This window comes from Variovorax sp. J2L1-78, assembly GCF_030317205.1.
In the GTDB taxonomy this organism is placed as follows: Bacteria; Pseudomonadota; Gammaproteobacteria; order Burkholderiales; family Burkholderiaceae_C; genus Variovorax; species Variovorax arabinosiphilus.
The window spans coordinates 831,411-886,446 of the sequence record NZ_JASZYB010000002.1 but is presented as its reverse complement, the minus strand read 5'-3'; the positions used below and the strand labels follow the sequence as shown (position 1 = coordinate 886,446).

Below are 55,036 nucleotides of genomic sequence, written 5' to 3'. Positions count from 1 at the left end.
GCCGCTGACATCCGTTCGGGTCGCCTCCCGCCGGGCACGCGCCTGCCCACCCATCGCCTGCTCGCCGCGCAGCAAGGCCTGGCCCTCGTCACCGCGACGCGCGTCTATGCCGAACTCGAAGCCATGGGCCTGGTCAGCGGCGAGACCGGCCGCGGCACCTTCGTGCGCGAGAGCGCGCTCCCGCGCGGCCAGGGCATCGACCAGCACGCCACGGCGGCGGGCCTGGTGGACCTGAACTTCAACTACCCCTCGCTGCCGGGCCAGGCCGAGCTGCTGCGCGAGAGCCTGCGCCAGCTCGCGGCCGCTGGCGACCTGGACGCGCTGTTGCGCTACCAGCCGCACGGCGGCCGTCCGCACGAGCGCGCGAGCGTGGCCCGACACCTCGCGGACCGCGGCCTGTCGATCCCTGCCGATCAGGTGCTGATCGTCAACGGCGCCCAGCAGGGCCTGGCCATCACCGTCATGGCGCTGCTGCAGCCGGGCGACGTGGTCGCGACCGATGCGCTGACCTACCCCGGCTTCAAGGTGCTCGCGCAGGCGCATCGCCTGGAGCTGGCGCCGATCCCGGCGTCGGGGCAAGGCCCCGACCTGGACGCGCTGGAACGCCTGTGTAGCCGCCGGCGCGTGCGCGCCATCTATGCGATGCCCACGCTGCACAACCCGCTCGGCTGGGTGATGAGCGCGAGCCGCCGCCGGCGCCTGGTGGCGATCGCGCGCCGGCACGGCCTGCTGATCATCGAGGACGCGGCCTATGCCTTTCTCGCCGAGGACCCGCCCGCCCCGCTGGCGGCGCTGGCGCCCGAATCGACGGTCTATGTCTCGGGCCTGTCCAAGAGCGTCGCGACCGGCCTGCGCGTCGGCTTCGTCGCGGCACCGAGCGACCGGGTGCCGGCGCTCGAACGTGCGATCCGGGCCACCACCTGGAACACACCCGGCGTGATGACCGCCATCGCGTGCGGCTGGATCGACGACGGCACGGTCACGTGCCTCGAGGCGCAGAAGCGGCGGGACGCGACGGCGCGGCAGACGATCGCCGCCGAGGTGTTCGCCGGGCTGCGGAGCGTGCGCCATCCGGCGTCGTACTTCGTCTGGCTCCCGCTGGCGGAAGAGCGGCGCGCCGACCAGCTGGCCGCGGCCCTCATGCGCGACGGGGTCTCGGTGTCGACGGCCGAGCCCTTCGCGACCTCGGCGCAGGTGCCGCATGCCCTCCGACTGGCGCTGGGGTCGGTCGGCCTCGACGCCTTGCGCAGCGCCTTGGAGACGGTGCGCCGCGCGATCGACGCGCAGCCTTGGTGACCGGTCCGCCGCCTCCGCCCGCGCCGGCCACCACGGGTCACTTCGTGCGCTGCTCCGCCACCATCTCCGGTGTCACCCGCCCCGCCTTGTTGCCGAACTGCGCCATCACGTAGTTCGCCAATGCGGCGACTTCGGTGTCGGTGTAGGCCTTGCCGAAGGCCGGCATGTACACGTGGTTCTTACCCACATGCATGTTCACGCCCTGCAGGATCATCTGCGTGACGTTCGCGCCCTCGGGGTCGTTCACGCCGCGCGTACCGAGCAGCCCGGCGTACGGCGTCTGCTGCCCCTTGCCGTTCCACTGGTGGCAGCTGGCGCACGCCGCCGCGAACAGCTTCAGGCCCATCTCGTGCCCTTCGGCCGTGTTGCCGGCCGGCGCCGCGGCGCTGGCCGTCACGGCCCAGGGCGCCTTCGTGTCGATGTCGATCGGCGACTTGCCTTGGCGGGCCGGCACGCTGCGCAGGTAGGTCACCAGCGCCGCCACGTCTTCGGCCTTCAGGTGCTGCAGGCTGTGCTCGACGGCTTCGCCCATCGGTCCGCCGGCCGAGCCGCGCCCGTCGGCATGGCCGGTCGACAGGTAGCTCGCGAGTTGCGCGTCGCTCCATGCACCGACGCCGGCCTTCGGGTCCGAGGTGATGTTGTAGGCGCGCCAGCCCTGGAGTTCTGCGCCGGCCAGGTCGTTGCCCTTGTCCAGCGCGAAGGCCAGGTTGCGCGGCGTGTGGCATTCGGCGCAATGCCCCAGCGCGGTCGCCAGGTAGGCGCCCTTGTTCCACTCGGCGGGCTTGGCCGCGTCGGCCACGAAGCGCTCGCTCTTGAAGAAGGCCGCGTTCCAGAAGCCCATGGCCCAGCGCTGGTTGAACGGGAAGCTCAGGTCGGCCGGCTGGTTCGGCTGGCTCACCGTCGGCAGGCTGAAGAGGTAGGCCTTGATCGCCAGCACGTCGCTGCGGCTGAGCTGCGTGTACGAGGTGTACGGGAACGCCGGGTACAGCCGCTGGCCGTCGCTGCGCACGCCGTCGTGCAGCGCGCGCACGAACTGGTCGTCGGTCCATCGGCCGATGCCGGTGTCCGGGTCGGCCGTGATGTTGGACGAATAGATCGTGCCGAAGGGCAGCTTGAAGGGCACGCCGCCCGCGAACGGCTGCCCCTTGCCGCCGGCGACCGTGTGGCAGGCGATGCAGTCCGCCGCCTTCGTGAGGTACTCGCCGCGCACCAGCACCGCCGCGTCGGCCGGCGCGCCGGCCAGCACCGGGGCCTGGCCCGGCGACGTGTCGGAGCGGGTCAGAAAGACGTAGAGCGCAGCGCCGACCACCAGCAACGCCACGATCACCATCGAGAGCCGCTTCATGCTGCGCTCCCTTCGATCGTCATGTCGCTCGTCCGCGCATCGGCGACCTTCTTCTTGAGGGCCGCCTTGTCCTGCACCAGCAGGGCGCGGTTCACCGGCAGCGCCCGCAGGCGCACGCCCGTGGCGGCGAAGATGGCGTTGGCCAGTGCCGGTGCGGCGATGGCCGTGCCGACCTCGCCGAGCCCGCCGGGCGCTTCGCCGCTCTTGACGGTATGGACCTCGACGGTCGGCGTCTCGTTGATCCGCAGCGTCCGGTAGTCATGGAAGTTGCTCTGCTGGATCGCGCCGTTCTCGATCGTGATCTCGTTGAAGAGCGCCGCACTCAGCCCGAAGAGCAGCCCGCCCTGCACCTGCGCTTCGACCGAGCCCAGGTTGATGGCGATGCCGCAGTCGAGCGCCACCACGGCGCGCCGCAGCCGCACCTCGCCCTGCGGCGTGACCTCGACTTCGATCATCGCGCAGACCCGGCTGCCGAACGGATCGCCCAGCGCCACCCCGCGGCCGACGCGCGCGGGCAGCGTGCCCTGGCCCCAGCCCATCTTGCTGGCCGCCAGGTCGAGCACCGCCAGCGTGCGCGGGTTCTTCTGCAGCATGGCACGGCGGTAGGCCACCGGGTCCTGCTTGGCGCGCTGCGCCAGTTCGTCGATGAAGCTCTCGAGCACGAAGAGGTTGTGCGTGGGCCCGACGCCGCGCCACCAGCCCACATCCAGGCCCGGCGGCATGTCGTGGCGCACCCACTCGACCTTCAGGTTCGGGAAGTCGTAGGCCGGCTCGGCGACGCATTCGATCAGGTCGCCGTCCATGCCGTCCTTGCCCATGAACGCCGGCGCCCAGCGGCCGAGCACGGTGCCGCCGCTGATGCGGTCACCGAACCAGACGAGCTTGCCGTTCGCGTCCACCACGGCGGAGATGTTGTCGTGGTACATCGGGCGCACGATGTCGTGGCGGATGTCTTCCTCGCGGGTCCAGACCACCTTGAGCGGATACGGCACCTGCTTGGCGAAGGCCACCGCCTGCTCCACCGAATCGGTTTCCAGCCGGCGGCCAAAGCCGCCGCCCAGGTACTGGTTGTGCAGCACGACCTTGGCTTCGGGCAGGCCGGTGATCTTGGCCGCGACGCTCACGCAGCGCGCGGGCACCTGCGTGCCGACCCAGATCTCGCATTGATCGGGCTTCACGTGCACCGTCGTGTTCAGCGGCTCCATCGTGGCATGCGCCAGCATGGGCAACTGGTAGGTGGCCTCGACCAGCGTGCCCTCGGGCCGCTTGCCGACCTCGCGGCCGAGGATGGCCTGGCCCTTGGCCAGGCTGTCGGCCAGCGCGTCACGCAGCTTTCGGGTGGTGAGGCCGGCGTTCGCGCCCGGCGTCCATTGGATCTTGAGCGCATCGAGGCCCTGCTTGGCGGCCCAGAAGTGCTCGCCGACCACGGCCACCGCGTTACCGATGCGCAGGACGTCGATCACCCCCGGCACCGCGCGGGCGGCCTTGTCGTCGACCGACGCCAGCGAGCCGCCGAGCGTCGGGCAGGCCTGGACCGTCGCGACCTTCATGCCGGGCAGCCGGATGTCGATGCCGAACTGCGACGTGCCATTGACCTTGTCGGGCGAATCGACGCGCCGCAAGGGCTTGCCGATGACGGTGAAGTCCTTGGGGTCCTTGAGCGCGACCTTGCCCGGCATCGGCAGCTTGGCCGCATTCGCCGCCAGGGCGCCGAAGCCCAACTGCCGGCCCGAGGGTGCATGGCTCACCACGCCACGAGCGACGGTGCAGCTCGCCGGCTCCACCTTCCATTGCGCGGCGGCGGCCGCCACCAGCAGCGTGCGCGCCACCGCGCCCGCTTCGCGCAGCACGCCGTAGGTGCTGCGGGTGCTGGTCGAGCCGCCGGTGATCTGGCCGCCCAGCAGCGGCATGCCATAGAGCGCTTCGTCGGGCGGCGAATGTTCCACGCGCACCTGGTCGAGCTCCACGCCCAGCTCTTCGGCGATCATCATGGCCGAGCCGGTGTAGATGCCCTGCCCCATCTCGGCCATGGGCATGACCAGGCGCACGCCGCCATCGGCATCCACGCGGATGAAGGCATTGGGCGCAAAGGGCGGGTTGCCGTCGGCCAGCGCGGCGGCGGCGTCGCCGGGTTGCTGCCGGGCGTTGATCGCTGCCACGGCCTTGCCGGCGCCGCTGAGCCAGGTGAAGGCGATGGCCAGGCCGCCGGCCTGAAGCAGGGTCCGTCGATCGAAGGTGGCGGGTGCTTTCACGATGCGCTCCTGGCCGTCGGCATGGAAACGATCGACTGCAGCACCTCGGGCTTGCCCGTGGCCGCCTGCTTGATGGCCGCGCGGATGCGCACGTAGGTCGCGCAGCGGCAGACGTTGCCCGCCATGGCCAGGTCGATGTCGGCATCGCTCGGGTTCGGCACGCGCTGGAGCAGCGCTGCCGCCGACATGATCTGGCCCGACTGGCAGTAGCCGCACTGCACCACGTCGACGTCGAGCCAGGCCTTCTGGACCTGCTTGCCGCTGGCGGTCTCGGCCACGCCCTCGATGGTGGTGACCGGCTTCGTGCCGACCGCACCGACCGGCAGCACGCACGAGCGGACCGGCTGCCCGTCGAGGTGCACCGTGCAGGCGCCGCACTGCGCGATGCCGCAGCCGAACTTGGTGCCGGTCAGGCCGACGACGTCGCGCAGGACCCAGAGCAAGGGCATGTCCTGGGGGACGTTCACGGCATGGGGTTTGCCGTTGATGTTGAGATCGATCATGGGATTTCCTCGTGGCGTGGGCGCGACGGGGGATGCGCTCACTTGTTTTTATGTGCCCTTGCAGTCTCGCCTCTTTTGCGCGAGACGGCGCACGACGCCCGAGAGAGCCGCAGAACGTCCATCGGACGATGCGCACCTGCCTCGCCGGAGGCAGTGCAAAGCTGGTAGAAGGCGCTGGCGGTGCGTCAGCCCAGGCCGCCCACCACCGACGCCACCAGCCACACGTTGGCCACGGCGATGAGCGTGAACAGGCTCCAGGCCACGGCCTTGAGCCACGGCCCGTTGGCGTACTCGCCCATCAGTGCGCGGTCGCTCGTGAAGCGCACCAGCGGCCAGATCGCGAAGGGCAGTTGGAAGCTCAGCACCACCTGGCTCGCCACCAGCATCTTGCCGATGGCCCCGTCGCCGAGCCACCAGACGCCGACGAAGGCGGGCACCAGCGCCAGCGCGCGCGTGATCAGGCGGCGCTGCCAGCACGGGATCTTCAGGTCGAGGAAGCCTTCCATGATGATCTGGCCGGCGATGGTGCCGGTGAAGGTCGAGCTCTGGCCCGAGGCGAGCAGCGCGATGCCGAAGAGCGTGGCGGCGAGCGCGCTGCCGACCAGCGGCTCGATCAGGTGGTAGGCGTCCTCGATGTCCGCGACCTCGCGGTGGCCGTTCGCGTTGAACGCGCTGGCCGCCAGCACCATGATGGCGGCATTGACCAGCAGGGCCAGCGACAGCGACACCACCGCGTCGAGCGTGCAGAAGCGCACCGCCTCGCGCCGTGCGGCGTCGGTCTTCGCCACCAGCCGCGTCTGCACGATCGACGAATGCAGGTACAGGTTGTGCGGCATCACGGTCGCGCCGACGATGCCGATCGCCAAGTACAGCGCGCCGGGCTGATGCAGCCGCTCCAGGCTGGGCGCGAAGCCCATCGCCACGCCGAACCAGTTGGGCTGCGACATGATCAGCTCGACCGCAAAGCAGCCGGCGATGGTCGTCACCAGCCCCAGCACGATGGCCTCCACGCGGCGAAAGCCCGCGCCCTGCAGGCCGAGCACCAGCAGCGTGTCGAAGGCGGTGATGGCGATGCCGACGGGGATGGACACGCCGAACAGCAGATGCAGCGCCAGCGCGCTGCCCAGCACCTCGGCCAGGTCGCAGGCCACGATGGCGAGTTCCGCGCCCAGCCACAGGAAGCGGTTGACGCGCGGCGAATAGCGCTCGCGGCAGGCGCGTGCCAGGTCCTTCTGCGCAACCAGGCCGAGCCGCACGCACAGCGTCTGCAACAGCATCGCCGCCAGGCTGGCGAGCAGCACGACGAAGAGCAGGCCGTAGCCGAAGCGGGAGCCCGCCTCGATGTCGGTGGCCCAGTTGCCCGGGTCCATGTAGCCGACCGACACCAGCAGGCCGGGGCCGGCGTAGCGCCAGAGCTTCTTGTGGAAGGGCAGCCCGGCGTCGACGGCGATGCTGCCCTTGACTTCGGATGGACAGAAGGGCGCGGTGGCGGTGCGAGGCAACGAAAACATGGCGCCCGATGATAGGTGCGCACGTCGGCAAAGCAGGCGCGGCGTCCTACGCGAGGGCCATCGGGGCTTGCCTAGGTTCAGTGGTGCTCAAGCTGAACAGCCCCTGAACCGCCGTCCATTTCCAAAGAACCCACCATGGCCAAAATCCCTCGCGCTCCGTCCCGATCGCCCGTCGATCCCGTCACCACCAACACCGCCAAGGCCGCCGCCCGCAACACCGACAGCGGCCCCGCCCACCCGGCACCGCCGGGCGCCGCGCCGGGCGACCTGCCCGCGCAGAAGGCCGCCGACACCCAGGCCCTCGCCGCCGCCATGCCGGCCAACACCAACAAGCCGCTGGAACATGGCGAGGCGAATGCGCTGAAGGCGCCGCCGGGCCTGACGGCCACGCCGCCCTCGCGCCTGCCCGGTGGCAGCACGCTGTCGGAAGCCAACGCCTCGGACAAGACCGGCACCGTGGCCGCCGAAGGGGTGAACGCCACCATCGACACGCTCGACCGCGTGCGCGTCGATTCGAGCGGCCAGCGCCTCACGACCAACCAGGGCGTGCCCGTCGCCGACAACCAGAACTCGCTCAAGGCCGGCGCCCGCGGCCCGGTGCTGTTGGAAGACTTCATCCTGCGCGAGAAGATCACGCACTTCGACCATGAGCGCATTCCAGAGCGCATCGTGCATGCCCGTGGATCGGGTGCCCACGGCTTCTTCGAGGCCTACGAGCCGCTGACGAAGTACACCAAGGCCGCCCCCTTTCAGGAAGCCGGCAAGATCACCCCGGTGTTCGTGCGCTTCTCTACCGTGGCCGGCGAGCGCGGCTCCAAGGACACGGCGCGCGACGTGCGCGGCTTCGCCGTGAAGTTCTATACCGACGAAGGCAACTGGGACCTGGTGGGCAACAACATGCCCGTCTTCTTCATCCAGGATGCGATCAAGTTCCCCGACCTGGTCCATGCCGTCAAGCCCGAACCGCACCACGCCATGCCGCAGGCGGCCTCGGCGCACGACACCTTCTGGGACTTCGTCTCGCTGATGCCCGAGTCGACCCACATGCTGATGTGGCAGATGAGCGACCGCGCGATTCCGCGCAGCTACCGGATGATGCAGGGCTTCGGCGTACACACCTTCCGCCTGGTGAACGAGGCGGGCGAGTCGGTCTTCGTCAAGTTCCACTGGCAGCCCAAGCTGGGCACGCATTCGCTGGTGTGGGACGAGGCGGTGAAGATCTCCGGCGCCGACCCGGACTTCCACCGCCGCGACCTGTGGGAAGCCATCGACGCGGGCGAGTACCCCGAGTGGGAGCTGGGCCTGCAGATCTTCAGCGAAGAACAGGCCGAGACCTTCAGCTTCGACATCCTCGACGCGACCAAGATCGTGCCGGAGGAACTGGTACCGGTGCAAATCGTCGGACGCATGGTGCTCAACCGCAACCCCGACAACTTCTTCGCCGAAACCGAGCAGGTCGCGTTCTGCACCGCCCATGTGGTGCCGGGCATCGATTTCACGAACGACCCGCTGCTGGCCGGCCGCATCCATTCCTACGTCGACACGCAGATCAGCCGCCTCGGTGGGCCGAACTTCCACGAACTGCCGATCAACGCCCCGATCGCGCCGGTGCACAACAACCAGCGCGACGGCATGCACCGCCAGGCGATCCACCGTGGCCGCGTGGCCTACGAGCCGAATTCGCTGGCGGGCGGCTGCCCGTTCCAGACCGGTGCCGCGCAGGGTTTCACCAGCGTGGCACGCCGCATCGACGCGCAGGCATCGAGCGACAAGGTGCGCGCCAAGCCGGAGAAGTTCGCCGACCACTACACGCAGGCCAAGCTCTTCTTCGAAAGCCAGACGCCCGTCGAGCAGGCGCACATTGCGGCCGCCTTCCGCTTCGAGCTGTCGAAGGTCACCGTGCCGGCCGTGCGCCAGCGCATGGTCGCCGGCCTGCTGAACGCATCGCCGGAACTCGCGGCCAAGGTGGCCGACGGCTTGGGCATGGAACTGCCTGCGCCGTTGCCGCTGGCGCTCGAAACACCGGTGACGCCCGAGGTCGAGACCTCGCCGGCGCTGTCGCTGATGGCGCGCACCGGCGACGGCGGCATCCGCTCGCGCAAGATCGCGCTGCTGGTCGCTGACGGCGTGGACGGCGCATCGCTCGCCACCTTGCAGGCCGCCCTGCTCGATGCCGGTGCCGTGCCCCGCATGGTCGCCGCGAAGCTCGGCACTGTGACATCGGCCGACGGCCAGAAGCTCGAGCCGGATGCGACGATGGAAAACAGCCCCGGCTTCCTGTTCGACGCGCTGGTCCTGCCCGATGGCCAGGCGGCGGCCGAAGCGCTCGCGGCGGTGGGCCACACGATGGACTTCATCAAGGACCAGTACCGCCACTGCAAGACCATCCTCGCGCTCGGTGCCTCGCAGGCGCTGCTGGGCGAAGCGGGCATCCCGCTGACGCTGCCCGACGGTGCCGGCGACCCCGGTCTGATCCTGGCCGACGGTGCGGACATCGCCGGCGCCGCGGCCGACTTCATCGCCGCCGTCGGCATGCACCGCCACACGGCGCGCGACACCGACCCACCACGCGTCTGAGCGCACGGCGCGCGGCGGCCCGCCCGCCGCGCGTCCGACCGCTTCTGTCGGCATTGCCGGTCACGCTGGCGCCATGCCGACGTGGCACGCTGCGCTCCATTCCCACCTTTGAGAAAAGCACCGAATGAAGCTCCAGGCCAACTGCACCATGACCGTCAAGGCGGCGGCGGATTGCCCCGTGGTCGCCATGCTCCGGCCCCGCAGCGGCATGGCGCAGTGGATGATCAGCGAGCGCTACGAGCTCTCCCCCTGGGTGCGCACCACCGAGTACGTCGACAGCTACGGCAACCTGTGCCAGCGCCTGACCATCCCTCAAGGCGAGATGCGCATCGAGGTCGAGATGGTGATGGAGACCGAAGAGCACATCCGCGTGACGCCCGGTGCGCCGGCCACGCCCATCGCGGCACTGCCCGACGATGCGCTGCTGTACCTGCTGCAAAGCCGCTACTGCCCGTCCGACAAGATGGAGGCGAAGGCGCGCGAGATCGTGGGTGATGCGCTGCCGGGCTACGACCAGGTCGAGGTCATCCGCGCCTGGATCCACCAGAACATCGAATACCGCTACGGCGTGAGCGACGCGACCACCGACGCGCTCGACACGCTGGACCACGGCGCCGGCGTGTGCCGCGACTTCTCGCACATCGGCGTGTCGCTGACGCGCGCGCTGAAGATCCCGGCGCGCGTCGTCGTCGGCTATCTGCACGAGCTCGACCCGATGGACATGCACGCCTGGTTCGAAGCCTTCGTGGATGGCCGCTGGTACACCTTTGACGCGACGCAGAGCACACCGCGCGGCGGCCGCATCGTGGTGGCCTACGGCCGCGACGCCGCCGACGTGGCCTTCGTGTCGAACTACGGCCCGCTCGAGATGGGCGACATGCACGTGGCCGTCCAGCAGCTCGAGCCGGCGCGCTGACGCATACGACGGGAACAGCGGGTGGTGCGTCGGCCTGCACCGGCCCGCCGACGCGACCCCGGCTCACACCGCCCGCGGACGGGAACGTCTACGCTCGGGCCATGAGTAGAGAAGAACAAGAACGACCGACCGGGCCCCTCGGCGCCGCATCGACGCCCTCCACCCAGCAGCTCGCTGCCCTGGCCGATGCCTTGGCCGGCATCGCGCGCCAGCATGGATTTGCCCGCAATGCGGTGCACGCGATGTGGGAGTCGCTGCGCCGCGGGCAGGGCCACATGGCGCACTTCGACCACGCCGAATTCGGTGGCAGCGGCCAGTGGCTGCGCGGCGGAATGATCGTGGTCGGTGACATCTTCAACGACGCGCTTGCCCTGCGCGTGGGCGCCCTGTGCGACGAACTCTCGCAGCTGCTGGCCGCCCACCCGGAATGGGCGGTGGAGCCGCCCCGGCGCCTGTCGGTGCACTGGTGGCCCGCCGGCCTCTCCACGCCCGCCAGCAGCGGCGCGCAGAACGGCATCCGCTATGCCTGGTTCCCCGAGCAGCGCCGCCTGGCCGTCGAGCGCGACGGCGAGGTGACGCTCTACGACACCGACGACCACCGCATCGGCGGCGTGGCGCAGCAGCAGGGCGGCGCCGGCCCCTTGTGCTTCACGAGCCAGCACGGGCCGATCGACCTGGCCACGCTGCGGCGCGTCGAGAACCCCGACTAGGGCAGGGGCGCATCCCACGCCGGCGTTCCCGCCAGCGTGTCGGCCAGGAAGTCCACCATCACGCGCACCTTGGCGCTCAGGTGGCGGCGGCTGGCGTAGATCGCCTGGATGTCGATGTCGGGCATGCGAAAGCCGGGCAGCACTTCGACCAGGCGGCCGGCGCGCACGTCCTCGCCGATGAGGAAGCTGGGCTGCCAGATCACGCCGGCGCCGGCCAGCGCTGCCGCCCGTGCGGTGTCGCCGTTGTTGGCGCGCATGGCCCACCGCACCTTCACCGAATGCGGGCCGCCGGCCGCGTCGACGAACTGCCATTCGTCGGCGGTGGCGCCATAGGTGTAGCCCAGGCACACATGCCGCGCGAGGTCGGCGGGCACCTGCGGCATGCCGTGCGCGGCCAGGTAGGCCGGTGAGGCACAGACGATGTTGCGCGAGCGGCTCAGCCGGCGCGCGATGTGGCTGGTGGAGCCGCTGCGCGAGATGCGGATCGCCAGGTCGTAGCCCTCTTCCACGATGTCGACGATGCGGTCGATCAGAACGATGTCCAGTTCGACCTCGGGGTACTTCGCCATGAAGCGCGGCCACAGCGGCGCGAGCACCAGGATGCCGAAGCTCAGCGGCGCGTTGATACGCAGCCGCCCGCGCGGCTTGAGCGACGCCGTGCTGGCCAGCGCCTCGGTCTCTGCCACCTCCTCGAGGATCGATTTCGCCCGCTCGTAGAGCGTCTCGCCGCCCTCCGTGAGCGACAACCGGCGCGAGCTGCGGTTGAGCAGGCGGGTGCCCAGGTGCGCCTCCAGCTCGTTGACGTAGCGCGTCACGTTGGCCGGCGAGGTATCGAGCGCATCGGCCGCCTTGGTGAAGCTGCCGCGCGCCACCACGGTGACGAAGACTTCGAAGGCACGCAGTCGGTCCATGGACGCTCCGATCATTCATAAAAGCTGAACGAGTAGAGCAGTTTTGGGGCCTTCTTGAAAGCGAAGCTGAATCCTAAATTCACCCCATCGCTTCAACACCCCACCGAAAGGACCTGCACCATGACCACCGACAGCCCCCTCCCCACCCGCCGCGCCCTGATCGCCGGCGCCGCCGGCCTTGGCGCCGCGCTCACCCTCGGCGGCACGGCCCACGCCGCGCCGACCACCGACGCCGTTGCCGGCTTCCGCTCGCGCTTCGCCGACGTCAACGGCACGCGCATCCACTACCGCATCGGGGGCAGCGGCCCAGCGGTCGTGCTGCTGCACGGCTATGCCGAAACCGGCCACATGTGGAACCCGCTGATGCCGCTGCTGGCCAAGACCCACACCGTGATCGTTCCCGACCTGCGGGGCGCCGGCGACTCGGCCAAGCCCGAGACCGGCTACGAGAAGAAGAACATGGCCGTCGACATCCATGAACTGGTGAAGTCGCTCGGCATCGCCAAGGCCAGCATCGTCGGCCACGACATCGGCCTGATGGTGGCCTACGCGTACGCCGCGCAGTTCCCGGCCGAGACCGAGCGCGTGGTGCTCATGGATGCCTTCCTGCCCGGCATCGGCCCCTGGCAGAACGTCTGGCTGCTGCGCGACCTGTGGCACTTCCATTTCCACGGCACCACGCCGCTGGCGCTGGTCAAAGGCCGCGAGCGCATCTACTTCGAGCACTTCTGGAACGACTTCGCGGCCGACCCGAAGCACTCGGTGCCCGAGGCCGACCGCCGCCTCTACGCCAAGGCCTATGCGCAACCGGGCGGCATGCGCGCCGGCTTCGAGTACTTCAAGGCCTTCGAGCGCGACGCGGCGGAATTCGCCGAACTGGGCAAGACGCCGCTGCCCATGCCGATGCTGGTGCTCTCCGGCGAGAAGGCCGGCGGCAGTTTCCTGATCGAGCAGGGAAAGATGGTGGCGACGAACGTTGAAGGCGTGATCGTCAAAGGCTCGGGCCACTGGCTGATGGAGGAAGCGCCCGAGCAGGTGATCCCGGCGCTTCTCCGCTTTCTCGGCTGAGCGCGCGTCAGACCTGCGGCGCCGCCTCGAACGCCGGCGTGCGTTCCGCACGGGCCGAGAAATCGGCCAGCGTCGGGCACGTTGCCGGGTCGATCGCATCCGGCAGGATCATCTGCAGGAAGGCCCAGGCCACCGCGGCCGAGACGCCAGCCTGCGTCATGGCCTGCGGCTCGGCCGACAGCGGGGCGGCCGCCAGTTCCTGCTCCAGCGCCGCACAGGCCGCGGCGAGCTGGCCCTGCACCCGGTCGAGCCAGGGCTGGTGCTGCTTCTCGGCCGGCCGCAGATTTCGTTCGTAGACGATCTGCACGGTCTTCTCGCAGGCCGCCAGTGCCAGCCCGGTGAGGCGCAGGTCGCGCAGCCGGCCGGCGGCATCGGCGGGCGTCAGGCGGCGCCCGGCCACCGTCTCGGCATGGTCGATGATCAGCGTCGAATCCATCAGCACCGTGCCGTCGTCGCAGACCAGCGTCGGGGCCTTCACCACCGGGTTGATCGCGCGGAACTGCTCGAAGGTGCTGAACACCGAGATCGGCCGGTGCTCGAAGAGCAGGCCCAGCAGCCGCAGCGAGATCGCGGCGCGCCGCACGTAGGGGGAGTCGAGCATTCCGACGAGTTGCATGGGTTCTCCAGGATGAGGTCGGGCCACGATAGCGGCGCACGGGCAATGGACGAATGGCGACTCATCGAAAATCCGCCGTGCCAACCGATCGCTCATCGGCACCGAGACCCCATCACCCCTCCCATGAACATCGACAAGAAGGATCGCCTGATCCTGGAAGCCCTGCAGACCGATGCGCGCCAGAGCCTGGCGGCGCTCGGCAAGCGCATCGGGCTCTCGCAACCGGCCATGAGCGAGCGCGTGCGCAAGCTCGAGAGCGCCGGCGTCATCGAAGGCTACGGCGCGCGCGTCAACCTGCGCGCCCTGGGCGTGGGCCTGGAGGCCATCGTCCGCATCGAGACCACCCACGCGTGCATCGCCCGCTACCTGGCGCTGTTCGAGGCCATGCCCGAGGTGCTGAGCGCCGATCGCGTGACCGGTGCGGATTGCTTCGTCGTGCGGTGCGCCATCGCCGAGCCGGCCGACCTGGAGCGCGTGGTGGATGCCCTGGCGGTGGATGGCGCGGTGACCACGTCGCTGGTGCTGTCGAGCCCGGTGCGCAAGCACGCGACCGTGCGCGCCGCGAAGGCGCCGAAGTAGCGAACCGCCTTCGCCTCCGCCTCAGGCGCGCACGCCGCGCCGGCCCTGCCTGGCGGCCCGGCGCTGGCGCTTCTGCCAGCGCGTGACGGCCGCGCTCGCGACCGTCGCCACCGCGAGCAGCAGCACCTGGCGCACCAGCGTGGCCGAGGCGGTGTGCATGCGGCGCTCGATGCTGCGTTGCATCGATGCCGTCCTCGCCAGCCGCGCCGTCGTGGCACGCGGGCGCGTGCCGGCGGGGGGCACCGCGCCGGCGGCCACGGCGGCCGGTGCGGCGTCGGTGCCCGCCTCGGCGGCCGCTGCCGTGGCCTGCGTGCTGGCGACCGCCTTGGCGCCGGCCACCGAGCCGTGCTCGTCGGCATACACCTTGGTGAACTCGGCGCCCAGCAGGAACACCTGCGCGGCGTAGTAAACCCAGGCCAGCAGCACCACCAGCGAGCCCGCCGCGGCGAAGGTCTCGGCCACGCCGCTCTTGCCGAGGTACAGGCCGATCAGCGTCTTGCCGACCTCGAAGAGCACGGCCGTCACGATGGCGCCCACCCACACGTCGCGCCAGGCGATGCGGGCGGTCGGCATCAGCTTGTAGATCATCGCGAAGAGCACGGTGGTGATGCCCACCGAGATCGCGGTGTTCAGCACCAGCAGCAGGACTTCCGACCCCGGCATCAGCCCGCCGGCCCAGCTGCCGAAGGCGGCCACCGCGGCGCTGACGAGCAACGACACCATCAGCAGGAAGACGAGCCCCAGGATCAGCCCGAAAGACAGCACGCGTGCCCGCAGCACCGCCCACACACCGCTCGGCTTCTCGGCCTCGGGCACGTGCCAGATGCGGTCGAGCGAACTCTGCAGCTCGGCGAACACGGTGGTCGCGCCGACCAGCAGCACCACGATGCTGATGCCGCCGGCCACCAGCCCCTTGCCGGGCTCGCTGGCGCTCTGGATCATGCCCTGCACCGCGAGCGCGCCGTCGCGGCCGATCAGCCCCTGCAGCTGCGAGACGATCTCGCCCTGCACCGCCTCGCGCCCGAAGATCGCGCCGGCGATGGCGATCACGATCACCAGCAGCGGCGCCAGCGAGAACACCGTGTAGTACGAGATCGAGGCGCCCATGCTGGGCGCGAAGTCGTCGATCCAGGCGTTGACGGCCTTCCGGCAGAGATGGATGAGTTGGGAGGACTTCATGGGGCGACCATCGCGAGAAAATGGGGCCACTGTGAATGCCCGGACGGCGCCGCCGATGCGCCAAGCGCGGAAGCTGAAGTAGGCGGGGACCGCGCCGCCCCGGCCTCAGCGCAAGGCCTCGGCAGGCCGCGCCGCCGGCGCCCCGCGCTCGCGGGCCCAGACCACCGGGCCGACGCGGACGATGTCCAGCGGCAGGGTCTGGGGCAGCGTGTCGAGCCAATCGTCGATGTGGTCGAAGGCCACCACGGTGCTCAGCCGCGTCTCGGCCACCACACCCACCGGTCCGTACCAGAGGCGCCGGTCGTAGCGGCGCACCTCGTCCATCACCCGGCCCAGCGCCTCGTTCTCGAACTGGAGTTCGCCCTGGCGCCAGGCCAGTGCGCGCGGCGCCTCCTCATGCCGAACACCCGAGTGCACGCGCCGGTCGAAGCGCAGGACGTCCCCTGCGCGCAGCACGGCGGGTTCGTCCAGCGCGGTGCCCACGACCTCGGCCTCGCCGCGCTCGACCGCGACGGCCACGCTGCCGTCGCGGTCGCGCCGCACCGACAGCGCGCCGTCGTGCACCCGCACCTGCCCGATGCTCGCGTCGATCAGCAGCGGGCGCGGCGCCACCGAGGTCGTCTCGACATAGATCCCGCCGCGCGCCAGACCGACGCGGCGCTCCCTGCCCCCGACCTCGATGTCCACGGCGGTGTCGGTGTCCAGCTGCAGCTGGCTGCCGTCGGCCAGACGCATGGTTCGGCTTTCGCCGACGCCGGTCTCCGCGTCGAAGCGCTCGTTCGACCACCACAGGCCGGCCGTCACCGCCAGCACCACGGCGGCCGCCAGTGCCGGCCGGCCGGCGCGCGTGCCGGCCAGCGCCTCGACCTCGCCCAGCTTCGGCACACCGACGAAGACGGTCGCGGGCGGCTCGTAGTCGTAGCTGTGCCACCGGGGTGACGCCGGGGGCTGCTCCGTGGCCGGGTCCGGCGCGGCGGCGGGCGCAGCATCCCGGGGGGCGGCCGGTGGCCGACCCGGGTTCTTTTTCTTCCAGAAATCGGAGAGAGGGTTCATACGAGCTCGACGAAACGCGGACCAGGGGCGGGCGGCGGCGCCGGCAGGCCCGCTACCGTTTCTTCCAGAAGCGGGGGGCATCGGCCATTTTGCGCAGTGCACGGCGGCTTGTCTGTACGCCTTCCGCCTGCCTTGCGCTCAACCAGCCGACCGCGAACCAGGCGCGCGGATCGCTCGCGGCGGCCGCGCGGTAGACGCCGAGCGCCACCTGCTCGTCGTTGGCGCGGCCCAGCGCGTCCTGCGCCGGCGTGAGGCGCTCGAGGTAGCGCCCGGCCCGGGTGGCGTCGAACAGCGGCGCGACGAACTCGGCCAGGTAGCGCAGCCGCTTGAGGCGCTTGCGCACCGCGTGCCGCGCGGCGATGTCGAGCGTGTCGAAGCGCTTGCCGTCCTTGCATGCGCGGTCGTGCAGCGTGCGCAGCTGCCCCCGCAGGTGGCGGCGCGCCTCGGCCGGCGCCATGCCCTCGGACGGCAACGGCTGCGCCGCGAAGCCGATCAGCCCGATCAGCGCCGCCTGGAAGCCCGGGCTGCGCACCACGGTGCCGGGCGACGGCGCCTCGGTCGCGTCGGCGGGCAGCGTGATCTCCGGTGCGTCGGCCGCACGCAGGCCGGGGGCGACGACCGCCGTCGCGATGTCCGCGTCACGGTGGGCCCCGAGTGCGCGGAAGGCCGCCACCAGTGGTGCCTCCCAGGCCGGATCGAAACCCGTGCCGAGCGCGTCGAGTTCGCGCAGCGCGGTGCGCAGGCGGCGGATGCCGACGCGCAGCTGGTGGATGTGCTCGGCCTCGTCGCTGCCCGCGGCCACCTCGCTGGCGTTCGGCAGGATCTGCGCGAGGCAGGCGGCGACCACCGCCCGCTGCACCGCCGGCCCCGACGGAAAACCGTCGCCGGTGGCGTAGCGGGGGGCCGCGGCCTTCACCGCCGGGCCGCGCGCGATGCCGGCCAGCAGCCGCTCGCCCCGCTCGGCCTTGGACACCGTGTCGAACCAGAGCCGATGCTGCTGCGACCAGCGATAGGCCAGCGCGACCAGGCCCTCGACCTTGCCGCTCACCAGCTCCAGCTCCAGCTCGCAGACGGCGGCCATGCGCGGCGTACCCCCATCGGCCGGGTGGGCGGTGATGGTGCCCGTGTCCAGCGCCAGCTCGACCACCGCGCCGGGGGTGCGCAGCACGCGCGTGAGGCGCCAGATGTCGGTGCCGTAGGTCTCGACGAGCGGCTGGCCCGCGTCGGCCAGCAGCCGCGTCAGCGTGTCGCCGACCGGCGTGCCGGCGTGGCGCTGCACGTCGGGCATCGGCGCTGCACCGGCACGCGCCAGGCCGAGGTCGACGTTGTGCTCCAGGCGGTGCAGCGGCCCCTCGCCCAGCGCCTTGGCCGTCTGCACCCAGCGCCGGCCTTCCTGGCGCAGCCGGAGCACGGCGCCGTGCGCGGCCAGCGTGCCGTTCGCCGTGTCGAAATAGCGCGCCCGCAGACGGGTGCGCTGCACCGGCGCGCGGCGCACGGCGGCTTCGAGCGTCTTCAGGCGCTCGGCGGGGATGTGGAACTTGAACTCGATTTCCATGGCGTGTGGCTGCAAGGGCGGCGGACCCATGGCATCGTCGCACGTCCGACGCGGGCTGCGTCCCTCTCCTTGTTCCGAAAGATGTCCCATGACCCATTTCCGCCCCGTCGCCCTCGAACACGCCAGCCGCCTCATCAACCACGGACCGACCGTGCTGGTGACCAGCGCGCACGGCGGCCGCCGCAACGTGATGGCGGCGGCCTGGTCGATGCCGGTCGAATTCACGCCGCCGCGCATCGCCGTCGTGATCGACAAGAGCACCTTCACCCGTGAGCTCGTGGCAGCCAGCGGCGCCTTCGGTATCTGCATCCCCGGCGCCGCGCTGGTGGACCTCACCTACGCTGTCGGCAGCGTCAGCGGCCGGACGACCGACAAGTTCGCGCAGCACGGCATCGAGGTCGCACAGGGCCCGGTGCTCGGCCTGCCGGTGATCGAAGCCGGCTGCGCCGCCTGGCTCGAATGCCGCCTGATCCCCGAGCGCCACACCGAGGACGCCTACGACACCTGCTTCGCGGAAGTGGTGGCCGCCGCGGCCGATGCGCGCATCTTCTCGGACGGGCACTGGTCCTTCCGCGACGACAACGGCGACCTGCAGACGATCCACCACCTCGGCGCCGGGAATTTCGTACGCGCCGGGGGCGTGCTGAAGGCGCGCCACGCCTGAGCGCGAACGGCCGTTCCATCACACGCTCGCTCACACGGGCCGTGCCTAACCTGGGCAGCTCCTCTTCACTTCAAGGAACTGCCATGCCTCAATTCGTGATCGAACGCGACATCCCCGGCCTCGGTGAACTCAAGGCCGACGAACTGCAAGCCGTCTCCCAGAAATCCTGCGCCGTGCTGCAGGCGCTGGGCAGCGACGTGCAGTGGGTGCACAGCTATGTGACGGCCGACAAGATGTACTGCATCTACAACGCGGTCCACGAAGACCTCGTGCGCGAACATGCCCGGCGCGGCGGCTTTCCGGCCACGCAGGTGGCACGGGTCGTGAACGTCATCGGCCCGACCACCGCCGAGGCCTGAGCCCGCGCTTGCAGCCTGCGGGCACGCGCGCGACCATCGGGCCATGGGCCTCGCGATCCATCTCCTCGGCGCGCCGCGTGTGGAACGCGACGGCCGTGCGGTGCCCGCGCCGCGCGGCCTCAAGGTCTGGGCGCTGCTCGCCTACCTGCTCCGAAGCGACACCCGCGCGACGCGCCAGCACCTCGCCGAGCTGCTCTTCGAAGACGCCGAGGACCCGCTGGCCGCGCTGCGCTGGAACCTGAGCGAGCTGCGGCGCCTGCTCGGCGACCCGGGCCTGCGCGGCAACGTGCCGACGCTGTCGCCCGACCCCGAACGCTATGTCGATGTCGAGGCCCTGACCCAGGGCGACTCTGCGCAGGCGCTGGCGGTCCCGGGCCTGGGACGCGAACTGCTCGAAGGCATGGGCTTCGCCAGCAGCCCGTCCTTCGAGGTCTGGCTGGCGACCGAGCGGCGCCATCTCCAGGCCACGGCCGAGGCGGTGCTGCGCGAAGCCGCGCTGACACGCCTGGCGAACGGCGCGGCCGGCGAAGCCGCCGACCTGGCTGCGCGCCTGGTGCGCCGAAATCCGCTGGACGAGAACTTCCAGGCCTTGCTCGTTCGCAGCCTGGCCGCCGCGGGCGACGGTGTCGGCGCGGCCCGCCAGGCCGCGGCGTGCCGCGAACTGTTCCGGCGCGAGCTCGGCATCGAACCCGGCGCCACGCTGGAGGCCGCGGCGCGCACCGTCACGGCCCTGCCCACTGCGCGGCCGGCGACCGGCCGCGTCGCTGCGCTCGCCCAGCTCGAAGCGGGCGAGGCCGCCATCGGCGCCGGTGCACTCGACGCCGGCCTGCAGTGCCTCCGGCGCGCCATCGTCGAAGCGGACCACACCGGCGACCCGGTGCTGCGCACCCGCGCCCGCCTGGCCCTGGGCGGCGCGCTGGTGCACGCCGCCCGCGGCCACGACGAAGAAGGTGCGACCGCGCTGCACGAGGCCTTGGCGGTAGGGCAGGACGCCTCGCCGCCGCTGGCGGCCGCCGCCTGCCGCGAGCTCGGCTACGTCGAGTTCCTGCGCGGACGCTACGAACGGGCGCAGGTCTGGCTCGCGCGCGCACGGCCCCTGGCCGGCGATGACCGGGCCGAACAGGGCCGCATCGCGATCGTGCACGGCGCGACGCTCAGCGACACCGCGCACTACCCCGAGGCGATCGCGATGCTGTTCGATGCCGTGGCCTTCTCCAACGGCATCGGCGAACCCAGGCAGCTGGCCTATGCGCTGTCGATGTCGGGGCGCGCGCTGATGCTGCATGGCGAACTGGACGCCGCGGCCGAGGCGCTGGACCGTTCGATCGCCATGGCGCAGTCCCGCTGGACCGCCTTCCTGCCCTGGCCGGAATCGCTGCGCGCGGAAATCGATCTGCAGCGCGGCGACGTGGCCGCCGCGTCGGACCGCTTCGAGCACGCGTTCGCGCTCGGCTGCCAGCTCGGCGACCCCTGCTGGGAAGGCATCGCGGGCCGCGGCCTGGGTTGCGTGGCCATCGCACGGGGCGAGACGGCACGCGCCGTCGAGACCCTGACGGACGCCATCGCACGTTGCATGCGCCTGCCCGATGCCTACCTGTGGGGCAAATGCCATGCGCTCGACGCGCTGTGCGGGCTGGCGGCCCGCCAGTCGCTGCCGCAGGCCGGCGCATGGATCGACGAGATGCTGCAGCTCGCGGCGCGCAGCGGCATGCGCGACTTCACCGTGCGCGCCCACCTGCACCGCGCCGCGCTGGGCGACGGCGCCAGTGCCGCGGCGGCACGGCTGCTCGCCTGCGACATCGACAGCCCGGCGCTGTGCGAGGCGCTCAATCCGGCTGGAAGGCCTTCGCGGCCGCCGCCGTATCGAGCGCCTCCCGCAGCAGCCTGATCTTTCCGTTCTCCGCGATCAGCAACCCCGCATAGGTCTGGCGGTAGATCTTCGACGAGTCGGCCACGGCGGCCTCGACGTCGTATTCGGCGAAAGCCTTCTCCGGCGTTTCGATCCAGAACCTGATGTTCTTGAAACCGAAGGCGGGGACCTTCTTCAGCAAGCCTGCGATCAGCGCTTCGATGGCTTCGGGGCCCTGCGCGCGGACGTGGATCCACGGCAGTTCGAGGACGCCGTCGCTGGCGAAGAGGCTGGCTGCGGCGGCCGGCGTCTGGATGCCGGCGAGGTAGGTGCGAAGCAGTTGGGGGGCGGTTTGCATGGCGTGCTCCTGGTTGTCGCCGATCAGACCTGGGCCTGTCCGCCGTCGGCGAACAGTTCGACGCCGTTGACGAACGCAGCGTCGTCGGAGGCCAGGAAGACCGCTGCCTTGGCGATGTCTTCCGGCTGGCCCATGCGGCCGAGCGGGACCTGCGTCGTCAGGTAGTCGAGCAGGCCCTGCTGCTGCGCCTTGTCGGGGCCTGCCAGCTCCACCAGCCCCGGGGTGTGGATCGGGCCGGGCGACAGCGTGTTGACGCGGATCGCGCGGCCCTTCAGGTCGAGGATCCAGCTGCGCGCCAGGTTGCGCACCGCGGCCTTGGTGGCACTGTAGATGCTGAAGTTGGCGGTGCCCAGCACGCTGGTGGTGGAACCGGCCAGGATGACCGATGCGCCGTTCAAGGCCTTGTCGAGCAAGGGCAGCGCCTTCTGCACCGTGAACACCACCGCCTTCACGTTCCGATCGAAGGTCTCGTCCACGTGCTGCTCGGTGATGGCGCCCAGCGGCAGCATCGAGCCGCCGCCGGCGTTGGCGTAGAGCACGTCGATGCGACCATGGCGCGCCGCTACCTGGTCGTACAGCGTGTCGAGGTCGGCGAGCTTCGTCGAGTCGGCCTGCACGCCGACGGCGGCCGGTCCGATGGCCGCCACGGCCGCGTCGAGTTCCGACTGCCGGCGACCGGTGATGTAGACCGACGCTCCTTCGGCGGCAAACGCCTTGGCGGCGGCCAGGCCGATGCCCGTGGTGCCGCCGGTGACGACCGCGACCTTGCCTGCGAGTTTTTGAGCCATGTTTTTTCTCCGTGAATGAAAGATGGCTCGAGGTTATTCAGTTCATCCCCTGGAATAAACGGCGACTTTTCTAGAAGATAATTCATCGATCTGAATAATCGGCGCCCGGCATGGACCAACTTCTCGCGCTCAAGGTGTTCGTTCGCATCGCGGAAACCGGCAGCTTTTCGCGCACGGCCGACGCGATGAACATCCCGCGCCCGACCGTGACGAAGCTGGTGCAGGACCTGGAGCAGCACCTGGACGCCAAGCTGCTGCAGCGCACGACACGCCAGGTCCACGTCACGGCCGAGGGCTCGGCGTATTACGAGCGCGCCCGGCACCTCATCGCCGAACTGGAAGACATGGACCAGCTCACTCGCCGGTCGCGCTCGCAACTGCGTGGCCGGCTCCGCGTCGACGTGGGTTCGGTGCTGGCGGATCGCATCCTGATCCCGGCGCTGCCGGACTTTCGTGTGCGCTACCCGGACCTGCAGCTGGAACTGGGCGTGAGCGACCGCCCGATCGACCTCGTCGGCGACGGCGTCGACTGCGCGATTCGCGGCGGCGAGATGCCCGACACCACGATGGTCGCCCGCTACCTGGCCGAACTCGACTGGGTGACCTGTGCCGCCGGCACCTACCTCGACCGCCACGGCGAGCCCCGGCATCCCGATGAACTCAGCGCCACGGCGCACACGCTGGTCGGCTATTTCTCGTCGTTGACCGGCCGTGCCTTCCCGCTGGAATTCCACCAGGGCGACACACGCATCGCCGTGAAGCCCGAGGGCGCGATCTCCGTCAACGAAAGCACCGCCCACGTGAACGCCCTGGCGTGCGGCCTGGGCATCGGGCAGACCTTCCGCTTCGCGGCCGCGCCCTACCTCTCCGATGGCCGCCTGCGCAGCGTGCTGGTGGACTGGTCGCGGCCGCCGCAGACCTTCCGGCTCATCTACCCGGGCAACCGGCACCTGAGCGCGAAGATCCGCGCGTTCTCCGATTGGGTGGTGGAGGTCTTCGAACCCCTCGATGACCGCGCCCGGCGGCCGCCCCCGGCTCCTGCGCGGGCATGATCAGGCCATGTCCGACGAATACCAGATCGATATCCCGCCCTCCTTCTTCGCCGTGTTCAGCGACCCGGTGCGCCAGCGCCTGCGCGAACCCATCGGCGTGGTGCGTGCGCGCTACGAGGTGTGCGAAGACCTGGCGACCGCGCTGGTCGAGCAGGCACGCATCCTGGCGCATGTCGAGGTGCCGTCGGAAGACGAGGTGCTGCAGCGCATCCACGCCGGCCTGCGCTCGGCGGGCTCGGGCGTGTCCCCGGACGAGGCGCGCTGGGTGGTGCTGCGGCTGGCCGAGTTGCTGGGGTGGCAGACGCCGCAGCTCGACGAGGGCGAGGCGGGCGACGCGGCTTGAATCAGGCCGCGGCGAGGAGCATGGCGTCCAGCAGCACGTTGCAGCCGGCCGTCAGGTGCTCGGGCTTGGCGTCTTCCACCTCGTTGTGCGAGATGCCGTCCTTGCAGGGCACGAAGATCATGCCCACGGGCAGCTGGCTCGCGACGTAGACCGCGTCGTGGCCGGCGCCGCTCACCACGTCCATGCAGCTGTAGCCACGCGTCTTCGCGCCTTGGCGCACGCCTTCGACCAGGGCCGGCGCGAAGGCGGTCGGCGGGAAGTACACGACCTGTTCGATGTCGACCTTCGTCCTGGTCGCGGCGGCGACTTCGGCACAGGCGGCGCGGATCTCGGCGTCCATCTTCGAGAGCGTCTCGTCGTCGATGTTGCGCAGGTCGGCCGTGAACTTCACGCGGCCCGGGATCACGTTGCGCGAGCTGGGGAACACGTCGACGGTGCCCACCGTGCCGCGGCCGTGCGGCGCGTGGCGCAGCGCGATGGCGACCGTCTCCTGCATGAGCCTGGTGGCCGCCTGCAGCGCGTCGCGGCGCAGCGCCATCGGTGTCGGGCCGGCGTGGGCTTCCTGGCCGGTCACGGTGATGTCGTACCAGCGCTGGCCGAGCGCGCCGGTGACGGCGCCGATCACGACGTCGGCGTCTTCCAGCACCGGGCCCTGTTCGATGTGCGCCTCGAAATAGGCCGCGAAGAGCGGTGCGCCGGCCGAGACTGCTGCCGGCGATTCGCCGGCGTAGCCGATGGCCTTGAGTGCGGTCTCGACGCTGATGCCCTCGCGGTCGACCGCGGCCAGTGCGGTCTCGAGCGTGAAGGCGCCGGCGTACACACCCGAGCCCATCATCACCGGCACGAAGCGCGAGCCTTCCTCGTTGGTCCAGATCGCCATCTCGAGCGGCAGGCGCGTCTGGATGTCGTGGTCGTTCAGCGTGCGGAAGACTTCGAGCACGGCCAGCACGCCGTAGTTGCCGTCGAACTTGCCGCCGGTCGGCTGCGTGTCGATGTGGCTGCCGGAAGCGACCGCGGGCGCGTCGTTCTCACGCCCGGGGCGGCGCGCGAAGATGTTGCCGATCTGGTCGACGCGGATGGTGCAGCCGGCCTCTTTCGCCCAGCCGATGACACGCTCGCGGCCCTGGCGGTCGAGGTCGGTCAGCGCCAGCCGGGCCACGCCGCCGGCGGGCGTGCCGCCGATTTCGGCGAGGGACATCAGGCTGGCCCAGAGGCGGTCGCCGTTGATCGAAAGTGCGGTCATGTCAGGTGTTCTCCGTGTGAGGCAAGGGGGTGTCGGTGGGCAGCAGATGGCGCAGCACGGCCGCCGTTGCGGCCGGGTAGCCGGGCGCGGTGTTGACGATGTGCGGCGCCAGCATCGCGTTGAGCTTCGGCAGCGCGTGGAAGGGCACGGCCGGGTAGGCGTGATGCTCCACGTGGAAGGGCATGTTCCACGCGAAGAAATGAACGAAGCGGTTGGTGTAGGTGGTGCGCGTGTTGGCCAGCATGTCGTTGCTGTGGGCGCAGCCGGTGTGCTCGGCCAGCAGGTACGGGCGCAGGAACAACTGGCCGGCCATCAGCGGCACGACCCACAGCCACAGCGCGGCGAGCGAGCCGGTGGCGATCGACACGGCCACGATCGCCGCGTAGCCCGCCAGGTAGGCGCGCGCCTCGCGCACGATCAGGCCGCGCTTGTCTTCGGGCACCCACGGCACGGTCACGCGGCCGAGCACGCCGTGGCGCCAGAGCAGTTTCGCGCGACCCACCCAGATCGGCATGCCGGTCCAGTACCAGGCGATGGCGGCACGGGTGCGCGGCAACGGGTTGGCCAGCTCCGGGTCTTTCTCCGGATCCTGCGTGTGACGGTGGTGCACCCAGTGGTAAGCGCGGTAGTACTCGTAGGGCAGGACCACCGCGAAGCCGGCGAAGTGGCCGAGCGCGTGGTTGAAGGCGCGGGTGCGGAAGGCCGTCTGGTGTGCGGTCTCGTGCACCACGTTGAAGAGGAAGGCGATGAAGTAGCCCTGCAGCAGCGTGAGCGGCACGGCCCACACGGTGCCGAGCGCGTGCCACAGCGCGACGCCGCCGAGTGCGATGGCGCCCAGGTGGCCGAGGGCGCGGCGCGCGCCGGCCGCGTCGGAACGCACGGCCAGTGCCTTCAGCTCTTGCGCGCTCACACGGAAGGTGGCGGGCTTGCGCACGGTGCGCGGTGCCTCGGTGTCGGTGATGGTCGTGGTGCTCATGTGGCCAGCAGCGCTTTCACGCGCGTCTCGATGAAGGCCCGGTCTTCGGGCTGGTGGACAGCACTGGGGTTGCCCGCGCGGTGGCCCCACACCGACGGAATGGGCTGCAGGTCGCCGTGGCGCAGGTGCGGCAACTCGGCGCGGTTGTCGTCGACCTGGAAGTACAGGTCGTGGTCGCCGGGCATCAGCAGCACGCGGGCGCGAATGGCGCCGAGCGCCTTCTTCAAGTCGCCGCCGTACAGGGCGTTGGCGCTGATGTCGCCCGTCTGCCAGGTGCGGAACTGCGCCAGCAGGTCGGCCGGGTCGCGGCGGGCGAAGGTGGTCTCCCAGTTGCTGACGAGGTAGTCCTCCAGCGACGAGGCGCCGAGTTGGCGCCACATCTCGTCGCGGTAGAAGGTCTGCGACAGCGCCCAGCCCGCATAGACGCGCCCCATGGCGCGCAGGCCGCGCACGGGCCGCTCGGTGAACGCGCCATCGCGCCAGGCGGGGTCGGCCATCAGCGCGTGCGCCGCGCCTTCGATGAACACGCGGTTGTGCGGCGCGCAGCGCGCGGCGCCGCACACCACGGCGATGCGGTCCACCGCGTCGGGGAACAGCGCCGCCCAGTGGTAGGCCTGCATGGCACCCATCGACCAGCCGTAGACCAGCGCCACACGCTCGATGCCCCACAGCTCGGCCAGCATGCGGCGCTGCACGTGCACCGCGTCGTAATAGGTGACGTCGGGGTAGCGTGTCCCCACGTCGGGCCAGGGCGTGTTCGACGGCGAGCTCGACAGCCCGTTGCCGAACAGGTTGGCGATGACGATGAAGTACTTCGACGGGTCGAGGGCGCCGCCCTCGGCCACCATGTGCTCGATGTCGGTGTGCTGTGCGCTGTACGAGGTCGGGTAGAGGATGACGTTCGAGCGCTCGGCGTTCAGCGTGCCGAAGGTCTTGTAGACCAGAAACATGTTGCGGAAGGTGCGGCCGGACTGGAGCACCACGTCCCCGGCCTGAAAGACGCCGACCTGGGACGCGCCGGTATCGGCGCGTGCCGCATGTGCATCGGCTGCGGGCGTGGCGGTCATGGGCTGTGTCCTTTTTTGGTGCTTCGATCGTGCGGCTGAATAACTATACTCTGCGTACAGCAAAGCCGACGCAACATGCATGCCACCCCGCCCTCCGATGCCGAAGTGCCCGACGCGCCCCGGCGCCGCGGTCGCCCGCGCTCCGACGCGGCGACCAGCGCGGTGCTCGACGCCGCCTACCGGCTGAGCGCCACCGAAGGCCTGCGCGGCGCCACCATCCAGGCCATCGCCGCCGCATCGGGCGTGTCGAAGATGACCATCTACAAGTGGTGGGAGGGGCGCCTGCAGCTGTTGATCGACGCTTACATGCGCCAGGCGACGGTGATGCTGCCGCTCTCGGAAACGCTGCCGCCGCCCGAGGCGATCCGTGCCCACGTGCAGCAGTACCTGGTGGCGCTGCGCGGCGACCTGGGCCGGGTGCAGCTGGCGGTGCTGGCCGAGTGCATGGCCGAGACGGGCAACTCGGAGCTCTTCGTCGCGCGCTACCTCAGCGTTCGCCGCGCCCTGGGCGTGCGCGTGATCCGCCGTGGCCAGCGCGACGGCAGCATCGCGTCGCAGCGGCCGGCCGAGGCGCTGTACGACCAGATCTACGGGACCATCTTCTACCGCTTCCAGTTCGGGCTGAAGGGGCTCGACAAGGGCTTCGTGCAGGCGCTCGTCGATACCGCCTTCGCGGCCTGACGCGAAGGCGGCTCAGACGCCCCCGTCGGTCATCCGGTACCAGCCGATCACGGCCGAGACGTAGAGCCGGCGCAGGCCGTACAGCGGAAATGGCTTGATGCTCGACGGCGCGACAGGCAACGCCTGCTGGTTGCCGGTCGCGATGTACTCGGCCAGCGCCTGGCCCATGCGCGTCTGCAGGCCGACGCCACGGCCCTGGCAGCCGATGTCGATCAGCAACCCCGGCGCCGGTTCGTGCAGGTGCGGCATGTAGTCGCGCGTGATCGCGACATGCCCGCACCAGCGGTAGGCGATCGGCACGTCGGCCGCCTGCGGGAACAGCTTGCCGACCACGTTCTCCAGATGCGACCAGTTGCCGGGCTGCGACGGATCGGGCTCGCGGAAGCTGCCGCGGCCGCCCATGATGAGCCGGCCCGTGTGGTCGATGCGGTAGTACAGCAGCAGGTTGCGCGCGTCCGACGTCACATGGCCTTCGGGCAGGATGCTGCGGCGCACCGGCTCGGCCAGCGGCTCGGTCGCGACCTGGAACGAGTTCGCGTTGATGATGGATTTGCGCAGCTGCGGCCAGAGGTCGTCGGTGTAGCCGTTGGTGGCCAGCACCACACGTTCGGCCACCACCTTGGTGCCCTGCTTCGTGGTGACGTGCCACTTGCCGCCAGCCTGCGCCAACTGCGTGACCGGCGATGCGGTGTGGATCACCACGCCGGCGGCGATCGCGGCCCGTGCCAGCCCGCGCGCGTAGCTGAGCGGCTGCACGCCGCCGCCGCGCGGATCGACCCAGCCGCCGAAATACTTGTCGGTGCCGAGCAGGCGTGCCGTCTCTGCGCGATCGAGCAGCTGTGTGGCGACGCCCTGCGCGCCCCAGTCGCGCGCACGGCGTTCGGCCAGCTTGAGGGCATCCGTCGTGTGCGAGCCCTGGATCCAGCCGCGCCGCACATGCGGCACGTCCATCCGGTGCTTGTCGATCAGGTCGAACACCGCGTCCGCGGTGCTCCCCGCGAAGTCGACGAGGCGCTGGCCTTTCTCGGCGCCGAACATCGCGATCAGTTCGCTCGGGTCGTGCTTGAGGCCGGGGATGACCTGCCCGCCGTTGCGGCCCGAGCCGCCGAAGCCGACCTCTCGCGCCTCCAGCACCACCACGCGCACGCCGCGCTCGGCCAGGTGCAAGGCCGTGCTCAAGCCGCAGTAGCCGGCGCCGACGATGACCACGTCGGCCTGCGCGTCGCTGTCGAGCGGCGCCGTGTCCGGCGCGGGCGCGGCGGTCGCGGCCCAGAGCGACGGCGTCAACGGAAAGAACTCTTCTTGCGGCATGGTGCCTTTCACATCGGATGGAGAACGCGCCGCAGGAAGTCCTGCGTGCGCGGGTGTTGCGGGTTGCCCAGCAGCTCGGCCGAGGGGCCCTGCTCGGCCACGACGCCGCCGTCGATGAACAACACGCGGTCGGCCACCTCGCGCGCGAACTGCATCTCGTGCGTGACCACGACCATCGTCATGCCGGTTTCGGCGAGCTTGCGCATCACGTCCAGCACGTCGCCGACCAGTTCGGGGTCGAGCGCGGACGTGGGTTCGTCGAACAGGATGGCCTTGGGGTTCATCGCCAGTGCGCGGGCGATCGCCACGCGTTGCTGCTGGCCGCCCGAGAGCTGCGAAGGCCGCGCGTCGATCTTCTCGGCGAGGCCCACGCTGGCCAGCAACTCCTTCGCATGGTCGATGGCCCCCGCACGCGGCTCGCCCTTCACGAAGACCGGCCCTTCGATGATGTTCTCCAGCACGCTGCGGTGCGGGAACAGGTTGAAGCGCTGGAACACCATCGCCACTTCGGTGCGGATCTGCTTGATGCTGGGCGCCTGGTGGTCGACGTGCACGCCGTCGATGTCGATGGTGCCGCCGCTGTAGCTCTCCAGCCCGTTGATGCAGCGCAGGATGGTCGACTTGCCCGAGCCCGAGGGGCCGATGATGCAGACCACCTCGCCCTTGGCGACCGAGGCGTCGACGCCTTTGAGCACATGGTGCGTGCCGAAGAATTTCTGAAGTCCGCGGATCTCGATCATGGCTTGTTCCGCTTCTCGAGATGCCGCACGAAGAGGATCAGCGGCACGCACATGACGAGGTACATCACCGCGACCATCGAGAACACCGTGGCGTTCTGGAAGGTCGAGGTGGCGATCAGCTTGCCCTGCAGCGCGAGTTCGGCGACCGTGATGGTGGAGGCCTGCGACGAGTCCTTCAGCATCATGATCATGATGTTGCCGTAGGGCGGCAGCACGATCTTCACGGCCTGCGGCAGCACCACGCGCCGCATCATCAGCGGCCAGCCCATGCCCATGGCGCGCGCGGCTTCCACCTGCCCATGGTCGACCGCTTCGATGCCCGCGCGGAAATTCTCCGACTGGTAGGCCGAATACGCGATGCCCAGGCCGAGGATCGAGGCCTGCACCGCCGACAGCGAGAGGCCGAAGTCCGGCATCACGAAGTAGAGGAAGAACAGCAGCACGATGATCGGGATGCCGCGCAGCAGGTTGACGATAGTCGTGGCGATGTTCGCCAGCCAGCGGATGCCCGACACGCGCATGACGGCCCACACCATGCCCAGCACGGTCGACAGCGCCAGCGAGCCGAGCGTCACCAGGATGGTGAGCCAGGCCCCCTGCAGCAGGATCGGGAAGTACTCCCGGATGCGTTCGAGCAACACGAGCATGGCCGTGCACGCCGATCAGGACGCCAGGCCCCACTTCTTCAGGATGCCGTCGATCGTGCCGTCGGCCTTGAGCTTGGTGAGCGCGGCGTTGACCTTGCCCATCGTCTCCGTGTCGCCCTTGCGCGTTGCGATGCCGATGCTGTTGACCATGGTCGGCTTGAAGGTCGTCGCCATGCGCAGGTTGGGGAACAGGCCGCGCGAGATCGCGAAGCCCGCGATCGGCGAATCGAGAAAGCCCGCGTCGATGCGGCCGGCGTTGGCGTCGCGCATCAGGTCGGCGGTGGTGTCGTAGAGCTTGACTTCGGTGAAGAGGCCGCTCTTCTGCAGCGGATCGACGAAGGCGGTACCGACCTGCACGCCGACGCGCTTGCCCTTCAGGTCGGCCATCGTGACGTAGCCCGTCTTGTCGGTCACCGGAACGACCACGCCTTCGCCATAGCTGTAGATCGGCTGCGAGAAGTCGACCACCTCGAGCCGCACCGGCGTGATGAACATGGCCGCCGAGATCAGGTCGATGCGCTTGGTGGTGAGCGAGCTGATGAGCGTGGAGAACTGCATCGCCTCGATCTGCACCTCGAAGCCGGCCTCCTTGCCGACGGCCTTCACGATGTCCGACATCACGCCATCGATGGTGTTGGTCTTGGTGTCGAGGAAAGTGAAAGGGCTGCCGGTCGGCGTGGAGCCGACCTTCAGCACGGCCTGGGCCGAGGCCGGTGCCGTGATCGTCAACGCGAGCGCCGCGAACAGCGAAGCGACAAGTGCGGGGAGCTTCATGGTGTCTTTCCTTGGAGGGTGGACGGTTGCGGGAGGGGAGGCACGGGGGAATGGGGAGCGCGGGTGATGGCCCACAGCACGGTGGTGAGCGTGGGGCCGGGGTTGCGCCAGCGGCGCGGCGTGCTGCCGTCGTAGCAGAAGCTGTCACCGGCATGCAGCTTGAGCAGCCGGTCATTGACGAAGAGTTCGAGCTGGCCTTCGATCACGTAGCCGACCTGCTCACCACGGTGGGTGAAGAAGAGTTCGTCACCGGTCGAGCCGCCCGACTCGATGACCGCGCGGTAGAGCTCGACGTGGCCGGTCGCGGCCGGCGGCGTCAGGTTTTCCTTGTGGATGCCCTTGTCGCCCAGGTCGATGCGGCGGTGCGCGCCCACACGCACCACCGCGCCGTCGACCTCGTCCTGCGCGTCGCCGTGCGTGCTGTTGCGCACCAGCATTTCCATCGGGAGCTGCAGTTCGTGCGCGAGCGCCTCGAGCGTGCGCATCGAAATGGAGCGCAAGCCGCGTTCGAGCTGGCTCAGCAGGCTCACCGAGATGCCGGCCGCCTGCGCCACATGCAGCAGAGATCGGCCCATGGCCTTGCGCCGGCGCCTCAACTGCTCGCCCAGCCACAGGTCGATCACCGAATGGATGCGGTGTGCCGACCCGGCGTCCGGTGCGGGGCCGGATGCGGCGGTGAAGGGCTGTCGTCTGTTCATGGGGCTGGGGGCGGAGTCAGGTAAAACTTTCACGTTTGTGAATATTTCACACGCAAGAGCCGCGCCAGCTTAGCCCGGGCCTGACCGCTGCCTATCCGTACAAACGCGCGCAGTGGACCGCCGTCCGTCGGCATCGGGCAAATGGCCGACGAGGGTTTTCGCCTACGAGAAGTCCGGCTGGCCCGCCGTAGCGGCCACGCCTGCACAAGCGCACATTGCTGATCTTTGCCCGGAGCGTTGATGCCTGCACCCGTGACTTCCCATGCGCTCGAAGAAGGCGCCCCCCACCCGCTGGGTGCCACCTACACCGGCCGCGGCGTCAACTTCGCCGTCTTTTCGGCCCACGCCACGAAGGTGCAGGTCTGCCTGTACGACGACGCCGGCACCACCGAGACGGCCTGCATCACGCTGCCCGAATACACCGACGAGGTCTGGCACGGCTTCGTGCCGGGGCTGGAGCCTGGCACGCGCTACGGCCTGCGGGTGCACGGCCCCTACGAGCCGGAGCAGGGCCACCGCTTCAACCACCACAAGCTGCTGCTCGACCCGTATGCCAAGGCACACATGGGCGAGCTCCAGTGGGGCCCGGAGCTGTTCGGCTACACCGTCGGCCACCCCGATGGCGACCTGAGCTTCGACGAGCGCGACAGCGCGCCCTTCATGCCCAAGTGCGTGGTGGTCGATTCGCGCTACCAGTGGACGCAGACCGACGCGCCGCGCGTGCCCTGGAACCAGACCGTCTTCTACGAGACGCACGTGCGCGGCTTCACCATGAAGCACCCCAAGGTGCCCGAGCTGTTCCGCGGCACCTTCGCCGGCCTGGCGCTCGACGACGTGATCGGCCCGATCAAGGAACTGGGCGTGACCAGCGTCGAGCTGCTGCCGGTGCAGATGTTCCTGAACCAGCCCTTCCTCACCGAGAAGGGGCTGACCAACTACTGGGGCTACGACACCATCGGCTTCTTCGCGCTCGACCAGCGCTACATGGACGGCCCGAACATCGACGAGTTCAAGAACATGGTCGACCGCTTCCACGCCCACGGGCTGGAAGTGATCATGGACGTGGTCTACAACCACACGCCCGAAGGCAACGAGATGGGCCCGACCATCTCCTTCAAGGGCATCGACAACGCCAGCTACTACCGCCTGCTGCCCGACCAGCCGCGCTACTACATCAACGACACGGGCACCGGCAACACGGTGAACCTGAGCCACCCGCGCGTGCTGCAGATGGTGACCGACAGCCTGCGCTACTGGGTGACCGAGATGCACGTCGACGGCTTCCGCTTCGACCTGGCCACCATCCTGGCGCGCGAGCCGCACGGCTTCGACGAAGGCGGCGGCTTCCTCGACAGCTGCCGGCAGGACCCGGTGCTCTCCAGCGTCAAGCTCATCGCCGAGCCCTGGGACATCGGCCCCGGCGGCTACCAGGTCGGCGGCTTCCCGCCCGGCTGGGCCGAATGGAACGACCAGTTCCGCGACACCGTGCGCGCCTTCTGGAAGGGCGACGAAGCCATGGCGCCGGCCCTGGCGCAGTGCGTGACCGCCAGCAGCGACCGCTTCAACAAGCGCGGCCGCCGGCCCTGGGCCAGTGTCAACTTCATCACCGCGCACGACGGCTTCACGCTGGCCGACACCACCAGCTACAACGAGAAGCACAACGACGCCAACAACGAGGGCAACCGCGACGGCCATTCGGACAACCGCAGCTGGAACTGCGGCGTCGAAGGCCCGACCGACGACCCCGAGGTGCTCGCCCTGCGCGCCCGCCAGCAGCGCAACATGCTCGCCACGCTGCTGCTGTCGCAGGGCACGCCCATGCTGCTGGCCGGCGACGAGTTCGCCCGCACGCAGCAGGGCAACAACAACGCCTACTGCCAGGACAGCGACATCTCCTGGTTCGACTGGGAAGCCGCCAGCGCGCCGGCCGGCCGCAGCCTGACGGTGTTCACCCAGCACCTCACGCATCTGCGCCACACGCTGCCGGTGCTGCGCCGCAACCGCTTCCTCACCGGCCAGTTCAGCGAGGCCGCGCAAGTGAAGGACTCGACCTGGCTCGCGCCCGACGGCAACGAGATGGACGAGGCCCACTGGACCGACCCGCAGACCCGCTGCTTCGGCCTGCTGCTCGAAGGCACCGCCCCCGCGTCGTCGTTGCCGCAGCCCGCGGCCGACGACAGCGTGCTGCTCGTCTTCAACGCGTGGGAAGGCGCCATCGACTTCGTGCTGCCGCCGCGCGCCGAAGGCAAGTCGTGGAAGCGCGTGATCGACACCGCGCTCGACCCGCAGGAAGATGCCGACTTCCAGCCTGGCCACGGCTACACCGTGACCGGCCGGTCGTTGCTCATGTTCACCTGCCAACCCTGACCCGACCGAGCCCGAGCGCCCATGACCGTTCTCTGCGCCAACTGCCACACCGCGAACCGCGACCGCGCCATGTTCTGCATCGGCTGCGCGGGCAAGCTGCCGGCCTTTGCCGCGACCGGCCCCTCCGCGCTCGACACCCTGGGCGCGCCGCTGGGTTCGACGGCCAAATCATCGGCGGGGACCCGCACGGAAGCGGGTTCAGCACGCGCCGGCACCACCACAGGCGCGGCACCACGCGGGTTGATGCTCGCGGTGCTGCTGCTCGGTGCCACCGTGCTGGTGCTTGCCGCCTGGATCAGTTTTGGCCCGGAGCGCGCGGCAGCGCCCGGCGTCGCCTCTGCGGCGGCGCCGCTCCAGCCGCTGCCCACCACGCCGGTTGCCGCGCCTGCCGCCGGCGCCGCGTCCACCACCATCGCCGCGCCTGCCGCTTCCGCAGCGGCGCCGGCCGTGCAAGTACCGCTGGACTCGGCACTCTCGCCCGGAGAGTCGATGGTGCCGACCATGCCGCGGCCTGCGTCGGCGCCCATCACTGCATCCGCACCGCCGGCCGCAAAGACGCCGGCCACGACGACGCTGCCACGCACGCCGACGACCACCATCGCCCGAGCGAATGCCGGCGATCCGCGTGCCGGCTGCGAGCACCTGTTCTTCGTGCTGGCCGCACGCTGCGAGGCCGAGCACTGCAGCCAAGCCGCGTACGCGCGCCATCCGCGCTGCGACGTGGTGCGCGAGCAGCGCCGTCGCGACGAGGCGCGGCGCAACCTCACCAGCGGCTACTGACGCTGTGGCACCGGGCGCAGTGCCCTCAGGCGCTGCCCACTTCCTTCACCCGCTCCTTGTTGGTCGTGCTTCGGCTGCCCTTGAGGTGCATCTCGACATCGGTGGCGCGGTCACCGACCCTCGACACCGCTTCCTTCAACTGATCCTCGGTCACGGCGAGCTTCCTAGCCCATTCCGCGAGCGAGGCGTCGGACACGAGGTCGATGCGGTCGGGCTCGGTGCCATTCGGGGCATGGCGTCGGTCGTTGTCGGTCATGGTGTGTTCCTTCCTTGCGGAGCGTTGGTTCGATGACTTGAACTTAGCAACGCCTCGCACGCCCCCCTGTAGGCGCAAGGGGCCGACACGGGTCTGTCTGGGCCGACGTGTCGGCGGCGGATCAGTTGGTGCGCTGCACGGCCGGGTCCGTGCTGCTGGCCGGCGCCGACGACGGCGATGCCTGGCCGACCGGGTCGGTCACGGTCGGGGCGCTGGACGCCGCCGCATCGTCTCCGTCACTCCCACCGCCACCGCAGCCGCTGATCAGGGCGGCGATGGACAGGAGAACGAGCGCGTTGAGTTTGGCTGACATGTGGATTTCTTTCTTGAATAGGGATGAGGGGGCGACGGCCGCACGCCCGCCAGGCCGCCGAATGGCGCCTGGCAGGGAGGAAGATGTGCAGCGTCAGGGATGGGTGGTGTGTGCACCACCCGTCGACATCAGTTGATGTTCGCGCCCATCGCGTGGAAGGGCTTGCCCGGGACCTTGAACGTGCCGCCGTATTCGAAGGGCGCGTTGTCGAGCAGCTTGCAACCGCCCTTGGCCGGCGAGCAGGCCGTCGTCGCCGGGTTGGTGTGCCAGACCATCGGGCCGTACAGGAAGTTGTGGATGCCCTTGCCGCCGTAGTCGGCCACGCTGAGCACGTAGCTTTCGGAGCCATGGTTGTCGGTGTCTTCCGTCGAGATCGGGTCGACCATCCGGCTTTCCTGCAGCGTGCGTGCCACGGACCCCGAGTTGATGTTCGCGTCGAAGCGAACCCACTGGATCTTCCGGTCGCCGCGCGAGGTCACGATCATCTCGCGCTCGACGGAGTTCGGGTAGATCTCCCTCGGGGGCGCTGCCTTCTCCTTGGCATAGGCGAGGCCGGTCGGGTTGCGGCCGACGGCCACCGAGAAGCGCTCGACGATGTCCGACGGCGTGCCGCCGGCCTGCTGGTTCAGGTAGCCCGATCCGAGGTCGAACACCCGCAGCTTGCCTTCTTGCGTGGCGATGAATGCGCGGAACGGTGCGGCCAGCGCCACCTTCACGGCCGTCGGCCGGTTGTCCAGGTCCATCACCTTGACCACCGACGGCTTCTGGCTCGGCGCCACGTCGAAGGTGTACGGCCACTGCGAGGGCTGCGTGCCGCGGTTGGCGATCATGCTGTTGAAGCCCGACTGCGATTGACCGAAGTACTGCTGCTTGTAGTACGCCAGGAGCGGGCGCAGGTCCACGAACGCGGCGCGCTTTTCCGACTTGGAGATCACCACCGCCATGCCGGTGCGGGCGTAGGCGTTGGACAGGTCGCCGTTGAAGTAGCGGGCGCGAACGCTGGAATTGTCCAGGTCGGTGTCGAAATAGCGGCGAACGAGCTGGTAGTCGTTGTTGGCCAGACCGGTGGACACGGAGATCTCCGTCGGCGCTCTCATGCTCTCGGGCAGGTCCACGAAGCCGATGAGCTTGATGAAGTTGTAGTTGCCCAGCCCGGGCAGGCCCGGGTAGGAACGCTTCCAGTTGCCCCAGTTGCCGCTCCACTGCGATTCGTTGGCCATGGTGCAGTTCTGGCAACCGTCACCCAGCGCCAGCACGGCGACCTGTCCGCGCATGGCGGCCGTGTCCCACACGGTCACCAGCGCGAACTCACCGCTGTTGGTGATGGTGATGGCCGTGGGCACCTTGCCCGAAGGCAGCTGCGTGCTCATCATCGTGCTGGCGGTGTTGCTACCGACGCTCACGATGCGGCCGTCGGCGTAGACCGCCAGGGTGCTGGTGCACCAGCCGCCGCGGCCATAGCACTTGCCCAGCGCCACCGGCTTGTCGAGCGGGAAGCTCTTGAGGTAGGAGACGATGCTCGCGTCGAGCGCGCCGCCGTCGTTGGCGGGGCCGTCGTAGCGCGTCCAGCTCGGCTCGGGCTCGACCGACATCGTGTTGTGCGCCATGCCGATGGCCTGCACGGAGCCCAGGCCCGGGGCATAGGACTTCTTGTAGAAGCTGGCGTCGGGCGTGGCGTCGGCGATGTAGCCGAAGTTCAGGATGCTCGAGCTGTAGTCGCCCGGCTCGTAGTCGAGCGGCCCGCCGACTTGCCAATTGCCGCACCAGCCCGTCCAGCCGCAACCGCGGTTGCCTCGGCCGTTGGGGTTCTGGATCGACAGCATGTTCATCGACTGGCTGGGGCGCTTGCCGTAGGTGGGCAGGCCGCTGAGCGTGGCGGTGCCGTATTCCGTCGAGGACGGGCCGTAGCGGTAGGCGATGGCCGCGTCGGTGCCCATCTTCTGGGCCATGGCCTGGTATTCCGCATTCGACACTGCGCCGTTGACCATCACGTCGCCGGAAATGCCCAGCACGTTCGAGTTGGACGGAGCAGGTGCGGGCGCGGGCGCAGGGGCCGGTGCCGGTGCCGGTGCGGGGCTCGGCGCTGGCGCAGGGGCCGGTGCCGGAGCAGGCGCCGGGGTGGACGTGGTGGCCGTGTAGCAGGACTTGCTCGCGCCCGGAGCCGGGTCGCCGAACAGCTGGTCGCCGCAGGTGTAGGTGCCCGCAGCGAGCACCTTGGTCACCGTCTGGGTGCCCCGCCCGTACACGACGCTCGTCGTCGTCGTCAGCGTGAAGCTGCCACTTTGACCGGTGATCTCCTTGAGCTGCGTGGTGGAGGAGCTCGGTGCAGGCGCTGGCGCCGGGGCGGGTGCGGGTGCCGGTGCCGACGCACTGTCCGCGAAGCACGACTTCGGGAGGCCGGGCGCGGGATCGCCGAACAGCTGGTCACCGCAGATATAGGAGCCGCTCGCCAAGGTCTTGGCGTTGAACGCGTTGTTGGCGCCGTAGCGAACCACCGTGCTGCTGCTCAGCGAGAACCCGCCGCCTTGACCGGTGATGTAGCGGCTTTGCGCGAGCACGGAAGTGGGATGGAGAGTGGCAATGGCGGCAACGGCGCCCAAGCATGAGACAAGTAGTTTCGACACGATAAAAGGTGGATTGCACGACCGCCGAACGAGGTGCATGGCAAAGCAACGGCCTCTGGGAGACCACTGCGCCCGTTCGACTACCGGCGAGAAAATTACAGAAGATCTGCAACCCTCTTGCGAAGGCTGCAAACGGAGAACTGAGCTGCAAGGCATGTCGGATATCGCCGACACCTGCTGGAGACAAGCCCCTACTCATCCTTTTCGGATGGCGCGATTGGACGGTGTCCGGGAAAGTTCCGCAATCTTTTGCACACACAGTTGCAGCTCTCACGTTTGACCGGGCGAGACTTGCTCCGCGCAGCCACGCCATGTTTCAGGCGCGTAACGAAGAGCGCACGATAGCGGCCGAAACCGAAACTTTCGGCCTCTTGCGAGCGTGGCGAGGTTTCGCTGACATGCGCCATTGCGCTGGCGGCGGCAGGCGCGCCTGCTTTCCTCAGATGTGGGCAGCCCACCCGCCGTCGTCCGGCGACTCGTTGCAGTACTCGATCAGTAGCTCGGTCAGGACGCGTATCTTTCTCGCGGGGTGCTGGCCGGGGGGCCGAATGACGTAGGCACCTGCCGGAGGCGGTGGATAACGTTCCATGATCGGCACGAGTGCGCCGGCGGCCACGTACTCCTTCGTGAGCCAATCGGGCAAATAGGCGATGCCGAGTCCGGCGACCGCAGCGGCGACCAACGCGATGCCGTTGTCGGCCTTGAACCGCCCCTGCGGTCGCACGGTGAGGGTCCGGTCGCCGTCCATCAGCTGCCAAGCCTCGGTGCCCTGCATCAGGGCTTCATGGGCGCCAAGCTCGTCCGGCGTCTCGGGCGAACCGTGTGCACTGACATAGGCCGGGCTCGCGACGAGCTTTCCGTAGATCGGGCCGACGCGCCGTGCGATCAGGTTGGAATCCTCGAGATAGCCCACCCGAATCGCACAGTCGTAGCCTTCGGCGATGAGATCGACAAAGCGATCGCTGTAACAGGTCTGGATGTGAAGCTGGGGATGGCGCCGCGCCATTTCAGCGAGCATGGGCGCGAAGTGGGTCGAGCCGAACGTCTGTGGCACGGCGACCCGCAGACGGCCACGCAGGTCGCCCTCCGGCAGGATCGTTTCCTTCGCCACGTCCATTTCCGCGCAGATCCGGGCCGCATGGTCCCGGAACGTGGTGCCAGCTTCCGTCAGGGCGGCCCCGCGGGTGGACCGCGAAAGGAGCTGCACGCCGAGCTCCGCCTCCAGCCGCACCAGCCGGCGGCTGACCATCGATTTGGAGATGCCGAGCCGCACGGCAGCGGACGACACACCGCCCGCATGGGCCACCTCGACAAAAGTACGCAGGTCTTCGATGTCCATTCTGGTGTTCCTTAAATCGCGACACAGCACGCCGAAAGATGGTACTACCGCGCCCATTCAAGGAACGCAATACTTTCTGCTGGCGACATCGCCAAGGGCGCATCGCGCCACAACCCCAGCCCGCTACAGCGGCGAAACCAAGGAATTTCCAATGACTTTTCGCAACGGCCTCTCCTCGCTTCTGCGTCCCGAAGATTCGGTCCTCGTGCTGATCGACCACCAGCCTTACCAACTGGCGAACGTGAACAGTCACGAACCGCAAATGGTCGTCAACAACACCGTGGGACTGGCGAAGGCCGCCAAGGCCTTCGGCGTTCCCGTCATCCTGACGAGCGTGATCGCCGAGCGGGGCGGGCTCCTGTTCCCCCAGATCACCGATGTGTTCCCCGGCCAGGAAGTCATCGATCGGACCTTCATCAACACCTGGCAGGACAAGAAGACGGTCGACGCGGTCAAGGCCACCGGCCGCAAGCAGCTGGTCATCGCGGGCCTGTGGACCGAGGTGTGCGTCGCGATGCCGACGATCCAGGCGCTCGGCGAGGGCTGGGACGTCACCGTCGTCACCGATGCGTCCGGCGGCGTTTCCGTCGAGGCGCATCAGATCGCGATCCAGCGAATGATCGCGGCGGGCGCGAACATGATGACCTGGCTCGCCCTCGCCGCCGAATGGCAGCGCGACTGGGCTCGGGCCGAAACCGCTGCCGAGTTGACGAAAGTGATCGTGCAGCATGCCGGTGGCAGCGGCATCGCGTACCTGTGGGAGCAGCAGTTGCTCAACACGCCGGTGCCGGCGAACGCGGGCTGAGCGCGCAGCAGGGGATGAAGGCGAGGCTGCTCACCACGGCAGCACCTCGCCCAGATGGACGACTCCGCCGCTCGGTACGCCTCCATCGGTAAGGCACAAAGTCACAGCCAGCTCATCCGCTGGTTTGTAGGACTGTTCATACAGCGTTCAGGTAGGCATGATGGTTGTAAATAATTGTTATCGCCACGCCTGAACCCTCATGGCCGTTCTCATACCGTCGCTCGGCGCCAGCGTGTCCCGCATGACCACGGGCGAGCGCCGCCTGGCCGAACGGCTGGAACAGAAGCTCGATAGCGACTACCTCCTTTGGTACGACGTGCCGGTGGGACCGAAGCGGTCGCACCCCGACTTCATCGTGCTGCACCCGCTGCGCGGCCTGCTCATCCTCGAGGTCAAGGACTGGCGGCTCGAGACCATCCAGAAGGCCACCCGCGGCATGTGGGAGATCGTGCCTGGCGGCGAGCTGAAGTCGGTCAACAACCCTTTCGAGCAGGCGCGGCACTACGCCGAGGAAGTGGTCGACGCGCTCAAGCGCGACCCGCAACTGGTGCAGCCCAGCGGCAAGTGGCAGGGCATGCTGACTTTTCCGTGGAGTTACGGCGTCGTCTTCAGCCACATCACGCGCCGGCAGTTCGAGGCCAGCGGACTGCAGCACGCCATCGACGGCCATCGCGTGCTGTGCGCCGACGAGATGCAGGAGAACGCCGACCCCGAGGACCTGCAGAGCCGCCTGTGGGGGATGTTCCCCACGCTGATGCGCGGCGCGCTCACCCTGCCGCAGATCGACCGCGTGCGCTGGCTGCTGTTCCCCGAGGTGCGCGTCAACACGCAGCGCAGTCTGTTCGATAGCACCGACGCAGCGCAGGACGAAGCCGCCGAGCGCGCGCTGCCCAGCATCCTGAGCGTGATGGACCTGCAGCAGGAGCAACTGGCACGCAGCTTGGGCGACGGCCACCGCGTGATCCACGGCGTGGCGGGCTCGGGCAAGACCATGATCCTCGGCTACCGCGCCGAATTCCTGGCCCAGGCCGCCAGCGCCGCCAAGCCCGTGCTCGTGCTTTGCTACAACGAGCCGCTGGCCGTGAAGCTCGCGTCGGTCATGGAGGCCAAGGGCCTGAGCGAGCGCGTGCACGTGCGCAACTTCCACAAGTGGTGCCGGCAGCAACTCGTCGCCTTCGGCCAGGAACTGCCGCCGCAGAAGATGGCGACCGGCGCCAAGATGGACGACATGGTCGACCGCGTGATCCGCGCCGTCGACCGCAAGCACATCCCGTCGGGCCAGTACCTCGCCGTGCTCATCGACGAAGGCCACGACTTCCGCCCCGAATGGCTGAAGCTGGTGACGCAGATGGTCGACCCGAGCACCAACAGCCTGCTGCTTCTGTACGACGACGCGCAGAGCATCTACGAGCGGCAGCGCAGCAAGCAGTTCAGCTTCAAGAGCGTCGGCATCCAGGCGCAGGGGCGCACGACGGTGCTGAAGATCAACTACCGCAACACGCGGCAGATCCTGCAGACGGCGAGCCAGATCGCGGGCGGGCTGCTCACCGCCGAGAACTCTGAGCAGGGCGAAGACGGCATCCCGCTGCTGTTGCCCGTGAGCTGTGGCCGCGAAGGGCCAGAGCCGATGGTGATCGACCTGCCCACGCTGCACGAAGAGGCCGCGAAGGTCGCCGAGCTGCTGAGCGCGGCGCATCAGGAAGGGCATGCGTGGGGCGACATGGCGGTGCTGTGTCGGCACTACGAGGGGATGGAGGAATGCGCGCGTGCGCTGGCGCGCCGCAGGCTGCCGCATCAGGTGCGCCATAGGTCGGGGGATTTCAGGCCGCTGGAGGACAGCATCAAGGTGATGACGATGCATGTCAGCAAGGGGTTGGAGTTTCCGATCGTGACGGTGATGGGGCTCAACGGATCGTCCCACAAGCAAGACGAGGTGGAAGCGGAAGCGAGGCTGCTATACGTCGCCGCGACGCGAGCGACACAACGACTTCTCATTGCGACGAAAGCACCAGCATGATCTTTGCAAATAGTGCTGGCCTAAGCCGGTAAAAGACGCCCCAATAAACCAAGCGCAGTCAAATTCTTGCACACAATAAAAAACACGGAGCTTCCGAAAATAAAATGAAGTATTTTCCAGATTCAATGTGGGAAGGCCTCCCAACAGTCGACTTCCGTCCACGATTTTTTGCGGAAACATTCATCGAAAAATTAAGCATGAATACACCGCACTTTCATCAATCGAGGCTAATGAACATCTTTAGCAGTTGTGCCGAAGCAATTGTTTATATAGAGGAATACAAGAAAAATGATCAGAATAAAGCATACTTATTCAACGTTCTCAAAGAAATTGAAAACTGTTGGGAATGCGATCCGGTCGCCAAAAAACTCATTGCGCATATAAAGGCTCCGTGCGCCCAACTATTCAAGAGCATTGAAAGTGGCAACTTCAGCGCTCCGCAACTTATTAGACTCCGCGTTCTATGTCGCGCCATACTAGCGCATGAAGACATTTATATTGAAACATTGGCGGCCGATCTCAAAAAATCATTGGTTGACCCGACGGATTTGTCAAAAAAAGGGAGGATAACGCAAGAGATTTATTCTCTAACCAGTCTGTATATAACCCATCTGCTCAACCGAGGGTATTCCCCTACATACCTTTACAACCGCGCGGCACTTTTTACACAACTAAAAGGTTACGGGAAACGAAACTTCGAGCAGCAATTCTCAGCGCTGGAAGAACGGCTTCGCACCAAGACCAGTCAGTATGACGTCTATTTTGCGTTACGCTCCAACAAGCCCAGCCTTTTGCTTGACATTCAAGACAAAACAACAATCAACTTCTCCGGCAAGATTCCGGAGTTTATTGCCACTCCGCATGGCAAAAAGATGCAGAAGGATTTTGAAGCAAATGTAGTCGCTCAAACCATGGTCGAATCTACGGATCACGTCAGCGCATCGTGGACAGCGAAGGAAACACTTGACAAGATGCTTGATGCGGTTACCGCTTTGGAATTGAATCCGCGCATTGAGACATCCGCAATATGTGTGGCAGTATCAAAGAACCAAAATCTGACCCATACAGAGACGCTAAACATAAATAGACTTATCAGCCTTCTTTCTTCAGAGGGCGGAACTTATTTTTCGAATTCTGGAACATCAATACTGCATGTTCTGTCAGTACTTAACGAAGATGGAAAAGAGCATTTAGGGAGATCTCTCCGCTACCTTAGGCTCGCAAGAAATTCCATCTCGCTTGAGCAAAAATTGATAAATCTATGGATCTCTCTCGAATCTATTTATTCGGATGGGGATGGTGGAATTCTCAGTAATATCACAGAATACGCTCCTCAAATCTATGCTGTGACTGGCATATATCGCCGCATCTGCTACATCAAAAAACTACTAGTTGACAATTCAATCGCCGCCCCACCAAAAATAAAAAAAGAAATTCTTGAAGAACAAGAGAAATTTTCACAAAGCACTTCTGATGAAGCTATTTTCAAAATACTTCAGACAGAAGAACTGTGTAAGGAACTACTTGAAAGCCTTGGAGAGCTTCACCATTTGAAGTTTCGCCTTTCATTAATTCACAGCGAACTCCAAGGGAATAAATCTATCGAAAATCGACTAAAAAGATCGAACGATGATGTAGAGCGCCAACTTCGGCGAATATATTTTCTTAGGAATAAAATTGCGCACACCGGTCATTACACAAATATACGGCCGCAACTGATTATCCATTTGCTTGACTATATAGCCGTGTGTTACATGGCAATCGCATCTTCGGCCAAAGTTGTCCGCCCCAAAAGCAAAAACTCGATAAATGATCTGATTGCAGCTTACAAAATGGGTACTGAGGTCGTTTGGCACAATGCCAAATCAAAAGAACCCATACTAAGCCTAGCCGCTCTGACGCCTCTGCCTATCATTTAACTCGGGAGGCGGTTCACGCCTTGCGTCGCAATCCGCAAGGGTGGAGTTCGGCCCATTGCGCAGCTTCCCTGACGCGACGTTCAGATACTCAGAGTCGCCCATACATCTACAGCTAAACTTTTTTACAGCAGGCTGAAGTGCTAGCTTCATTAAAGCCGGAATTGTCGCGATCGAATTGGAATCGTGAAGCGCATGCGTACGAGGCATCACCGCGGCGCTTTAAGCTTTATTTTGAATGCATCTACATGGAGAGCAGCGCTCAACCGCCAAGGGTTGCAGCAAGAGCGCATAGCGGTTTCATACTCGTGCGGCCGCCCCCCGCAACGCGGCCCGAATCGTCGACAACCCGCGCAGCAAATGCGCATCCAGCTCCTCCAGCATCGCGTTCAGGTCGTCCCCGATCGCCAGCTTCAGGAAGAGCTGGTGGTTCTCCGCATAGTCCGGCTTGGGCGTGTGCGTGAGCCGGCACACGGCGAAGCCGAGCTGGATCTTCTGCGTCATCTGCTGCCACACGTCGAGCAGCAGGTGGTTGCCGCAGCGTTCGTAGACCAGGCCGTGGAAGTGCGCCTCGGCGGCGCTTTCGCGGTTGAGGTCGCGGTTGGCAGCGGCTTCGGCCAGGGCTTCGTAGCGGGCGGTCATCTCGGTGCGGAAGGCGGCGTCGCGTTGCGGCCAGAGGCGGATGAAGGCCTGCTTTTCCATGATGCGGCGCACTTCGTACACGTCGCTCATCGTGTTCTCGTCGATGTCGGCGACGTAGGTGCCGGCATAGGGGCGGTTCACGACCAGGCCGGTCTCGATCAGCTCGCGAATGGCTTCGCGCAGCAGGCCGCGGCTCACGCCGAACTGGGTGGCGAAGTGGCTCTCCACCAACTGCGTGCCGGGCGCGATCTGGCCGGTGAGGATGGCGGTGCGCAGGGTCTGGGCGACGTAGTCGCGCCGCGTGGCGGACGGCGCGGGCGCGAAGTCGGGGAGAAGGGTATGGGTCGCCATCGGTGTTCGTTCGGGTTCAGTTGCTGCGCAGCGCAAGCCGCTTCTCGAGCCGGCCCGCGGCCCAGGCGCCGGGGTAGATGAGCACGAAGTAAATCACGGCCACGGCGGTGAGCATTTCCAGCGGTCGGTACGACACGGCACTGAGCGCGCGGCCCTGGTACATCAGCTCGTGCACGGCGATGACGGACGCGACGGAGGTGTTCTTCGCCAGCTCGATGCCGCGGTTGGTAAAGGCCGGCAGCATGCGCTTGAGCACCTGCGGCAGCACCACGCGGCGCAGCACCTGCGTGCGCTGCATGCCGATGGCGAGCGCGCCTTCCCACTGGCCCTTGGGCAGCGACGCGATGCCGCCGCGGAAGATCTCCGAGCAGTAGGCCGACGCGTTGAGCGTGAGCGCCAGCAACGCCGCGACGTAGGGGCTCAGCTGCACGCCGGTGACGATGGGGAACGCGTAGAAGAACCACACCAGCTGGATGAGGATGGGGATGTTGCGGAACAGTTCCATGTAGCCGCGCGCCGCCGCGCCGGCCCAGCGGTTGCCCGACCGCGCGCCCAGCGCGATCAGCACGCCGACGAGCATCGCCGCCGGGAAGGCCACCGCCCACAGGCCGGCCGTGACGCCCACGCCGCGCAGCAGCACGGGCCAGTTCTGCAGGATGACGCTGAAGTCCCAGGTGAAGTCCATGGCGGCTCAGGCTCCCTGCGGCCGGGTGTGCACGCCCAGCCGGTGTTCGAGCGCGCGGGCGCCGATGCTCAGCACCAGCAACGTGCAGAAGAAGATGGCCGCGACCACGGTGTAGACCTCGAGCGGGCGGAAGGTGATGGAGTTGATCTGCATCGCCTGGTAGAGCAGATCGGAATACGCCAGCGTCGACGCCAGCGCGGTGGTCTTGATGAGCTCGAACGACCGCTCGATGAAGGGCGGCACCATGCGCGCCATGGCCTGCGGCAGCACCACGCGGCGCAACGCCTGGAGCGGCTGCATGCCGATGGCGCGGGCGCCTTCCCACTGGCCGCGCTCGACCGACACCACGCCGCCGCGGAACACCTCGGCGAAGAAGGCGCCGGACTGCGTCGACAACGCGATGACGGCGGCCACGTACGGGTCGAGGCTCACGCCGATGAGCACCGGCAGGGCATAGAAGGCCCAGAAGAAATGCACCAGCGGCGGCGTGTTGCGATAGAACTCGATGAACCACAGCGCGGGCAATGCGAGCCAGCGCTTGCCCGACAGCCGCAGCACGGCGAGCACGATGCCGACCAGCACGCCCACCGCGATGGCGACGGCCGCGATCTTCATCGTGCCGATGAAGCCGGCCAGCAGCATGTCGCGGTGCGCCCAGACGCCGCTGAAGTCCCACGCGTAGTTCATGTTCTTCGCCGTCTTGCGCTGGTTACTGGCCCAGCGTTTCCTTCATCACGCCGGGCACGGTGGCCGCGTCGATGTTCTTCGTCTTGAGGTACTGCGCGTACAGCGCCTGCGTCTGGCCCGACGTGTAGAGCTTGCCGATGATGGTGTTGAGCTGGTCGCGGAAGGCGGTGTCGGCTTCGCGGCGGATGCCCACGCTGGTCGGCAGTGCGACGACCGGTTGCGGCACCACCACCTTGCCCTTGCGGATCTTCGAGTACGCGATGACCAGCGCCGGGTGATAGAAGCCGATGGCGTCGACGCGGCCCGACATGAAGGCGGCCACGGTCTCGTCGGTGTTGGTAAAGCGCTCGATCTTGGCCTTGGGCAGGCGCACGGTCAGGTCGCGGTCGGTGGCGGTGCCCAGGGCCACGCCGATGCGCACTTCGGGCTTGTCGAGGTCGGCCCAGTTCTTGGCGGCCAGGCCGTCTTTGGTGAGTACGCCTTGCGCGTACCAGAGCAGCGGGTTGGCCGGGAAATCGAGCGCCTTCTTGCGCTCCTCGGTGGCGTCGAGCACGAACATCGCGTCGATCTGGCCCGATTGCAGTGCGGCCACGCTGTTGCCCCAGGTGGTCTCGACCGGCGTCAGCTTCACGCCCATCTCCTTGGCGACCTGCTCGCCCAGCAGCACGCCCAGGCCGGTCCACTTGTCGGCGGCCGGATCGCAGAAGTACCACGGGTCGCCGGGTGCCACGCCGATGCGCAACTCGCCGGCCGATTTGACCTTCTGCAGGGTCTGCGCGGATGCGGCAAGGCTGCCGAGCGACAGGGCGGTGGCGAGCGTGACGGTGAGGGCACGGCGCAGGAACGAGGTGTTGGCGTTCATGGTGTTTCCGGTGGCAGGTTGAAGGACGTGGTTGAAGAAGAGATCAGGCCGCAGCCGGCAGCGTGCCGTGCGCTTCGGTGGCGCTTGCGATGTAGGCGCGGTAGAGCGCGTCGAGCCGCTGTGTGAGCGGGCCGCTCGGCACCAGCGCGCGGCCGTCGACCGCCTGCACCGGCGTGATGCCGGCCAGCGTGCCGGTGACGAAGGCTTCGTCGGCGGCGTACACCTCGGCCAGCGTGAAGTCGCCTTCGAACACCGGGATGCCCGCCTCGCGCGCGAGCCGGGCGATGGTGGCGCGGGTGATGCCGTTGAAGCAGTAGCGGCCCGACGAGGTCCACAGCGCGCCGTTGCGCACGATGAAGAAGTTGGTCGAGTTGCAGCTGGCGACGAAGCCGTGCGGGTCGAGCATCAGCGCCTCGTCGGCACCGGCCTGGATCGCCTGGATCAGCGCCTGGATGAAGTTGAGCCGGCTGTGTGAATTGAGCCGCAGGTCGAACACGTCGGGCCCGCTGCAGCGGAAGGTCGAGGTGAAGAGCTTCAGCCCCTTCTGCTTGGCCTCGGGCGTGACGACCTTGTGCTCGGCCACGCACACGATGGTGGCGCTGCCGATGATGAAGCGCGGGTCCTGGTTGGGCGTCTTCTTGACGCCGCGGGTGACCATCAGCCGCGCGTGGGCGCCGTCGCGCATGTCGTTGCGCAGGAACGTGTCGGTCACGACCTTCTTGATCTGGTCCTTGTTCATGCCGATGTCGAGCGAGATCGACTTGGCGCCTTCCCACAGGCGGTCGATGTGCGCGTCGAAGGACACGATGCGGCCGTCGACCAGCCGCACGCCTTCCCACACGCCGTCGCCGCAGACATAGCCGGCGTCGAACACCGACACCGTCGCCTGGTGGCGCGGCACGAAGTTGCCGTTGACGTAGACGAGCACCGCGTCGTTGCGGTCGTCGGGGGTGTAGGCCTGGGAACTGGTCTTGGAGAGGGTGTCGGCGGACATGGTTTTCGGGATCGGTTCGTTCAGAAATGGAAGGCGGTGAAGCGCTCGAGAAAGCGCTGCGTGCGTTCCTGCTTCGGGTGCTTGAGCACCTCGTCGGGCGTGCCGGTTTCGTGCAGCTGGCCGTCGGCGAGGAAGACCACCTTGGTGGCGAAGTGATAGGCGAAGCCCAGTTCATGGGTGACCAGCAGCATGGTCCGGCCTTCCTTGGCGAGCGCCAGGATGGTCGAGAGCACCTCGCCGACCAGCTCGGGGTCGAGCGAGGACGTGGGCTCGTCGAACAGCAACACCTCCGGCTCCATGGCCAGCGCGCGGGCGATGGCCACGCGTTGCTGCTGGCCGCCGGACAGATGGCCGGGATAGGCGTTGGCTTTCTCGGCGAGGCCCACCTTGGTCAATTCGCGCAGTGCGCGCTCACGTGCGTCGGCCGCCGACACACGTTTGACCGTGACCAGCCCCTCCATGACGTTCTGCAGCACCGTCATGTGCGGGAACAGGTTGAACTGCTGGAACACCATGCCGACCTGCTTGCGCACCTCGCTCAGCTCGGCCTGGCCGTAGCGGACCTCGCCGCCCGCGCCCGCCGCCGTGCCGACGGCGCGGCCCTTGAGCACCACGCGCCCGGCCGACGGCATTTCCATGAAGTTGAGGCAGCGCAGCAGCGTGCTCTTGCCCGAGCCGCTCGACCCGATGATGGCGATGCGGTCGCCCGGCTGGACGTCGAGGTCGATGCCGCGAAGCACGGCGTGATCGCCGAAGCGCTTGTGCAGGGCCTGGATCTGGAGGATGGGCGGTGTGGCGGTCATGGGTCGGCGGATCGTAGCGATTGTCTGACAATCGACAATCGGTAGTTCTACGACCCAAGCAAGCGGCATGCCTGCGTCGACGCGCCACCGCAGTGCGCGCGCCGCCCCCAGCGACCGGGCTTCAGTGGATGTGCGCCCCGCCGTTCACGTCGAGCGTCGCGCCGGTCATGAACGACGACAGCCCCGACGCCAGGAACAGGCACACGCCTGCCACTTCGCTCGGCGAGCCGGCCCGCCGCATCGGCCAGGCCTGGGCGATGGCGTGCTTGGCTTCGTCGGTGCTGCCGCTGCGCGAGAAGTCGGTGAGGATCAGGCCCGGCGCGACGGAGTTGACGCGGATGTTGTCCGGCCCCAGCTCGCGCGCCATGGCCCGCGCCAGGCCCTGCACGCCGGCCTTGGCCGCGCAGTAGTGCGCCCCGCCGAACACGCCGCCGCCCTGCTGCGCCGACATCGATGACACGCAGACGATGGCACCCGCGCGCCGTGCCCGCATCGACGGGATGACCGCCTGCGACAGGTTCAGCGTGCCCTTGAGCACCACGCCGGTGACGAGTTCGTAGTCGTCGTCGCTCACGTCGACCACGCCGCGTTTCTGCGTGATGCCGGCGTTGTTGACCAGCACGTCGACCTGACCGGCCCAGGCCAGCGTGCGTTCGATGGCGGCATGGCAGTCGGCGGCCGAGCGCACGTCGCAGACCAGCCCGAGCGCCTGCGGGCCGATCTCGGCAGCCGCCGCGTGCACCTCGGCTTCGTCGAGGTCGAGCATCACGACGCGGGCGCCGTGCTCCACGAAGAGTCGCGCGGTCGCCTTGCCGATACCGCGCTCGCGTGCGGCGCCGGAGATCACGGCGACGCGGTGGTCGAGCAGCTTCATCGGGTCACTCGAGCTTGAGGTTGGCGTCCTGCGCGATCTTTCGCCAGATCGGGATGTCGATCGCGTTGGCGGCGGCCTGCTCGGCGCCCGAGAGGTAATCGGCCGTGATGCCCAGCGCCACCAGCTTCGACACCACCTCGGGCTCCTTCAGCGTGGCCTGCAACGCCGCGGCCAGCTTGTCGACGATGGGCTTGGGCACGCCGGCCGGCGCGTACATCACCCAGCTGAGCGTCTTGTCGAAGTCGATGCCCTGCTCCTTGTAGCTCGCCACGTCCGGCAGGCTGGGCGAGCGCTGCGTGCACACGCCCAGCGCCTTCACGCGCCCTTCCTTGACGAAGGGCGTGCCCGTCGCCATGTCGACGAAGCCCACGCCGATGTGCCCGCCGAGGATGTCCGTCATGATCTGCGACGCGCCCTTGAAGGGCACGTGCGTGAGCTGGACGCCGGCCTTCTGGGCCAGCACCTCGCCGCAGAAGTGCCCGGTCGACCCGGGGCCCCAGCTCGCGTACTGCACGCCGGGCTTGGCCTTGGCCAGCGCCACGAATTCCTTGATGTCGTTGGCCGGGAAGTCCTTGGCCGCGACCATCACGATGGCCGAGGTGCCGATGCGGCCGATGGTCGCGAAGTCCTTGAGCGGGTCGTACGGCAGCTTGGGGTAGGTGGCCGGCGCCAGCGTGTGCGTCGACATGCCGCCGATGGTGATGGTGTAGCCGTCGGCCGGCGACGTTGCCACCGTGTGGGTGCCGATGGTGCCCGCCGCGCCGGGCTTGTTGTCGACGACGAAGGGTTGGTTCAGTCGCTTGCCCATCCGCTCCGCGAGGAGGCGGCCGAGCACGTCACCGCCGCCACCGGCCGAGAACGGCAGCAGCAGGTGCACCGGCTTGCTCGGGTAGTCGGCCGGGGCCGCTGCAGGCTGCGCCGCGGCCACCGCGCAGGCAGCGGCCAGCACCGCCCCCAATACGTACGTCTTCATGGTGATGTCTCCGTCTTTTCATTGGCAGGGCCCTGCTCAGAGCGAGACGCCGCCGTCCACGACCATCTCGAGGCCGGTGACGTAGCTCGACTCGTCCGAGGCAAGGAACAAGGCAGCGTTGGCGATGTCCCAGGGCGATCCCTGGCGGCCCATCGGGCAACGCTGGTTGCGCAGGTCACGGCCTTCGCGTGCCGCTTCTTCGTCCGGGTAGAGGTGGGCCGCGTGCGGCGTGTCGATGAGGCCGGCGACGATCACGTTACAGCGCACCTGGTGCGGCGCGTACTGGCGTGCCACGACCTTCGTCATGTGGTTGAGCGCCGCCTTCGACGTGCTGTACGACAGGAACTGCATCGCGCTCCACTTGCGGCTCGCGATGGACGACATGTTGATGATCGAGCCGCCGCCCTGTCGGATCATGTGCGGCATGGCTTCGCGCGCGGTGAGCATGGCGCCGCGCAGGTTGATGGCGTGGACGCGGTCCCACGATTCCTCGGTGACCTCGAGCAGTTCGCCGAATTCCTCGACACCGACGTTGTTGTGCAGCACGTCGATGCGGCCGTGGCGTGCGAGGCATTCGGCCACCATCGCGCGGATGCGTTCGGCGTCGCGCACGTCGGCCTCGAAGGCGCTGGCACGGCCACCGGCTTCGGTGATGCGCCGCACCGTATCCTGCGCAGCCTCGATCGAGCGGTCCACGCACAGCACGGCCGCGCCCTCCTGCGCGAAGCGCATCGCACAGGCCGCGCCGTTGCTCACGCCATGGCCGATCGACCCGGCACCGACGACCACGGCCGCGCGGCCCTCGAGGCGCTGGGTCATTTCTTCGCCACCTGCCGTGCGCGCGCGGAAGGCGCTTTGGCCGGGCGCGATGCCGTCTGCGGCCCGCACGATTCGCGCAGCACCATCTGTGTGGTCATGACGATGCGCTCCGGCTCGACCGCCTGGCCGGCCGCGGCGGGCGGCAGGCGCTTGAGCATGAGCTCGGCCGCGGCGGTGCCGACGGCCTCGAAGTCCCAGGTGAGCGAAGTGATGGCCGGGCTGAAGAGTTGCGACAGGTCGGTGTCGCCGACGCTGATCACGCTCACGTCGTCGGGCACGCTGCGGCCCGCATGGCGCAGGCCCTGCAGCACGCCCGCGAGGATGCGGGTGCCGAGGCAGACGAAGGCGGTCGGCGGCTCGGCCGACGACAGCAGCGCCAGCGCTTCGCTGAAGGCGAACTCCATCGCCGAGCGCTCGGCGCGGATGAGCTTGGGCTCGGGCTTCAGGCCGCGCTCGGCAAAGGCGTCGGTGAAGCCGGCGATACGCTCGCGGCCGGGCCGCAGCGTCTGGCCCGGCGTCATCAGCGCGATGCGCGTGTGGCCGAGGTTGAGCAAATAGCGCGTGGCTTGCAGCGCGCCGTGGAAGTGGTCGACGTGCACGCCGCTTCCGGCGGGGCCGAAGTCGCGATCGAGCGCCACCACGGGCAGGTCCTGCGCCAGCAGCGCGTCGAGCATCTCGGGGCGTTCCGATTCGCAGGGGCCGAGGATCAGGCCGTCGACGCGGCGGCGGCGGAAGAAGTCGATCATCGCGCGCTCGTGGCGGCTGTCGTTGTGCGTGTTGGCCAGCAGCAGCGCATAGCCGTCGCGCTGCAGCCGCGCTTCCACCGCGTTGACGATGCGCGCATACAGCGGGTTGGCCAGGTCGGACACCAGCAGGCCCACCACGCCGCTGGTGCGCGTGCGCATGCTCTGCGCGATGGCGTCGGGCGCATAGCCCAGGCGCAGCGCGGCCGCCTGCACCGCTTCGATGGCGGCGTCGCTCACGCGGCCCGCGCGGTTGAACGCGCGCGACGCGGTGCCGACCGACACGCCGGCCGCAGCGGCCACGTCGCGGATCGTCGGCTTGGCCTTGCGTGCCGGCTTCATGCGGCGGCCCCGTCGGCAGGCACGCTGGCCTGCGTCATGCCAGGCGGAAAGCGGCGCGCGCCCTTCTCCAGCGGCACCGCCGTGCTGTTCAAAAAGAAGGCGGCCATGTGATAGAAGGCCGACGACAGGATCAGCTCCACCCGCTGGTCTTCGGGCCAGTGCGTGCACATCGCGGCCCAGGTCGCGTCGCTGACGGTCGAGTGATGGTGCAGCTCGTCGACCATGCACACGATGACGCGCTCCTTCTCGGTCCACAGCGCCTCGCCGGGCTGGCCGACGGTCAGCTCCATCACCTGCGCTTCGCTCAGGCCGCACTTCTCGGCGTAGATGCTCACGTGCATGCCCCACTCGTATTCCGAGCGGGTCAGCGCGCCGGTGCGGATGATCGCGATCTCGCGCTCGCGCTCGGGCAACGCACCCTGGAACAGCACCACGTGCGCCATCGACTGAAAGGCCACCGACAGCTTCGGCTCCTGCGCCAGCACCAGCCGCAGGTTGAGCGGCGACAGCCCCTTGAACGCGCTGTTGCGGATGGCCTTCTCGACCTCGGGCTCGTAGGGCGGCGGGCGCAGCGCCAGGCGCTTCGATGTCGCCAGCTCGAGGGGCAACGGGTGGGCGTGGGTGGCAGTGGCGGAAGAGGACATGGGTAGGCGATGGGATACGGTGGTGCGGCGTAGAAACGTTTCCGCTTTCGTTTCATTGTTCGCCTTGCCTTGCGCCAACACTCTCCATGAATACCCTGAGCCGTTGTCGCGACGGCTACATCCAGAATGAATGGAACCGTTTCTATATCTCAGCGCTGTACGCGCAGAAAGGTCCACGCATGAGTCGCTTTTTCGGGGGAGCCCGCCAGGTCGGTTTCGTAGTGCACGACATCGAGAAAGCCATGGCGCACTGGAGCCGCGTGCTCGGCGTGGGGCCGTGGTTCTACAAGGAAGAAGTGGGTACGACCGAGTTCCGCTACTACGGCCAGCCGTCCGCACTGCCGGACCTGTCGATCGCGCTGGCCAACTCGGGCGACCTGCAGATCGAGCTGATCCAGCAGCGCAACGACGCGCCCTCGCTCTACCTCGATTCGCTCCAGCGATCCGGCGAAGGCGCGCAGCACATTGCGTACTGGACGGAAGACCGCTTCGACGAACTCGCCGCGCAACTGACGGCCGCCGGCTATGTCGAAGGGCACGGCGGGCAGATGGGGCAGCGCGGGCGCTTCGCGTACTACGTGCACCCCGACCTGCCGAGCGGCATGATCGAGCTGTCGGAACTCACCGGCGGCAAGGGCGACTACTTCCGCCGCATCGCCGAAGCCTCGCGGGGTTGGGACGGCAGCGACCCGATCCGGCGCATGGGCACGCCGGCGCGCTGAGGCGCGGCCGCGCCCTGTCCGTTCACTTCATCGCGCATTCGCCCACGAACGGGTCGGCATGGTCGGTCATGGTCGTGCCGACCAGCTTGTTCGCGAGCTTGCCCTGCGTATCTTTCTCGACGACGCGCATGTACAGGTTGTGGATCGGGAACTGGTTGGTGTTGAACTTGAACGGCCCGCGCACCGAGGCGAAGTCGGCCTTGCGCAGCGCCTTGCGCAGCGCGTCCTTGTCTTCCACCTTGCCGCCGACGGCGCGCACCGCGCTGTCGATGAGCATCGCCGTGTCGTAGGCCTGCGAGGCATAGAGCGTCGGCGCACGCCCGTAGGCCTTGCGGAAGTCGGCGACGAACTTCTGGTTGGCCGCGTTGGGCAGGTCCGAGGCCCACTGCGACGCGTTGTAGAGCCCGACGATCGGCTCGCCGATGGCGCCGATGGTGTCTTCGTCGCCCGAGAAGCCGGGCGCCAGCAGCGCCACCTGCTTCGACAGGCCCGACGCGCCGAACTGCTTGATGAAGTTCACGCCCATGCCGCCGGGCAGGAAGAAGAACACCGCGTCGGGCTTGGCCGCACGCATCGTCGCCAACTCGGGTGCGTAGTCGAGCTGGCCCATCTTGGTGTAGAGCTCCTCGACGATCTCGCCCTTGTACTGGCGCTTGAAGCCAGCCAGCGATTCGCGGCCGCCGGGGTAGTTGGGGGCGATGAGCGCGACGCGCGTGAACTTGCGGTCGGTCGCGTACTTGCCCACGGCCTGCGGGATGTCTTCGTTGTGCCAGGCCACGGCGAAGAAGTTGCGGTTGCACTTGGCGCCGGCGTAGTCGCTCGGGCCGGTGTTGGGGCTCAGGTAGATGGTGTCGCTC

Annotated in this window: 53 protein-coding genes (2 of these 53 only partly in view); 18 read left to right on the top strand and 35 right to left on the bottom strand. The window is 68.2% G+C overall.

The window, feature by feature from the left end; all coding sequences use genetic code 11:
* Positions 1-1,296 carry the 3' portion of an aminotransferase-like domain-containing protein gene (locus QTH86_RS18105; protein ID WP_286647587.1) on the top strand. The gene continues 39 nt to the left of window position 1, outside the view, so only the last 1,296 of its 1,335 coding nucleotides appear in the window; its start codon lies beyond the left edge, outside the window; it ends in the stop codon at positions 1,294-1,296.
* Between the two features lie 37 nt (positions 1,297-1,333).
* Here the strand turns inward: QTH86_RS18105 and QTH86_RS18100 are convergent, their stop codons facing one another.
* From QTH86_RS18100 to QTH86_RS18085, 4 genes are all read right to left on the bottom strand, one after another.
* A complete protein-coding gene (locus QTH86_RS18100; RefSeq protein ID WP_286647586.1) occupies positions 1,334-2,641 on the bottom strand; it encodes a c-type cytochrome in 1,308 nt (435 codons plus the stop codon).
* Positions 2,638-4,893: a xanthine dehydrogenase family protein molybdopterin-binding subunit gene (locus tag QTH86_RS18095; RefSeq protein ID WP_286647585.1), complete on the bottom strand. Its 2,256-nt coding sequence runs from the start codon at positions 4,891-4,893 to the stop codon at positions 2,638-2,640. The genes QTH86_RS18100 and QTH86_RS18095 overlap by 4 nt, the downstream gene beginning before the upstream one ends.
* On the bottom strand, positions 4,890-5,396 hold the full coding sequence (locus QTH86_RS18090; protein WP_286647584.1) for a (2Fe-2S)-binding protein: 507 nt from the start codon (positions 5,394-5,396) through the stop codon (positions 4,890-4,892). Before QTH86_RS18090 ends, QTH86_RS18095 begins: the two co-directional genes overlap by 4 nt.
* Positions 5,397-5,581: 185 nt before the next feature.
* Positions 5,582-6,907 carry an Nramp family divalent metal transporter gene (locus QTH86_RS18085; RefSeq protein ID WP_286647583.1) on the bottom strand — a complete coding sequence of 442 codons (1,326 nt, stop codon included), beginning with the start codon at positions 6,905-6,907 and terminating at the stop codon, positions 5,582-5,584.
* Positions 6,908-7,042: 135 nt separating this feature from the next.
* Between QTH86_RS18085 and QTH86_RS18080 the strand changes: the two genes are divergently transcribed.
* The 3 genes from QTH86_RS18080 (at position 7,043) to QTH86_RS18070 (ending at position 11,110) form a co-directional block, all read left to right on the top strand.
* Complete coding sequence (locus QTH86_RS18080; RefSeq protein WP_286647582.1) at positions 7,043-9,484, top strand: catalase; 2,442 nt, start codon at positions 7,043-7,045, stop codon at positions 9,482-9,484.
* Positions 9,485-9,608: 124 nt separating this feature from the next.
* Positions 9,609-10,400 (top strand): transglutaminase-like domain-containing protein, encoded by a 792-nt coding sequence (locus tag QTH86_RS18075; RefSeq protein ID WP_286647581.1) that lies wholly within the window; start codon positions 9,609-9,611, stop codon positions 10,398-10,400.
* Positions 10,401-10,501: 101 nt separating this feature from the next.
* Positions 10,502-11,110: a hypothetical protein gene (locus tag QTH86_RS18070; RefSeq protein WP_286647580.1), complete on the top strand. Its 609-nt coding sequence runs from the start codon at positions 10,502-10,504 to the stop codon at positions 11,108-11,110.
* On the opposite strand, the gene QTH86_RS18065 is transcribed toward QTH86_RS18070, so the two are convergent.
* Positions 11,107-12,021, bottom strand: coding sequence for a LysR family transcriptional regulator (locus QTH86_RS18065; RefSeq protein WP_286647579.1), 915 nt, complete (start codon positions 12,019-12,021; stop codon positions 11,107-11,109). The genes QTH86_RS18070 and QTH86_RS18065 overlap by 4 nt on opposite strands.
* Before the next feature lie 120 nt (positions 12,022-12,141).
* On the opposite strand from QTH86_RS18065, the gene QTH86_RS18060 reads away from it, so the two are divergent.
* A complete protein-coding gene (locus QTH86_RS18060; RefSeq protein ID WP_286647578.1) occupies positions 12,142-13,089 on the top strand; it encodes an alpha/beta fold hydrolase in 948 nt (315 codons plus the stop codon).
* A 7-nt stretch (positions 13,090-13,096) separates the two neighbouring features.
* Here the strand turns inward: QTH86_RS18060 and QTH86_RS18055 are convergent, their stop codons facing one another.
* Positions 13,097-13,705: a glutathione S-transferase gene (locus QTH86_RS18055; protein ID WP_286647577.1), complete on the bottom strand. Its 609-nt coding sequence runs from the start codon at positions 13,703-13,705 to the stop codon at positions 13,097-13,099.
* 123 nt (positions 13,706-13,828) lie between these two features.
* Here QTH86_RS18055 and QTH86_RS18050 point away from each other — a divergent pair, with 123 nt between their 5' ends.
* On the top strand, positions 13,829-14,284 hold the full coding sequence (locus QTH86_RS18050) for an Lrp/AsnC family transcriptional regulator (RefSeq protein WP_286647576.1): 456 nt from the start codon (positions 13,829-13,831) through the stop codon (positions 14,282-14,284).
* Positions 14,285-14,305: 21 nt separating this feature from the next.
* Here the strand turns inward: QTH86_RS18050 and QTH86_RS18045 are convergent, their stop codons facing one another.
* The 3 genes from QTH86_RS18045 to QTH86_RS18035 all read right to left on the bottom strand — a co-directional run bounded on the left by QTH86_RS18045 (position 14,306) and on the right by QTH86_RS18035 (position 18,071).
* Positions 14,306-15,463: a YihY/virulence factor BrkB family protein gene (locus QTH86_RS18045; protein ID WP_286647575.1), complete on the bottom strand. Its 1,158-nt coding sequence runs from the start codon at positions 15,461-15,463 to the stop codon at positions 14,306-14,308.
* A 105-nt stretch (positions 15,464-15,568) separates the two neighbouring features.
* Entirely contained in the window at positions 15,569-16,516 is a 948-nt protein-coding gene (locus QTH86_RS18040; RefSeq protein WP_286647574.1) for a FecR family protein, read from the bottom strand.
* Between the two features lie 52 nt (positions 16,517-16,568).
* Entirely contained in the window at positions 16,569-18,071 is a 1,503-nt protein-coding gene (locus QTH86_RS18035; RefSeq protein WP_286647573.1) for a CYTH and CHAD domain-containing protein, read from the bottom strand.
* Between the two features lie 88 nt (positions 18,072-18,159).
* Here QTH86_RS18035 and QTH86_RS18030 point away from each other — a divergent pair, with 88 nt between their 5' ends.
* From QTH86_RS18030 to QTH86_RS18020, 3 genes are all read left to right on the top strand, one after another.
* Positions 18,160-18,735 (top strand): flavin reductase family protein, encoded by a 576-nt coding sequence (locus tag QTH86_RS18030; RefSeq protein ID WP_286647572.1) that lies wholly within the window; start codon positions 18,160-18,162, stop codon positions 18,733-18,735.
* A gap of 83 nt (positions 18,736-18,818) precedes the next feature.
* Positions 18,819-19,094 carry a DUF4242 domain-containing protein gene (locus QTH86_RS18025; RefSeq protein ID WP_286647571.1) on the top strand — a complete coding sequence of 92 codons (276 nt, stop codon included), beginning with the start codon at positions 18,819-18,821 and terminating at the stop codon, positions 19,092-19,094.
* 43 nt (positions 19,095-19,137) lie between these two features.
* On the top strand, positions 19,138-20,982 hold the full coding sequence (locus QTH86_RS18020; protein WP_286647570.1) for an AfsR/SARP family transcriptional regulator: 1,845 nt from the start codon (positions 19,138-19,140) through the stop codon (positions 20,980-20,982).
* On the opposite strand, the gene QTH86_RS18015 is transcribed toward QTH86_RS18020, so the two are convergent.
* Both QTH86_RS18015 and QTH86_RS18010 read right to left on the bottom strand, forming a co-directional pair.
* Positions 20,921-21,301 (bottom strand): nuclear transport factor 2 family protein, encoded by a 381-nt coding sequence (locus QTH86_RS18015; RefSeq protein WP_286647569.1) that lies wholly within the window; start codon positions 21,299-21,301, stop codon positions 20,921-20,923. The two genes, QTH86_RS18020 and QTH86_RS18015, sit on opposite strands and share 62 nt — an antisense overlap.
* A 23-nt stretch (positions 21,302-21,324) precedes the next feature.
* Entirely contained in the window at positions 21,325-22,089 is a 765-nt protein-coding gene (locus QTH86_RS18010; RefSeq protein ID WP_286647568.1) for an SDR family oxidoreductase, read from the bottom strand.
* Between the two features lie 110 nt (positions 22,090-22,199).
* Here QTH86_RS18010 and QTH86_RS18005 point away from each other — a divergent pair, with 110 nt between their 5' ends.
* Together QTH86_RS18005 and QTH86_RS18000 are read left to right on the top strand one after the other, a co-directional pair.
* A complete protein-coding gene (locus tag QTH86_RS18005) occupies positions 22,200-23,141 on the top strand; it encodes a LysR family transcriptional regulator (protein WP_286647567.1) in 942 nt (313 codons plus the stop codon).
* Between the two features lie 7 nt (positions 23,142-23,148).
* Entirely contained in the window at positions 23,149-23,484 is a 336-nt protein-coding gene (locus QTH86_RS18000; protein ID WP_286647566.1) for a hypothetical protein, read from the top strand.
* 1 nt (position 23,485) lies between these two features.
* Here QTH86_RS18000 and QTH86_RS17995 read toward each other — a convergent pair whose 3' ends face one another.
* From QTH86_RS17995 to QTH86_RS17985, 3 genes are read right to left on the bottom strand one after another with little or no spacing between them, the layout of a single operon-like run.
* The gene (locus QTH86_RS17995; protein WP_286647565.1) at positions 23,486-24,727 is read right to left on the bottom strand and encodes a Zn-dependent hydrolase; all 1,242 of its coding nucleotides are present in this window, start codon (positions 24,725-24,727) and stop codon (positions 23,486-23,488) included.
* A 1-nt stretch (position 24,728) separates the two neighbouring features.
* Positions 24,729-25,703 (bottom strand): fatty acid desaturase, encoded by a 975-nt coding sequence (locus QTH86_RS17990; protein ID WP_286647564.1) that lies wholly within the window; start codon positions 25,701-25,703, stop codon positions 24,729-24,731.
* On the bottom strand, positions 25,700-26,770 hold the full coding sequence (locus QTH86_RS17985; protein WP_286647563.1) for an alpha/beta fold hydrolase: 1,071 nt from the start codon (positions 26,768-26,770) through the stop codon (positions 25,700-25,702). Before QTH86_RS17985 ends, QTH86_RS17990 begins: the two co-directional genes overlap by 4 nt.
* A gap of 75 nt (positions 26,771-26,845) precedes the next feature.
* Between QTH86_RS17985 and QTH86_RS17980 the strand changes: the two genes are divergently transcribed.
* Positions 26,846-27,451 carry a TetR/AcrR family transcriptional regulator gene (locus tag QTH86_RS17980; RefSeq protein ID WP_286647562.1) on the top strand — a complete coding sequence of 202 codons (606 nt, stop codon included), beginning with the start codon at positions 26,846-26,848 and terminating at the stop codon, positions 27,449-27,451.
* Between the two features lie 12 nt (positions 27,452-27,463).
* Here the strand turns inward: QTH86_RS17980 and QTH86_RS17975 are convergent, their stop codons facing one another.
* From QTH86_RS17975 to QTH86_RS17955, 5 genes are read right to left on the bottom strand one after another with little or no spacing between them, the layout of a single operon-like run.
* The gene (locus QTH86_RS17975) at positions 27,464-28,762 is read right to left on the bottom strand and encodes an NAD(P)/FAD-dependent oxidoreductase (RefSeq protein ID WP_286647561.1); all 1,299 of its coding nucleotides are present in this window, start codon (positions 28,760-28,762) and stop codon (positions 27,464-27,466) included.
* Between the two features lie 8 nt (positions 28,763-28,770).
* Entirely contained in the window at positions 28,771-29,502 is a 732-nt protein-coding gene (locus QTH86_RS17970) for an amino acid ABC transporter ATP-binding protein (protein WP_286647560.1), read from the bottom strand.
* Positions 29,499-30,149 (bottom strand): amino acid ABC transporter permease, encoded by a 651-nt coding sequence (locus tag QTH86_RS17965; RefSeq protein ID WP_286647559.1) that lies wholly within the window; start codon positions 30,147-30,149, stop codon positions 29,499-29,501. The genes QTH86_RS17970 and QTH86_RS17965 overlap by 4 nt, the downstream gene beginning before the upstream one ends.
* 15 nt (positions 30,150-30,164) lie before the next feature.
* Positions 30,165-30,923 carry an ABC transporter substrate-binding protein gene (locus tag QTH86_RS17960; protein WP_286647558.1) on the bottom strand — a complete coding sequence of 253 codons (759 nt, stop codon included), beginning with the start codon at positions 30,921-30,923 and terminating at the stop codon, positions 30,165-30,167.
* A complete protein-coding gene (locus QTH86_RS17955) occupies positions 30,920-31,621 on the bottom strand; it encodes a helix-turn-helix domain-containing protein (protein WP_286647557.1) in 702 nt (233 codons plus the stop codon). The genes QTH86_RS17960 and QTH86_RS17955 overlap by 4 nt, the downstream gene beginning before the upstream one ends.
* Before the next feature lie 240 nt (positions 31,622-31,861).
* Here QTH86_RS17955 and glgX point away from each other — a divergent pair, with 240 nt between their 5' ends.
* Together glgX and QTH86_RS17945 are read left to right on the top strand one after the other, a co-directional pair.
* A complete protein-coding gene (gene glgX / locus QTH86_RS17950; protein ID WP_286647556.1) occupies positions 31,862-33,988 on the top strand; it encodes a glycogen debranching protein GlgX in 2,127 nt (708 codons plus the stop codon).
* Positions 33,989-34,009: 21 nt separating this feature from the next.
* A complete protein-coding gene (locus tag QTH86_RS17945) occupies positions 34,010-34,768 on the top strand; it encodes a hypothetical protein (protein WP_286647555.1) in 759 nt (252 codons plus the stop codon).
* A 25-nt stretch (positions 34,769-34,793) separates the two neighbouring features.
* Here QTH86_RS17945 and QTH86_RS17940 read toward each other — a convergent pair whose 3' ends face one another.
* The 4 genes from QTH86_RS17940 to QTH86_RS17925 all read right to left on the bottom strand — a co-directional run bounded on the left by QTH86_RS17940 (position 34,794) and on the right by QTH86_RS17925 (position 39,300).
* A complete protein-coding gene (locus QTH86_RS17940) occupies positions 34,794-35,024 on the bottom strand; it encodes a DUF3606 domain-containing protein (protein WP_286647554.1) in 231 nt (76 codons plus the stop codon).
* Positions 35,025-35,145: 121 nt separating this feature from the next.
* The gene (locus QTH86_RS17935; protein WP_286647553.1) at positions 35,146-35,337 is read right to left on the bottom strand and encodes a hypothetical protein; all 192 of its coding nucleotides are present in this window, start codon (positions 35,335-35,337) and stop codon (positions 35,146-35,148) included.
* A 128-nt stretch (positions 35,338-35,465) separates the two neighbouring features.
* Positions 35,466-37,895, bottom strand: a complete 2,430-nt coding sequence (locus tag QTH86_RS17930; RefSeq protein WP_286647552.1) for a hypothetical protein — start codon at positions 37,893-37,895, stop codon at positions 35,466-35,468.
* Between the two features lie 505 nt (positions 37,896-38,400).
* Positions 38,401-39,300, bottom strand: coding sequence for a LysR family transcriptional regulator (locus QTH86_RS17925; RefSeq protein WP_286647551.1), 900 nt, complete (start codon positions 39,298-39,300; stop codon positions 38,401-38,403).
* Between the two features lie 151 nt (positions 39,301-39,451).
* On the opposite strand from QTH86_RS17925, the gene QTH86_RS17920 reads away from it, so the two are divergent.
* The 3 genes from QTH86_RS17920 (at position 39,452) to QTH86_RS17910 (ending at position 44,041) form a co-directional block, all read left to right on the top strand.
* On the top strand, positions 39,452-40,105 hold the full coding sequence (locus QTH86_RS17920) for a hydrolase (protein WP_286647696.1): 654 nt from the start codon (positions 39,452-39,454) through the stop codon (positions 40,103-40,105).
* Positions 40,106-40,304: 199 nt separating this feature from the next.
* A complete protein-coding gene (locus tag QTH86_RS17915; RefSeq protein ID WP_286647550.1) occupies positions 40,305-42,122 on the top strand; it encodes a DEAD/DEAH box helicase in 1,818 nt (605 codons plus the stop codon).
* A gap of 104 nt (positions 42,123-42,226) precedes the next feature.
* Complete coding sequence (locus tag QTH86_RS17910) at positions 42,227-44,041, top strand: hypothetical protein (protein WP_286647549.1); 1,815 nt, start codon at positions 42,227-42,229, stop codon at positions 44,039-44,041.
* A 297-nt stretch (positions 44,042-44,338) separates the two neighbouring features.
* Here the strand turns inward: QTH86_RS17910 and QTH86_RS17905 are convergent, their stop codons facing one another.
* From QTH86_RS17905 to QTH86_RS17855, 11 genes are all read right to left on the bottom strand, one after another.
* Positions 44,339-45,031 carry a GntR family transcriptional regulator gene (locus tag QTH86_RS17905; RefSeq protein ID WP_286647548.1) on the bottom strand — a complete coding sequence of 231 codons (693 nt, stop codon included), beginning with the start codon at positions 45,029-45,031 and terminating at the stop codon, positions 44,339-44,341.
* Between the two features lie 16 nt (positions 45,032-45,047).
* On the bottom strand, positions 45,048-45,716 hold the full coding sequence (locus QTH86_RS17900; RefSeq protein ID WP_286647547.1) for an amino acid ABC transporter permease: 669 nt from the start codon (positions 45,714-45,716) through the stop codon (positions 45,048-45,050).
* Between the two features lie 6 nt (positions 45,717-45,722).
* Positions 45,723-46,403, bottom strand: coding sequence for an amino acid ABC transporter permease (locus QTH86_RS17895; protein WP_286647546.1), 681 nt, complete (start codon positions 46,401-46,403; stop codon positions 45,723-45,725).
* A gap of 22 nt (positions 46,404-46,425) precedes the next feature.
* A complete protein-coding gene (locus tag QTH86_RS17890) occupies positions 46,426-47,265 on the bottom strand; it encodes a transporter substrate-binding domain-containing protein (protein WP_286647545.1) in 840 nt (279 codons plus the stop codon).
* Between the two features lie 43 nt (positions 47,266-47,308).
* Positions 47,309-48,259 carry an aminotransferase class IV gene (locus QTH86_RS17885; RefSeq protein ID WP_286647544.1) on the bottom strand — a complete coding sequence of 317 codons (951 nt, stop codon included), beginning with the start codon at positions 48,257-48,259 and terminating at the stop codon, positions 47,309-47,311.
* Positions 48,260-48,279: 20 nt separating this feature from the next.
* A complete protein-coding gene (locus QTH86_RS17880) occupies positions 48,280-49,062 on the bottom strand; it encodes an amino acid ABC transporter ATP-binding protein (protein ID WP_286647543.1) in 783 nt (260 codons plus the stop codon).
* A 121-nt stretch (positions 49,063-49,183) separates the two neighbouring features.
* Complete coding sequence (locus tag QTH86_RS17875) at positions 49,184-49,936, bottom strand: SDR family NAD(P)-dependent oxidoreductase (protein WP_286647542.1); 753 nt, start codon at positions 49,934-49,936, stop codon at positions 49,184-49,186.
* A gap of 4 nt (positions 49,937-49,940) precedes the next feature.
* Positions 49,941-50,909, bottom strand: a complete 969-nt coding sequence (locus QTH86_RS17870) for a Bug family tripartite tricarboxylate transporter substrate binding protein (protein ID WP_286647541.1) — start codon at positions 50,907-50,909, stop codon at positions 49,941-49,943.
* Between the two features lie 36 nt (positions 50,910-50,945).
* A complete protein-coding gene (locus QTH86_RS17865; RefSeq protein ID WP_286647540.1) occupies positions 50,946-51,728 on the bottom strand; it encodes an SDR family NAD(P)-dependent oxidoreductase in 783 nt (260 codons plus the stop codon).
* Positions 51,725-52,813, bottom strand: coding sequence for a LacI family DNA-binding transcriptional regulator (locus QTH86_RS17860; RefSeq protein ID WP_286647539.1), 1,089 nt, complete (start codon positions 52,811-52,813; stop codon positions 51,725-51,727). Before QTH86_RS17860 ends, QTH86_RS17865 begins: the two co-directional genes overlap by 4 nt.
* Positions 52,810-53,457: a carboxymuconolactone decarboxylase family protein gene (locus QTH86_RS17855; RefSeq protein WP_286647538.1), complete on the bottom strand. Its 648-nt coding sequence runs from the start codon at positions 53,455-53,457 to the stop codon at positions 52,810-52,812. The genes QTH86_RS17860 and QTH86_RS17855 overlap by 4 nt, the downstream gene beginning before the upstream one ends.
* Positions 53,458-53,636: 179 nt before the next feature.
* Here QTH86_RS17855 and QTH86_RS17850 point away from each other — a divergent pair, with 179 nt between their 5' ends.
* Positions 53,637-54,179 carry a VOC family protein gene (locus QTH86_RS17850; protein WP_286647537.1) on the top strand — a complete coding sequence of 181 codons (543 nt, stop codon included), beginning with the start codon at positions 53,637-53,639 and terminating at the stop codon, positions 54,177-54,179.
* Positions 54,180-54,201: 22 nt separating this feature from the next.
* On the opposite strand, the gene QTH86_RS17845 is transcribed toward QTH86_RS17850, so the two are convergent.
* Positions 54,202-55,036, bottom strand: partial view of an ABC transporter substrate-binding protein gene (locus tag QTH86_RS17845; protein ID WP_286647536.1) — the 3' portion only. Its footprint extends 353 nt past the window's final position; the window shows 835 of its 1,188 coding nt (coding positions 354-1,188); its start codon lies off the right edge, out of view; its stop codon occupies positions 54,202-54,204.

Bases quoted from the DNA above. Each gene is read 5' to 3' on its own strand.
- QTH86_RS18100 (WP_286647586.1), bottom strand. From the start codon at position 2,641: ATGAAGCGGCTCTCGATGGTGATCGTGGCGTTGCTGGTGGTCGGCGCT.
- QTH86_RS18090 (WP_286647584.1), bottom strand. From the start codon at position 5,396: ATGATCGATCTCAACATCAACGGCAAACCCCATGCCGTGAACGTCCCC.
- QTH86_RS18085 (WP_286647583.1), bottom strand. From the start codon at position 6,907: ATGTTTTCGTTGCCTCGCACCGCCACCGCGCCCTTCTGTCCATCCGAA.
- QTH86_RS18080 (WP_286647582.1), top strand. From the start codon at position 7,043: ATGGCCAAAATCCCTCGCGCTCCGTCCCGATCGCCCGTCGATCCCGTC.
- QTH86_RS18075 (WP_286647581.1), top strand. From the start codon at position 9,609: ATGAAGCTCCAGGCCAACTGCACCATGACCGTCAAGGCGGCGGCGGAT.
- QTH86_RS18070 (WP_286647580.1), top strand. From the start codon at position 10,502: ATGAGTAGAGAAGAACAAGAACGACCGACCGGGCCCCTCGGCGCCGCA.
- QTH86_RS18065 (WP_286647579.1), bottom strand. From the start codon at position 12,021: ATGGACCGACTGCGTGCCTTCGAAGTCTTCGTCACCGTGGTGGCGCGC.
- QTH86_RS18060 (WP_286647578.1), top strand. From the start codon at position 12,142: ATGACCACCGACAGCCCCCTCCCCACCCGCCGCGCCCTGATCGCCGGC.
- QTH86_RS18055 (WP_286647577.1), bottom strand. From the start codon at position 13,705: ATGCAACTCGTCGGAATGCTCGACTCCCCCTACGTGCGGCGCGCCGCG.
- QTH86_RS18050 (WP_286647576.1), top strand. From the start codon at position 13,829: ATGAACATCGACAAGAAGGATCGCCTGATCCTGGAAGCCCTGCAGACC.
- QTH86_RS18045 (WP_286647575.1), bottom strand. From the start codon at position 15,463: ATGAAGTCCTCCCAACTCATCCATCTCTGCCGGAAGGCCGTCAACGCC.
- QTH86_RS18040 (WP_286647574.1), bottom strand. From the start codon at position 16,516: ATGAACCCTCTCTCCGATTTCTGGAAGAAAAAGAACCCGGGTCGGCCA.
- QTH86_RS18035 (WP_286647573.1), bottom strand. From the start codon at position 18,071: ATGGAAATCGAGTTCAAGTTCCACATCCCCGCCGAGCGCCTGAAGACG.
- QTH86_RS18030 (WP_286647572.1), top strand. From the start codon at position 18,160: ATGACCCATTTCCGCCCCGTCGCCCTCGAACACGCCAGCCGCCTCATC.
- QTH86_RS18025 (WP_286647571.1), top strand. From the start codon at position 18,819: ATGCCTCAATTCGTGATCGAACGCGACATCCCCGGCCTCGGTGAACTC.
- QTH86_RS18020 (WP_286647570.1), top strand. From the start codon at position 19,138: ATGGGCCTCGCGATCCATCTCCTCGGCGCGCCGCGTGTGGAACGCGAC.
- QTH86_RS18015 (WP_286647569.1), bottom strand. From the start codon at position 21,301: ATGCAAACCGCCCCCCAACTGCTTCGCACCTACCTCGCCGGCATCCAG.
- QTH86_RS18010 (WP_286647568.1), bottom strand. From the start codon at position 22,089: ATGGCTCAAAAACTCGCAGGCAAGGTCGCGGTCGTCACCGGCGGCACC.
- QTH86_RS18005 (WP_286647567.1), top strand. From the start codon at position 22,200: ATGGACCAACTTCTCGCGCTCAAGGTGTTCGTTCGCATCGCGGAAACC.
- QTH86_RS18000 (WP_286647566.1), top strand. From the start codon at position 23,149: ATGTCCGACGAATACCAGATCGATATCCCGCCCTCCTTCTTCGCCGTG.
- QTH86_RS17995 (WP_286647565.1), bottom strand. From the start codon at position 24,727: ATGACCGCACTTTCGATCAACGGCGACCGCCTCTGGGCCAGCCTGATG.
- QTH86_RS17990 (WP_286647564.1), bottom strand. From the start codon at position 25,703: ATGAGCACCACGACCATCACCGACACCGAGGCACCGCGCACCGTGCGC.
- QTH86_RS17985 (WP_286647563.1), bottom strand. From the start codon at position 26,770: ATGACCGCCACGCCCGCAGCCGATGCACATGCGGCACGCGCCGATACC.
- QTH86_RS17980 (WP_286647562.1), top strand. From the start codon at position 26,846: ATGCATGCCACCCCGCCCTCCGATGCCGAAGTGCCCGACGCGCCCCGG.
- QTH86_RS17975 (WP_286647561.1), bottom strand. From the start codon at position 28,762: ATGCCGCAAGAAGAGTTCTTTCCGTTGACGCCGTCGCTCTGGGCCGCG.
- QTH86_RS17970 (WP_286647560.1), bottom strand. From the start codon at position 29,502: ATGATCGAGATCCGCGGACTTCAGAAATTCTTCGGCACGCACCATGTG.
- QTH86_RS17965 (WP_286647559.1), bottom strand. From the start codon at position 30,149: ATGCTCGTGTTGCTCGAACGCATCCGGGAGTACTTCCCGATCCTGCTG.
- QTH86_RS17960 (WP_286647558.1), bottom strand. From the start codon at position 30,923: ATGAAGCTCCCCGCACTTGTCGCTTCGCTGTTCGCGGCGCTCGCGTTG.
- QTH86_RS17955 (WP_286647557.1), bottom strand. From the start codon at position 31,621: ATGAACAGACGACAGCCCTTCACCGCCGCATCCGGCCCCGCACCGGAC.
- glgX (WP_286647556.1), top strand. From the start codon at position 31,862: ATGCCTGCACCCGTGACTTCCCATGCGCTCGAAGAAGGCGCCCCCCAC.
- QTH86_RS17945 (WP_286647555.1), top strand. From the start codon at position 34,010: ATGACCGTTCTCTGCGCCAACTGCCACACCGCGAACCGCGACCGCGCC.
- QTH86_RS17940 (WP_286647554.1), bottom strand. From the start codon at position 35,024: ATGACCGACAACGACCGACGCCATGCCCCGAATGGCACCGAGCCCGAC.
- QTH86_RS17935 (WP_286647553.1), bottom strand. From the start codon at position 35,337: ATGTCAGCCAAACTCAACGCGCTCGTTCTCCTGTCCATCGCCGCCCTG.
- QTH86_RS17925 (WP_286647551.1), bottom strand. From the start codon at position 39,300: ATGGACATCGAAGACCTGCGTACTTTTGTCGAGGTGGCCCATGCGGGC.
- QTH86_RS17920 (WP_286647696.1), top strand. From the start codon at position 39,452: ATGACTTTTCGCAACGGCCTCTCCTCGCTTCTGCGTCCCGAAGATTCG.
- QTH86_RS17915 (WP_286647550.1), top strand. From the start codon at position 40,305: ATGGCCGTTCTCATACCGTCGCTCGGCGCCAGCGTGTCCCGCATGACC.
- QTH86_RS17910 (WP_286647549.1), top strand. From the start codon at position 42,227: ATGAAGTATTTTCCAGATTCAATGTGGGAAGGCCTCCCAACAGTCGAC.
- QTH86_RS17905 (WP_286647548.1), bottom strand. From the start codon at position 45,031: ATGGCGACCCATACCCTTCTCCCCGACTTCGCGCCCGCGCCGTCCGCC.
- QTH86_RS17900 (WP_286647547.1), bottom strand. From the start codon at position 45,716: ATGGACTTCACCTGGGACTTCAGCGTCATCCTGCAGAACTGGCCCGTG.
- QTH86_RS17895 (WP_286647546.1), bottom strand. From the start codon at position 46,403: ATGAACTACGCGTGGGACTTCAGCGGCGTCTGGGCGCACCGCGACATG.
- QTH86_RS17890 (WP_286647545.1), bottom strand. From the start codon at position 47,265: ATGAACGCCAACACCTCGTTCCTGCGCCGTGCCCTCACCGTCACGCTC.
- QTH86_RS17885 (WP_286647544.1), bottom strand. From the start codon at position 48,259: ATGTCCGCCGACACCCTCTCCAAGACCAGTTCCCAGGCCTACACCCCC.
- QTH86_RS17880 (WP_286647543.1), bottom strand. From the start codon at position 49,062: ATGACCGCCACACCGCCCATCCTCCAGATCCAGGCCCTGCACAAGCGC.
- QTH86_RS17875 (WP_286647542.1), bottom strand. From the start codon at position 49,936: ATGAAGCTGCTCGACCACCGCGTCGCCGTGATCTCCGGCGCCGCACGC.
- QTH86_RS17870 (WP_286647541.1), bottom strand. From the start codon at position 50,909: ATGAAGACGTACGTATTGGGGGCGGTGCTGGCCGCTGCCTGCGCGGTG.
- QTH86_RS17865 (WP_286647540.1), bottom strand. From the start codon at position 51,728: ATGACCCAGCGCCTCGAGGGCCGCGCGGCCGTGGTCGTCGGTGCCGGG.
- QTH86_RS17860 (WP_286647539.1), bottom strand. From the start codon at position 52,813: ATGAAGCCGGCACGCAAGGCCAAGCCGACGATCCGCGACGTGGCCGCT.
- QTH86_RS17855 (WP_286647538.1), bottom strand. From the start codon at position 53,457: ATGTCCTCTTCCGCCACTGCCACCCACGCCCACCCGTTGCCCCTCGAG.
- QTH86_RS17850 (WP_286647537.1), top strand. From the start codon at position 53,637: ATGAGTCGCTTTTTCGGGGGAGCCCGCCAGGTCGGTTTCGTAGTGCAC.